Origin of the sequence: Streptomyces albospinus (genome assembly GCF_014648695.1) — a bacterium.
GTDB classification, from domain to species: Bacteria; Actinomycetota; Actinomycetes; order Streptomycetales; family Streptomycetaceae; genus Streptomyces; species Streptomyces albospinus.
The window spans coordinates 114186-171856 of record NZ_BMRP01000016.1; the positions used below are offsets into that span (position 1 = coordinate 114186).

The 57671-nt window shown below is 68.9% G+C and carries 47 protein-coding genes and 3 pseudogenes (1 of these 50 only partly in view); 24 read left to right on the plus strand and 26 right to left on the minus strand.

Translation table 11 applies throughout. The features are described from left to right. Nucleotides 1-937: 937 nt before the first annotated feature. A pseudogene (locus tag IEZ17_RS22285) lies at nucleotides 938-1186 on the plus strand (transposase); the annotation flags it as partial. Between the two features lie 31 nt (nucleotides 1187-1217). Here IEZ17_RS22285 and IEZ17_RS22290 read toward each other — a convergent pair. Continuing rightward, complete coding sequence (locus IEZ17_RS22290) at nucleotides 1218-1715, minus strand: VOC family protein (protein WP_189302827.1); 498 nt, start codon at nucleotides 1713-1715, stop codon at nucleotides 1218-1220. A 182-nt stretch (nucleotides 1716-1897) separates the two neighbouring features. Here IEZ17_RS22290 and IEZ17_RS42645 point away from each other — a divergent pair. After that, nucleotides 1898-2233: pseudogene (locus IEZ17_RS42645) on the plus strand (IS5/IS1182 family transposase); the annotation flags it as partial. A gap of 13 nt (nucleotides 2234-2246) precedes the next feature. Here IEZ17_RS42645 and IEZ17_RS22300 read toward each other — a convergent pair. Together IEZ17_RS22300 and IEZ17_RS22305 are read right to left on the minus strand one after the other, a co-directional pair. Beyond that, entirely contained in the window at nucleotides 2247-2678 is a 432-nt protein-coding gene (locus IEZ17_RS22300) for a hypothetical protein (protein WP_189302831.1), read from the minus strand. Between the two features lie 479 nt (nucleotides 2679-3157). After that, nucleotides 3158-3604 (minus strand): hypothetical protein, encoded by a 447-nt coding sequence (locus tag IEZ17_RS22305; protein WP_189302832.1) that lies wholly within the window; start codon nucleotides 3602-3604, stop codon nucleotides 3158-3160. A gap of 475 nt (nucleotides 3605-4079) precedes the next feature. Between IEZ17_RS22305 and IEZ17_RS22310 the strand changes: the two genes are divergently transcribed. The 7 genes and pseudogenes from IEZ17_RS22310 to IEZ17_RS42650 all read left to right on the plus strand — a co-directional run bounded on the left by IEZ17_RS22310 (nucleotide 4080) and on the right by IEZ17_RS42650 (nucleotide 11315). Beyond that, nucleotides 4080-5789 carry a sensor histidine kinase gene (locus IEZ17_RS22310; protein WP_189302942.1) on the plus strand — a complete coding sequence of 570 codons (1710 nt, stop codon included), beginning with the start codon at nucleotides 4080-4082 and terminating at the stop codon, nucleotides 5787-5789. Nucleotides 5790-5877: 88 nt separating this feature from the next. Further along, nucleotides 5878-6531, plus strand: coding sequence for a response regulator transcription factor (locus IEZ17_RS22315; RefSeq protein WP_189302834.1), 654 nt, complete (start codon nucleotides 5878-5880; stop codon nucleotides 6529-6531). A 210-nt stretch (nucleotides 6532-6741) separates the two neighbouring features. After that, on the plus strand, nucleotides 6742-8316 hold the full coding sequence (locus IEZ17_RS22320; protein WP_189302836.1) for an alpha/beta hydrolase: 1575 nt from the start codon (nucleotides 6742-6744) through the stop codon (nucleotides 8314-8316). A gap of 371 nt (nucleotides 8317-8687) precedes the next feature. Further along, entirely contained in the window at nucleotides 8688-9626 is a 939-nt protein-coding gene (locus tag IEZ17_RS22325; RefSeq protein ID WP_229852520.1) for a sigma-70 family RNA polymerase sigma factor, read from the plus strand. A 57-nt stretch (nucleotides 9627-9683) separates the two neighbouring features. Further along, the gene (locus tag IEZ17_RS22330) at nucleotides 9684-10247 is read left to right on the plus strand and encodes a dihydrofolate reductase family protein (RefSeq protein WP_189302840.1); all 564 of its coding nucleotides are present in this window, start codon (nucleotides 9684-9686) and stop codon (nucleotides 10245-10247) included. Continuing rightward, complete coding sequence (locus IEZ17_RS22335) at nucleotides 10244-10558, plus strand: EthD family reductase (protein ID WP_189302842.1); 315 nt, start codon at nucleotides 10244-10246, stop codon at nucleotides 10556-10558. The genes IEZ17_RS22330 and IEZ17_RS22335 overlap by 4 nt, the downstream gene beginning before the upstream one ends. A gap of 417 nt (nucleotides 10559-10975) precedes the next feature. Next, a pseudogene (locus IEZ17_RS42650) lies at nucleotides 10976-11315 on the plus strand (type II toxin-antitoxin system antitoxin). A gap of 388 nt (nucleotides 11316-11703) precedes the next feature. Here the strand turns inward: IEZ17_RS42650 and IEZ17_RS22340 are convergent. The 3 genes from IEZ17_RS22340 to IEZ17_RS43900 all read right to left on the minus strand — a co-directional run bounded on the left by IEZ17_RS22340 (nucleotide 11704) and on the right by IEZ17_RS43900 (nucleotide 13924). After that, nucleotides 11704-13047, minus strand: coding sequence for an endonuclease domain-containing protein (locus IEZ17_RS22340; protein WP_189302844.1), 1344 nt, complete (start codon nucleotides 13045-13047; stop codon nucleotides 11704-11706). 141 nt (nucleotides 13048-13188) lie between these two features. Beyond that, the gene (locus IEZ17_RS22345; protein WP_189302846.1) at nucleotides 13189-13497 is read right to left on the minus strand and encodes a transposase; all 309 of its coding nucleotides are present in this window, start codon (nucleotides 13495-13497) and stop codon (nucleotides 13189-13191) included. Nucleotides 13498-13624: 127 nt separating this feature from the next. Beyond that, nucleotides 13625-13924 (minus strand): helix-turn-helix domain-containing protein, encoded by a 300-nt coding sequence (locus IEZ17_RS43900; protein ID WP_268249838.1) that lies wholly within the window; start codon nucleotides 13922-13924, stop codon nucleotides 13625-13627. Between IEZ17_RS43900 and IEZ17_RS42660 the strand changes: the two genes are divergently transcribed. Both IEZ17_RS42660 and IEZ17_RS22355 read left to right on the plus strand, forming a co-directional pair. Beyond that, nucleotides 13848-14063: a hypothetical protein gene (locus tag IEZ17_RS42660; protein ID WP_229852502.1), complete on the plus strand. Its 216-nt coding sequence runs from the start codon at nucleotides 13848-13850 to the stop codon at nucleotides 14061-14063. The two genes, IEZ17_RS43900 and IEZ17_RS42660, sit on opposite strands and share 77 nt — an antisense overlap. 1088 nt (nucleotides 14064-15151) lie before the next feature. Beyond that, nucleotides 15152-16510 (plus strand): DUF2254 domain-containing protein, encoded by a 1359-nt coding sequence (locus IEZ17_RS22355; RefSeq protein WP_229852503.1) that lies wholly within the window; start codon nucleotides 15152-15154, stop codon nucleotides 16508-16510. 368 nt (nucleotides 16511-16878) lie between these two features. Here the strand turns inward: IEZ17_RS22355 and IEZ17_RS22360 are convergent, their stop codons facing one another. Then, nucleotides 16879-19137: an MMPL family transporter gene (locus IEZ17_RS22360; protein ID WP_189302848.1), complete on the minus strand. Its 2259-nt coding sequence runs from the start codon at nucleotides 19135-19137 to the stop codon at nucleotides 16879-16881. A 549-nt stretch (nucleotides 19138-19686) separates the two neighbouring features. Between IEZ17_RS22360 and IEZ17_RS22365 the strand changes: the two genes are divergently transcribed. The 3 genes from IEZ17_RS22365 to IEZ17_RS22375 all read left to right on the plus strand — a co-directional run bounded on the left by IEZ17_RS22365 (nucleotide 19687) and on the right by IEZ17_RS22375 (nucleotide 22106). Further along, complete coding sequence (locus tag IEZ17_RS22365; protein WP_229852505.1) at nucleotides 19687-20913, plus strand: serine hydrolase domain-containing protein; 1227 nt, start codon at nucleotides 19687-19689, stop codon at nucleotides 20911-20913. A 440-nt stretch (nucleotides 20914-21353) separates the two neighbouring features. Then, nucleotides 21354-21794: a hypothetical protein gene (locus IEZ17_RS22370; RefSeq protein ID WP_229852506.1), complete on the plus strand. Its 441-nt coding sequence runs from the start codon at nucleotides 21354-21356 to the stop codon at nucleotides 21792-21794. Between the two features lie 102 nt (nucleotides 21795-21896). Further along, nucleotides 21897-22106, plus strand: coding sequence for a hypothetical protein (locus tag IEZ17_RS22375; protein WP_189302849.1), 210 nt, complete (start codon nucleotides 21897-21899; stop codon nucleotides 22104-22106). Nucleotides 22107-22138: 32 nt separating this feature from the next. Here the strand turns inward: IEZ17_RS22375 and IEZ17_RS22380 are convergent, their stop codons facing one another. The 7 genes from IEZ17_RS22380 to IEZ17_RS22410 all read right to left on the minus strand — a co-directional run bounded on the left by IEZ17_RS22380 (nucleotide 22139) and on the right by IEZ17_RS22410 (nucleotide 28987). Beyond that, complete coding sequence (locus IEZ17_RS22380; RefSeq protein ID WP_189302851.1) at nucleotides 22139-22939, minus strand: inositol monophosphatase family protein; 801 nt, start codon at nucleotides 22937-22939, stop codon at nucleotides 22139-22141. Beyond that, the gene (locus IEZ17_RS22385; RefSeq protein ID WP_189302853.1) at nucleotides 22936-23304 is read right to left on the minus strand and encodes a hypothetical protein; all 369 of its coding nucleotides are present in this window, start codon (nucleotides 23302-23304) and stop codon (nucleotides 22936-22938) included. The genes IEZ17_RS22380 and IEZ17_RS22385 overlap by 4 nt, the downstream gene beginning before the upstream one ends. A 251-nt stretch (nucleotides 23305-23555) precedes the next feature. Next, nucleotides 23556-23801, minus strand: a complete 246-nt coding sequence (locus IEZ17_RS22390; protein ID WP_189302855.1) for a cold-shock protein — start codon at nucleotides 23799-23801, stop codon at nucleotides 23556-23558. Between the two features lie 854 nt (nucleotides 23802-24655). Beyond that, on the minus strand, nucleotides 24656-26551 hold the full coding sequence (locus tag IEZ17_RS22395; protein WP_229852508.1) for a potassium transporter Kup: 1896 nt from the start codon (nucleotides 26549-26551) through the stop codon (nucleotides 24656-24658). A 384-nt stretch (nucleotides 26552-26935) separates the two neighbouring features. After that, nucleotides 26936-27145, minus strand: a complete 210-nt coding sequence (locus IEZ17_RS22400; protein ID WP_189302858.1) for a hypothetical protein — start codon at nucleotides 27143-27145, stop codon at nucleotides 26936-26938. Between the two features lie 264 nt (nucleotides 27146-27409). Continuing rightward, complete coding sequence (gene kdpC, locus IEZ17_RS22405) at nucleotides 27410-28237, minus strand: potassium-transporting ATPase subunit C (protein ID WP_506005253.1); 828 nt, start codon at nucleotides 28235-28237, stop codon at nucleotides 27410-27412. A 273-nt stretch (nucleotides 28238-28510) separates the two neighbouring features. Continuing rightward, nucleotides 28511-28987, minus strand: coding sequence for a CcdC protein domain-containing protein (locus IEZ17_RS22410; protein ID WP_189302860.1), 477 nt, complete (start codon nucleotides 28985-28987; stop codon nucleotides 28511-28513). Nucleotides 28988-29058: 71 nt separating this feature from the next. On the opposite strand from IEZ17_RS22410, the gene IEZ17_RS22415 reads away from it, so the two are divergent. Both IEZ17_RS22415 and IEZ17_RS22420 read left to right on the plus strand, forming a co-directional pair. After that, complete coding sequence (locus IEZ17_RS22415; RefSeq protein ID WP_189302862.1) at nucleotides 29059-29676, plus strand: TetR/AcrR family transcriptional regulator; 618 nt, start codon at nucleotides 29059-29061, stop codon at nucleotides 29674-29676. A 91-nt stretch (nucleotides 29677-29767) separates the two neighbouring features. Further along, nucleotides 29768-30247: a LysM peptidoglycan-binding domain-containing protein gene (locus tag IEZ17_RS22420; RefSeq protein WP_229852509.1), complete on the plus strand. Its 480-nt coding sequence runs from the start codon at nucleotides 29768-29770 to the stop codon at nucleotides 30245-30247. Between the two features lie 59 nt (nucleotides 30248-30306). Here IEZ17_RS22420 and IEZ17_RS22425 read toward each other — a convergent pair whose 3' ends face one another. From IEZ17_RS22425 to IEZ17_RS22440, 4 genes are all read right to left on the minus strand, one after another. Continuing rightward, complete coding sequence (locus IEZ17_RS22425; RefSeq protein ID WP_268249837.1) at nucleotides 30307-31218, minus strand: IS5 family transposase; 912 nt, start codon at nucleotides 31216-31218, stop codon at nucleotides 30307-30309. Nucleotides 31219-31236: 18 nt separating this feature from the next. Beyond that, the gene (locus IEZ17_RS22430; protein WP_189302866.1) at nucleotides 31237-31839 is read right to left on the minus strand and encodes a ricin-type beta-trefoil lectin domain protein; all 603 of its coding nucleotides are present in this window, start codon (nucleotides 31837-31839) and stop codon (nucleotides 31237-31239) included. A gap of 283 nt (nucleotides 31840-32122) precedes the next feature. Continuing rightward, nucleotides 32123-32983 carry a hypothetical protein gene (locus IEZ17_RS22435; RefSeq protein ID WP_189302868.1) on the minus strand — a complete coding sequence of 287 codons (861 nt, stop codon included), beginning with the start codon at nucleotides 32981-32983 and terminating at the stop codon, nucleotides 32123-32125. A 258-nt stretch (nucleotides 32984-33241) separates the two neighbouring features. Next, a complete protein-coding gene (locus IEZ17_RS22440) occupies nucleotides 33242-34540 on the minus strand; it encodes a DUF6801 domain-containing protein (RefSeq protein WP_189302870.1) in 1299 nt (432 codons plus the stop codon). A gap of 833 nt (nucleotides 34541-35373) precedes the next feature. Here IEZ17_RS22440 and IEZ17_RS22445 point away from each other — a divergent pair. After that, nucleotides 35374-35787: a hypothetical protein gene (locus IEZ17_RS22445; protein ID WP_229852510.1), complete on the plus strand. Its 414-nt coding sequence runs from the start codon at nucleotides 35374-35376 to the stop codon at nucleotides 35785-35787. Further along, entirely contained in the window at nucleotides 35784-38249 is a 2466-nt protein-coding gene (locus IEZ17_RS22450) for an NACHT domain-containing protein (protein ID WP_189302872.1), read from the plus strand. The genes IEZ17_RS22445 and IEZ17_RS22450 overlap by 4 nt, the downstream gene beginning before the upstream one ends. 189 nt (nucleotides 38250-38438) lie before the next feature. Here IEZ17_RS22450 and IEZ17_RS22455 read toward each other — a convergent pair whose 3' ends face one another. From IEZ17_RS22455 to gltX, 4 genes are all read right to left on the minus strand, one after another. Next, on the minus strand, nucleotides 38439-40031 hold the full coding sequence (locus IEZ17_RS22455; protein WP_189302874.1) for a class I adenylate-forming enzyme family protein: 1593 nt from the start codon (nucleotides 40029-40031) through the stop codon (nucleotides 38439-38441). Nucleotides 40032-40165: 134 nt separating this feature from the next. Continuing rightward, the gene (locus IEZ17_RS22460) at nucleotides 40166-41473 is read right to left on the minus strand and encodes an MFS transporter (protein ID WP_194505905.1); all 1308 of its coding nucleotides are present in this window, start codon (nucleotides 41471-41473) and stop codon (nucleotides 40166-40168) included. Between the two features lie 38 nt (nucleotides 41474-41511). Beyond that, nucleotides 41512-43362, minus strand: coding sequence for an asparagine synthase (glutamine-hydrolyzing) (asnB, locus tag IEZ17_RS22465; RefSeq protein WP_189302878.1), 1851 nt, complete (start codon nucleotides 43360-43362; stop codon nucleotides 41512-41514). A 50-nt stretch (nucleotides 43363-43412) separates the two neighbouring features. Further along, nucleotides 43413-44927 carry a glutamate--tRNA ligase gene (gene gltX / locus IEZ17_RS22470; RefSeq protein ID WP_229852511.1) on the minus strand — a complete coding sequence of 505 codons (1515 nt, stop codon included), beginning with the start codon at nucleotides 44925-44927 and terminating at the stop codon, nucleotides 43413-43415. A gap of 447 nt (nucleotides 44928-45374) precedes the next feature. On the opposite strand from gltX, the gene IEZ17_RS22475 reads away from it, so the two are divergent. Then, nucleotides 45375-45878 (plus strand): GNAT family N-acetyltransferase, encoded by a 504-nt coding sequence (locus IEZ17_RS22475; RefSeq protein WP_229852512.1) that lies wholly within the window; start codon nucleotides 45375-45377, stop codon nucleotides 45876-45878. Here IEZ17_RS22475 and IEZ17_RS22480 read toward each other — a convergent pair. Continuing rightward, nucleotides 45822-46895, minus strand: a complete 1074-nt coding sequence (locus IEZ17_RS22480) for an aldose epimerase family protein (RefSeq protein WP_229852513.1) — start codon at nucleotides 46893-46895, stop codon at nucleotides 45822-45824. The two genes, IEZ17_RS22475 and IEZ17_RS22480, sit on opposite strands and share 57 nt — an antisense overlap. 479 nt (nucleotides 46896-47374) lie before the next feature. Between IEZ17_RS22480 and IEZ17_RS22485 the strand changes: the two genes are divergently transcribed. The 5 genes from IEZ17_RS22485 (at nucleotide 47375) to IEZ17_RS22505 (ending at nucleotide 52291) form a co-directional block, all read left to right on the plus strand. Further along, nucleotides 47375-47641 (plus strand): acyl carrier protein, encoded by a 267-nt coding sequence (locus tag IEZ17_RS22485; RefSeq protein WP_189302880.1) that lies wholly within the window; start codon nucleotides 47375-47377, stop codon nucleotides 47639-47641. Continuing rightward, on the plus strand, nucleotides 47641-48705 hold the full coding sequence (locus IEZ17_RS22490; protein ID WP_189302881.1) for a hypothetical protein: 1065 nt from the start codon (nucleotides 47641-47643) through the stop codon (nucleotides 48703-48705). Before IEZ17_RS22485 ends, IEZ17_RS22490 begins: the two co-directional genes overlap by 1 nt. A gap of 165 nt (nucleotides 48706-48870) precedes the next feature. Then, nucleotides 48871-50391, plus strand: coding sequence for an amino acid adenylation domain-containing protein (locus tag IEZ17_RS22495; RefSeq protein WP_189302882.1), 1521 nt, complete (start codon nucleotides 48871-48873; stop codon nucleotides 50389-50391). A gap of 50 nt (nucleotides 50392-50441) precedes the next feature. After that, nucleotides 50442-50909, plus strand: a complete 468-nt coding sequence (locus IEZ17_RS22500; RefSeq protein WP_189302883.1) for a cobalamin-dependent protein — start codon at nucleotides 50442-50444, stop codon at nucleotides 50907-50909. Between the two features lie 8 nt (nucleotides 50910-50917). Beyond that, on the plus strand, nucleotides 50918-52291 hold the full coding sequence (locus tag IEZ17_RS22505) for a methylaspartate mutase (protein ID WP_189302884.1): 1374 nt from the start codon (nucleotides 50918-50920) through the stop codon (nucleotides 52289-52291). Here IEZ17_RS22505 and IEZ17_RS22510 read toward each other — a convergent pair. The 3 genes from IEZ17_RS22510 to IEZ17_RS22520 all read right to left on the minus strand — a co-directional run. After that, nucleotides 52272-53873 carry an AfsR/SARP family transcriptional regulator gene (locus IEZ17_RS22510; RefSeq protein ID WP_189302885.1) on the minus strand — a complete coding sequence of 534 codons (1602 nt, stop codon included), beginning with the start codon at nucleotides 53871-53873 and terminating at the stop codon, nucleotides 52272-52274. The two genes, IEZ17_RS22505 and IEZ17_RS22510, sit on opposite strands and share 20 nt — an antisense overlap. A 601-nt stretch (nucleotides 53874-54474) precedes the next feature. Then, complete coding sequence (locus IEZ17_RS22515) at nucleotides 54475-55116, minus strand: helix-turn-helix transcriptional regulator (RefSeq protein ID WP_189302886.1); 642 nt, start codon at nucleotides 55114-55116, stop codon at nucleotides 54475-54477. Between the two features lie 569 nt (nucleotides 55117-55685). Continuing rightward, on the minus strand, nucleotides 55686-57671 hold the 3' portion of the coding sequence (locus IEZ17_RS22520) for a LuxR family transcriptional regulator (protein WP_189302887.1). 939 nt of this gene lie beyond the right edge of the window; the window shows 1986 of its 2925 coding nt (coding positions 940-2925); the start codon falls outside the window, past its right edge — the gene reads right to left on this strand; it ends in the stop codon at nucleotides 55686-55688.

Sequence of the window (57671 nt, forward strand, 5' to 3'; positions counted from 1 at the left end):
CCCGTTCACCTCGATCCTGGCCCCGGGCCCGGCGCCGGTATACGACAGGTGAGGACCTCTGGCCGCGGCTGCTCCCGGCGCCGCCGACAGGAGGAGCGCACCGGCCGCGGCCAAGACAGGGGCCCACCGGCGCAGGGACCGGGGAGGGAACACGGCGGGCTCCTTGCGGGGTCGGGTCTCCAACCGGCGGTGACGGCGCGGCACGCGCCTCGTGCCGGTGGCGGACACGTTGACGCAGGTCATCGTCGATGACGTTCGACCGCCCGCAAGGGTTGCCCGGCACCGCTCTGGTCCAGCGGACACCACACCTGGCTGGGGCCTGTCCGGTGAGTCTTCGTGGATTCAACCGACGCCGACATGTCCAGCCACGGCTGGCTGACGGAGCCTCGGGCGCGGCTCGCCCGCATCAGACGCGAGTGCCCAGTCGGACGAGTGATTTACCGGGCGCCTGCGGAGTAGTAGCTTGCAGAAACGGGGCGGAGCTTCCTACGCGGCGTTGCGGTAGATGTGTGTCGTTCGTGCGGGACTGCGCCAGCTGTAGCTCACCTCGCATCACCGGCGTGTGCGTATGGTTCAACTCGGACCTCGGACCTCGGACACAGACCGTACGTACATGGTTGAGAGGGTTGTGACTCCACAGTCACAACCCTCTTTCGCATGTCGAGGGTCAGTGTGAGTCCGAACTGTTCGTGCAGAGGGCGCTTGCGTTCGGGGGCGGCGGCGAGGAGCGTGTCGGTCATTACGCCGGGCTCCGAGACCATGTGGCCGATCTGCTCTGCGGTGAGGACTTCGGGCTCGACTGCCGTCGCGGCGAGGAGCTCCTGTTGAGCCGCGGCCTCCGGCGGCTGCACCCGCCCACGCCGCGCAGGCCCCATAAGAACTCCTAACGCAACTCGGGTAGCCGTTACCTCCGGATGAGTTCGGCGGTTGCTTGGGTGTGAGCAAGCACAATCCTCAACCCTGGCTGGTTGACGGCGAGTTGTGGTCGAGAATCGAACCGCTGCTGCCAACCCCGCCGCGCGGACATCGACAACCGGGCCGGAGGAGGGTGATGGAGGACCGGAAGGTGCTGTGCGGCATCCTGTTCGTCCTCTACACCGGCATCCAGTGGGAATGGCTGCCCAGCGAGCTCGGATTCGGCTCGGGCATGACGTGCTGGCGCCGGCTGCGGGACTGGAACAACGCGATCCCGGGGCGGCAGGCAGCGCGGTGGCTGCTCAGTCGAGGTCAGAGGCTCGGCCTGGGAAGAAGTCGGCGCTTTGGACGTACTCCATCGCTTTGGTGAACTCCGGGTCGCCGAGGCGAAGTTCCATCTCCTGCGGACTCAGGTCCTCCACGCGGGTCTGGATCCAGTACAGGTTGCCCAGCGGGTCGCGCACCCGCCCGACCCGGTCGCCGAAGAACAGATGGGTGACCTCGGTGACTGACGTGCCGCCGGCCGCGACAGCCTGCCGGTGCACGGCGTCGGCGTCCTCGACGTAGAGGCGGAGAAAGCCGGGGGTCGGCGGCCGCTCCGGCCGCGCGTCGAACATCATCGCCACCGAGTCACCGATCCGCACCTCTGCATGCTCGATGCTTCCGTCCTTGCCGGCCAGGAACGCGAGCTCCTCCGCGTCGAACGCCCTCTTCATGAAGTCGATGAGCTGCACCGTGTCGCGAGAGATGATCCACGGCGTCACGGTGTTATAGCCCTGGGGAACAGGCTTGACGGACATCTGGCTACCTCCTGGGGTGCGAGTGCCTCAACGTCGGTGATGACGCTAGTTCCGATCTAGGTCAATTCGTGCCCTAGAAGGCGCCCGATGGATGACGACGCACGTAACCGCACCAGAGTCGCGCGGGACGAGCGCACCGCTCACAAGCCGGATCTCGCCAGACGGGCCAGCCAGACATAGGACTTGATCTTCCAGCGGCCATTCCGCCCGTCCTCGGCAAACGCGGCCGGCCCCGCCGGCGACCGAAGGAGATCCATGCCGACCGCGGCTACGACCACGACTGCTACCGCCGCCAGGTCTGGGCGAAGGGCGTCAAGCCGGTCATCGGCCGGCGGGGCACGGCCCACGGCTCCGGCCTGGGAACCGAGCGGTGGGTCGTAGAGCAGACCATTGCGCTCCCGCACTGGTTCGGCCGCCTGCGCATCCGTTGGGAGGTCCGCGACGACATCCACGAGGCGTTCCTCAAGCTCGCCTGCTCGCTGATCTGCCGGCGACGCCTGCGAACCGTGTTGCGTTAAGGAGCTCCAGGCATCATGTGCAAAGACGTCCTGTGGTCGCCGTCTGCTCGGCGACGCTTGCGATGGCGGAGGCGATGAGGTCCGGCGACTGAGCGAGGATCCGGACGTGGTCGGCGGGCGCCGTCGTGAAGGTCGACACGTAGCGTCCGGCCTGCTCGGCCCTGGCCGCGGAGGCGCGCAGCGTGGCCATCTCCTGGGCCGAAGCGCCGGAGTGGCCGCCGGTGCCGAGAACGAACGTCGCGGGGCAGTTCAGCGTCGTGAAGTCCGCGTCGAGGGTGCCGTTGACCTCATCCAGTTCGATGACCAGGTCGGCGGCCTGAGCCGGCGTCATGCGGGCGGAGTGGCCCAGGAGTGCAGCGAGCCGCATCAGCGGGCCGAGTCGGCGGAACTGCGTGCGCACTCGCTGTTTGCCGGCGTCGTCGAACATCGAGATCGGGAATGTCACGCCGGGCCTGCCGCTCCGCGAGGAACACACGATCCTGTTCCCGGTCGTACGCCGTCGCCCGCATCACCCACGCGTACTGCCGCGACCACCGGCCCAGCAGCGTCCGGGATTTATGCAACTCCTGTGCCACCTTCGTGACACTCCGCGCAGGGCCGAGATCGCGGTATACGGCGAACGCCTCTAACGCCTGGGAAGACTCACCGTTCTGCCGCTCCCAGGGCTCCGCAGGAGTCTGGTCCCTCACCGGAAGCCTTCTCTCTCCCCACGCCGCCATTCATCATGCACGAGCAGGCGATGCTGCCGCCTTCGCCGGCACTACGCGCCATCCGCCACTGCCACCAGATCGGCCTGCGTCGCGGCGCTGGACGCGGGCTCCAGTGGCGTCGGCGCTGTTGTGCGCCAGGCCCGCACGCTACGCGCTCCCCTCACCTATCTGGCCGGATGTAGGCGGTCCGCCCACAATCCTGGCAGCGGGAATTTCACCGCTCCGCTAAGGAGGTTGATGTGCGTCGGCTACGGCACGTGAGGGCGCCTCTGGCAGCCCTGATGATCAGCGTCTTCGCATCGGCGATGGGCTTTGCTCCACAGGCTTCGGCAGCCCCCGCGAGTGCACCGGCCCTTCCCGGTCCGTGCACCCAGAATGCCGATGGCAGCATCACGTGCAGCAGTGGTGTGATCACCGTCCCAGGAGTTGGCAGCGCCTCGTGCACTGGGACCTTTGGCGTTTCCGGTACCACGCTGTCGGCTACCGGCACCTGCTCCGGCAGCGGCGCTGCCAGCTCGCTCAGTGGTTCGTTCACCACCATCGGCTCCGGCTCCATCAGCGCCGGCCCACCTCCGGTCATCACCGGAAGCGGCACCACAACTACCACAAGTTCATCGGGCGGCACCCACACGTGCAACACCACCGTTAACAGCGGAGCCATTCCGCCGTTCACCCTCACCTGCACCTGAGGTGCGCACGGCGCAGCGCCGCTGCAATGGCCGTGCTAGGCGTGGCCCTCACCGTGCGACAGGGCGAGGCTCACGCTTGAGCGTTCGGCCGCCTGCGTGAGCCCTCGCCGAAGGAGCGGCTGCTACCAACCCGCCAGCACGGTCCGCGGAGTCAGCTCCGCCGACCAGGCCCGAATGCACGAGCTGCTGCTACGGATCATCACGAATACCGCAACGCCACAAACCGGCCCTGCCGCTGTGCCCCGCGCTGCGCCAGGTGCGACTTTCGTCGTCGGCCGCCGCGACCAATGGCCGGTGCGGTGTCCGGCTGGGCAGCCTTAACGTGGTCGCGTGAATCGTGTGGAATCTACGGCCCCTGCTGCATCGGCTCGCCCGGCGTTGGCGGCGAGGCTGCGTTCGGCGCCCCGGCGGCTGGCCGCCCCGGGCAGGGCTCTCTTCGCCCCCGGGATGTGGCCGCCCCGGCGCATCGTGGGCGAATCGCTGCTGAGCGTGGTGTTCGGGCTGCTGGGAGCAGGTGTCGAGGCCCTGGGCCACAGCGGCATGGTCCAGATCGTGGCCGTCGGGCTGGCGGCCGGACTGCTGTCACCTCTGCGCCGGGCGCTGCCCGCGACCGTGCTGCTGGTGACCGCCGCCGGTTCCGTCCCGTTCGACGGTCTCACCTTGCTGGTCCTCGTCGCCGCCTGGTCAGCGGGGCGGCGGATCGACGGGGTCGGCAAAGCAGTTGGCACCTTTGGCCTGGTGTACGTCCTCACCCTCGGCCTGGAAGTCATGCAGGAACTGCCACACTTCTCACTGGCGCACTTGGTCTTCGGCACCCTGTGGCTGCTGGTCGCGATCATCGTGCCCGGCCTCGCCGGCCGCTACTGGTCGCAGCGCCGTACGCTGACCGACACGCTCCGGGAGTACAACGCCCAGTTGCTGCGCGAGCGCGCGATGATCGCCGGACAGGCCCGGATGCGGGAGCGTCAGCGCATCGCGCAGGACATGCACGACAGCCTCGGGCACCAACTGGCGCTCATCGCGGTGCACACGGGCGCGCTGGAGGTGGACCGCGAGCTGACCGGGCGGCAGCGGGAGGCCGTGGGGGTGCTGCGCGAGGCGTCGGTGGCCGCGATGCACGAGCTGCGCGAGGTGGTGGGGCTGCTGCGGGACGGCACACAGGCCCCCGACCCTGCGGACACCTCCCGGAGTCCCGCGGCAAGCGGGGCGGACGACGCCGCGGCGCCGTCGCGCGGGGTGGCCGGCATCGAGGGCCTGGTGGAATCGTCCCGGAACGCGGGTACGGCCGTGGAGCTGCGGAGCTCCGGCGAGCCGCGCCCGCTCCTCCCGACCGCCGATCACGCGGCGTACCGCATCGCCCAGGAGGGCCTGACCAACGCCCACAAGCACGCCCCGGGCGCCCCGATCACCATCGAGCTGCGGTATGAGCCGGACTCGCTGGTGGTGGAGGTCGCCAACGGCCCCGCACCGGAGACCGCGGGCACCGGCCGGAGCGTGGTGAGCGGCGGTCAGGGGCTGACCGGGCTCGGTGAGCGGACCCGGCTCATGGGGGGAATGGTGCACGCGGGCCCGACGGCGGACGGCGGCTTCCGGCTGGCGGGCGTGCTGCCGTACACCTCGCCGGAGGGCGGTGTCCCGAGCCCCGTGCCCGGCGACGCGGCGACGACGTTCGTCGATCCCACAGGCGACTTTCGGCAGCAGACCCGGGCGGGCTCCCTGGGCGAGGGTGATCCCGTCATGGATGGGATCGGTCTGCCGAAGGAGCTGGCCAAGGCAATGAGCAGGAGCAAGACAAGCAGCGGCATAGCCATCGGCTGCGGGGTGGCGGCACTGATCGCCCTGCTGCTGGTGATCGCCGCGGTCGTCGGGGGAATCCTCCTCCTGGGCGAGGCGGACAAGGCCATGATCGAGCCGAAGCGGTACGACGCGGTGAAGGTGGGCCAGTCCGAGGCGGAGGTCCGCAAGCAGTTGCCCCAGGGGGACTCTTTCCTGACCGACGACCTGGACAAGGGTGCGCCACCCGTGCCCGAAGGGGCGAAGTGCCTCAGCCTCAATTCCACGGAGTCCGGCAGCAGTTGGCGCAAGGATCCGGTCTTCCGGTTCTGCTTCAAGGAGGGCACGTTGATCGAGAAGAAGTCCTTCGAGGTCAGGAACTGAGGAGGACCGGCGCTGAGAAGTCCCGGGCGCTCGGTCGGGATGATCCAGTGGCCGCAGGTATGACCGCTCCAGACCGCGCAGGAGAGTCGTGATCAGGGTTCTCGTCACGGATGACGAGCCGCACATCCGGGCGGGCATCAGGATGATTCTCTCCTCCGCCGACGACATCGACGTCGTCGCGGAGGCGGCCAACGGCCGCGAGGCGGTCGAACTGGCCCGGACCCGGCGCGTGGATGTCGTGCTGCTCGACATCCAGATGCCGGTCATGGACGGGCTGACGGCCCTGGCCGAGCTGCATCGGACCGTCCCTGATGCGCGGGTGCTGATCCTGACGACGTTCGGGGAGCAGCAGAACGTGCTGCGCGCCCTGACCGGGGGCAGTGCGGGATTTCTGCTCAAGGACTCGGCGCCCGCGGAACTCATGCGTGCGGTACGGGCTGCCGCGGCCGGAGACGCGTACTTGTCGCCGGGCGCCACCCGCCATGTCGTGGACTCGTTGGCGTCCGGCCAGAGCGCGCACCTAGCCGAGCAGGCCCGCCGTCGGCTGGAGACGCTGACGGGCCGCGAGCTGGAGGTCCTGGCGCTGCTGGGTGAGGGCCTGTCCAACGCGGACGCCGGTCAGCGGATCCATATGAGCGAGGCCACGGTCAAGACGTATGTGAGCCGGATCCTGGCCAAGCTGGACTGCGAGAACCGGGTGCAGGCCGCACTGCTGGCACGAGACGCCGGTCTGGGGACCTGACCGCACCACTCGATGACGTCGACACAGAGCCCGCCGCGGGCGGCTCCCGGCCCGTGACCTTCATGCCGACTGCGTTTGCCTACGGCTCCGACCTGGGTTGACGGCCATTCAGCCAGCGGGCAGAGCCGGTACTGCCCGACGGCACCGGGCGTCCGCCTTGCCGTGGCCGTCGACGGTTCACGTGAACACCACACAACACTAGGGACAGGCATGTCTAGATTTCCCACCTTTCGCACCACCTCTCTGCTCTCCGCCTCCCTGCTGCTCGCCGTCGGCGCCACCGCCTGCAGCGGCGACAAGGATGGCACCGGCCTCCAAACGTCCGCTGCGTTGGCGGCCACGGTGCTGCCCACCTCGCTCACTTCCCAGAAGCTCAACTGGCAGCCCTGCCCAGCGCCGTCCAGCGCCCAGGGCGGCGACGGCAAGGCACCCGGCAAGCTGCCAGACGTCACGGCATGGGAGTGCGCGTCCCTGAAGGCGCCCCTGGATTACGCCAAGCCCGATGGTGACACCATCGACCTCGCGATGATCCGCGCCAAGGCCAAGGCCAAGGCCAAGGGCGACGGCAAGCGGCTCGGCTCGCTGGTCTTCAACTTCGGCGGCCCGGGCGGATCGGGCGTGGCCACTCTGCCGGGCTATGACGCTGCCCGGCCCCTACGCTCGCGTTACGACCTGGTCAGCTTCGACCCGCGGGGCGTCGGAAACAGCGCGGGCGTGACGTGCCTGAGCGACAAGGAGACCGACGAGCAGCGAGCCAGGAACCACAACCTGGCCGAGACAGCCGAGGAGAACAAGAAGACCGCGGCGGCCTGCGCGAAGAACTCCGGGAAGGTGCTACCGCACGTCGATACCGAGAGCGCCGCCCGCGACATGGACCTGATACGCCAAGTCCTGGGCGACGCCAAGCTCAACTACTTCGGGATCTCCTACGGAACCGAACTGGGCGGCGTCTACGCCCACTTGTTCCCGAAGAACGTGGGCCGCACCGTCCTGGACGCCGTGGTCGACCCGACCGAGAATTCCACACAACAGGCCCTGGGCCAGGCAAAGGGCTTCCAACTGGCACTGGACAACTACCTGGCGGACTGCGCGAAGACGCCCGGCACCTGCCCGTTCCAGAGCCCCGAGGACGGGCGCCGACGGATCGCCGACCTGCTGTCGAAGACCGGCAAGCAGCCGATGCCGACCAAGAGCGGGCGCAAGCTCACCCAGGAAGAGGCCGTCAACGGCATCGTCCAGCCGCTGTACTCCAAGGAGATGTGGCCGATCCTCTCGGTCTCGCTTTCCGAGGCGGAGCAGGGCCGCGGCGACACCCTCCTGGCGATGGCCGATTCCCTCAACGGCCGTGATGACAACGGGCACTACAGCAACATGCAGGCCGCCAACACCGCGATCAGCTGCGCCGACACCAAGCGGCGCCTCACTCCCCAGGACGTGGGAGCCAGACTGCCGGAGTTCCGCAAGGCGTCGCCGGTCTTCGGTGAGCTGACCGCAAAGGGCCTGCTGAGCTGCACTGACTGGCCGGTCACCGGCAAGAGCGACACACCCGAGGTCTCGGCACCGGGCGCTGCCCCCATCGTCGTCATAGGGAACACGGGCGACCCGGCCACTCCCGTCGCGGGCGCCCGGAAGATGGCCGACAAGCTCGGGAAAGACGTGGGCGTGCTGCTCACCGTCAAGGGCGAGGGCCACGGCACGTACGGCGTCAACCAGTGCGCCACCAAGGCTGTGAACGAGCACCTGCTGAACGGCAAGGTCCCATCGAACGGCACTGTCTGCTCATGACCACGGCGTAGCGCAAAGGGCCCGCGCACCGGGCCGGCGACGCCCCTGTGCGTGACGTTGGCCCTCAAGACCTGGTTGTGGTCTTGGGGACCAACGTTGTCGTTTCGGGAGGGAGGGAGGAAGAGTGTCGTGTCGTTGCAGCCGATGGAGCCCGGTGAGGTTCCTTCGTCATCCTCGGCTTCCTCCTCGCCCAGAACTTCACACGAGGACCCACAACGCAGGGGCCTGCCTCGCGGGGCTGACTGTGGCCGCCGCTCTCCATGCGTCCGGCTCGGGTGAGGAGCAAGGCGTTGACCGACGGTACGCATCCCGGCGTTCCGCCGAAGCCTCCTTTGCGGCAGGTCGAGATCGGCGTACGGCATGATGGGCCGGTGGATTTCGAGCCGTACCGTGGTGAGCTGCTGGCGTTCTGCTACCGGATGCTGGGGGCGTTCCATGAGGCCGAGGACGTGGTTCAGGAGACGTTGCTGCGTGCTTGGAAGGCCCGGGAGCGGTACGACCCGACGCGTGCGTCGTTGCGGACGTGGCTGTACCGGATCGCCACCAACGCGTGCCTGACCGCGCTGGAAGGGCGCGGTCGGCGTCCGCTCCCGTCCGGGCTGGGCGCGCCGAGCGACGATCCGGAGGCCCCGCTGGCCCCGGCGCTCGACGTCCCCTGGATGGGCCCGTTTCCGGATGCTCGGTTCGACGTGCAGGCGCGGGCCGACCTGCGTCTGGCGTGGGTGGCGGCGGTGCAGGTCCTTCCGGCGCGGCAGCGCGCCGTGCTGGTGCTGCGGGAGGTGCTGGAGTTCACCGCGTGCGAGGTTGCCGAGCAGTTGGGGACCACGGTCGCGGCGGTCAACAGCATGCTGCAACGCGCTCGTGCTGCCCTCGCGGGCGTGGGCGATCTCCATGGGGTGTGCGAGCCGGACGATCCCGAGGTGCGGGCGGTGGTCCAGCGGTATGTGCGGGCGTTCGAGGCGGCCGATGTGCCCGCACTGGTGCGGCTGTTGTCCCACGACGCGGTCTTGGAGATGCCGCCGGTCCCGCTGTGGTACCGAGGCAGAAGCGGCTACGGCCTGTTCATGGACCGCGTCTTCCGGATGCGCGGTACCAGCTGGGTCGTGCGGGAGCTCACGGCGAACGGGCAGCCGGCGCTCGCGGCGTACGCGCCGGAGCCCGGCGGCGAGCACCGGCTGCACACACTCCAGGTCCTCACCGTCACCGGCGGCCTGGTCACGCACAACATCGTCTTCGCCGACCCGCGCGTCCTCGACGCCTTCGAACTGCCGCAGCGGATTCCCTTCGACGATTTCCCGCGGGAGCGATGAGTCGAGCAGGTGCCGCCGGTATGTACCGGTGAGCACCTGACCGAAAGGAACATCGCTGTGAGCGTCATCGTCATCGAGTTCATCACCCTGGACGGGATCGTGTCCGACCCGGACGGTTCCGCGGGCACACCGCTGGGCGGCTGGGCGTTCCGGCACGGCCATGAAACCGTCGCCGGGGACACGTTCCGACTCGGCCGTACTCTGGACGAAGGGGTCCTGCTGCTCGGGCGCACGACCTGGCAGCTCTTCTCGCGGCTGTGGCCCGGACGCGACGACCCGTTCGCCGCGCGCATGAACGCCGTCCCGAAACTCGTCGCCTCCCGCACGCTCACCGACGCCGACACCGCAGCGTGGGCAAACTCGCGGGTCCTGGCAGGCGACGTCATCGACGCCGTCAAGCGCGAACCACGCGACGTGGTCATCACCGGCAGCCTCAGTCTCGTGCACCAGCTCATGACCGAGGACCTGATCGACGAGTACCGACTGCTGACCTTCCCCACCGTCCTCGGCACCGGCGACCGGCTCTTCCCCACCGGCGGCCCTCACACGGAGCTGGAGTGCCTGTCGGCGCAACAGGCCGGTGCCGCCGTCCTCACCCGCCACTGGAGGGCCGCCCGATGACCGCCCGCTTCATCGCCCTGTACGAGACGCCCGCCGACCCCTCGGCATTCGATCGCCACTACCGCGACATCCACATCCCGCTCGCACGCCGGCTCCCGGGACTGCGCCGCTACACACTGGGCCGCGATGTGGTCGCCGTCCGCGGCGAACCGTATTACCTGGTCGCCGAATGGGAATGGGACACGATGGAGGAACTACGCACGGCCTTCGCCTCACCCGAAGGACGCGCCACCGCAGCAGACGCGGCGCACCTCCAAGAACTCGCCCCGGTCCGCAGCATGATCTACAGAGCCGACGAGAACGTGCTGTAGGCACCTCTGCGCACGAACGTGCCGAAGGAACGGGGGTCGCCTGGATCGTCCGCACCGGAGCACTCACAGACGTCTGCTCGCCCGAGCGTCGCAAGACCACCGGCTCCCGATCTCGGGCGAGCGCCGTTTGACCCGAGCTCACCGGCACCGGCTGCCAGGGGCTGGCAAGGTCCGTCCCTGGCAGCTCCCAGAGTTCGAGTACCGCCGGCACTGCAGGGCGGTTCATTCTCCCAGGGCACGGGCGTGGGCCGACTGGCCGGTCGCGGGCATGCGCGATCCACATATGCCCGGTCTTGTGAACGGCATGACCGGGCATATGGCCGGCCCGGACAACATTTTCCGCGAGGAACCGGCCCAGCTCGTACGAGCACTGGGCATCCCTCACCAGGGCTGAACGGCTCCACCGCACAGCCCGGATTGGGCTTGTCCCGTGGCCTGGTCAGGTCAGGAGGGGGCAAGCAGGTGCTGCTGCGGCTGGACCCGCTCCTGCACGACGCACTCACCCGCTGGGCCGACGACGAACTGCGCAGCGCCAACGCCCAGATCGAGTTCCTGCTCCGCAAGGCCCTGGCCGACGCGGGGCGGCTGCCGCGGGGAGGTCGGGGGCCCTCCGCGGCGGGGCCGGCTGCCGAAGCAGCCGTGCCGAACTCCGGTCCGCTCTCGGGGGCTCGGTGGCGCCTCCCTCCGCCGTACTTGTATCGGGTCTCACCGCCGTGCACCGCTGCTCCGTCAGCTGCTCCGCCGCCGGCACTGGTGAGCAGGTCTGGGATGAGGCTGTCGGTGGTCTTGCCGCCGCGGTGGAGGGGGATGTCGACACCATCGGCGGCCATCTGGCCGCCTGCGCTGGTAATGGCGCCGTTGGCTGACTCCCCCCAGAATCCGTCACCCCGGAAGGTGTTTTGGAGTGCGCTGGGTACCTTTCCGCTGACCACCTTGCCTGCCACGCCGAGTGCGGTGCCAGCGCCGCCGGCCACTGTGGCGTCCAGGAAGTCTTGGTCCAAGTCGACATCCTGGCCCGAAAGTGCTTGGCCGAGTACGTTACCTGTGAAGTTGCCGGCGACGTTCGTGCCGAACTCCACGCCGATCTCGGCGAACTTGTTGGCCTCCATGAGGCCGCTGACGGTGTCACGTCTCCCGGTGCCCGCTCAGAACAGTGCTAGGCCTTCGCCGCTGGTGTCCGCGATGACTGGCCGGAACTGGGCAGGGAGGCCGTCCAAGCGGTCGGGGCCGGCCGCGGCGGCCACGGCAGGGGCTGCCTCGGCCAACCAGTCGCGAAACCGCTCGGCGGCTTCGCGGTAGGGGACTTGCGCCAGGACACGGTGCTCGCCGGAGGGGCAGAAGTCGACGGCGACAGTGAGCAGGCAGGAACGGGGCGCCTGCTGACTGCCCGTCCAGGACACGCGCAGGACACCGCAGGGCTTGCGCCCGCGGGGAGCGCGGTGGGTCGGGCGCAGCGATCGGCAGGCTATGTGGGCGGTCCATGCGGCGAGGTGCGGCAGGGGCAGGGTGGTGCGTGCGCGGCAGCCGGGGCAGCGGTGCCAGTGGCGGAGCCAGTCGTCGGTGTCGGTGTGGAAGAGGCGTGTGTAGTGGTTCGCCACGCGGATGTCGTTGCTGTACAGGTGGTCGGGGCGTTCTTGTGTGTTGCAGGACTGGCAGACGGGGGCGCGGACGTAGCCGTGTTCGTGGCAGTGGTCGAGGACGGCGGCGGGCGCAGTGCGGCAGACGGCGCACGCCCACCCGGCCACCTTGCGGGAGGTACCGGGCTTCCTGCTGAGCACCGAGTACAGCTGGCCTTCCAGCTCTGCGTTGTACGGGCGCGGTGAGGCGGTGGGACGCTCGGGGCTCGTCGTCTGCCGACCGTCGGCGTCTCGGGCCTGCCGGGGGTGGGAGGGCGGCTCGGTGACGGCAGTGCTTGCCTGGCGGGTCCGCGCGGCTTGCACCCACTGCTTTTCGGTGTGCTCGGCCGCGTCGAGCAGCCTGACCACAGCGCGCGGCAGCCACCATGTCCGCTGCGTCCCGTCGCGGGTCTGCTCCACGAGCATCTGTCGCCAGTCGATCCCCGCCAGGTGGTACGGCCGGCTGCCTTCACGTCGTGCTGCCCGCTCGGGGCCGCCCAGCTCCTGCAGTTCCCGCGTGATGCGCCGGCGCCAACGCAGCGGCGTTTCCTCGTTGCACTCCTGCCTCGGTGCCCCACGAAACGGACCGATGCGGACCAGGTCCTGCCGATCCATCCCCACCGCGTTCAGTTCCGCGGCCGCCCGGCGCACCTCAGCCTCCGGAACACTCCACTGACCGCCGCTCGCCCTCACCGTCGCCACCACATGGCCGCCGAGCAGGACGTACCCCACCCGGGCATGGGCAGGAGAGCAGGTGAATGCCCCAGAAGCCGTCGGCACAGCACTGTCGGCCGTCAAATCGACCCACAGAGCGTCCGCGGCACCCAAGGTGATCAGGCCGTCCGTGCGACCGGGCATGACACGCTCTGACATACCGACAGGCTAACGGCCGGCAAGGCGGCAACGGGTCCCCAAGCGCCTCGGTCGGCCGGGCCGCCGCCCACGCCGCATCCGCCGACCGGGGCTGGGCGATGTTGGATGCGTCGCAGGCCGCTGCGGGCGGTGGTGAGGAGTTCATCGACCGTTCGGGCCCCGAGGTTTGGCAACGGCCCCGTTCTTGAGATGCGCCCAGCTTCCTTCGACCGGGTTGAGGTCCGGTGCATAGGGAGGCAGAGAGACCAGGGGGAGCCAGTTGCTGCGGTCCGCGAACAAGCGCATCCGGCGGCTGCGATGGCTGCTGAGATTGTCCCAGATCAGTACCATCGGGCGTCCAAGACACCGGTGCACCTGACGTAACCGGTGGATCAGGATGCGGTCGGTGACCGACCCGCGGGCATGATCCGGTAGAGGTACCGGGCCGGCTGACCAGGGCGGTAGCAGCACCAGCCGATGACGGAGATTCTGGGTCGCTGCCCCATCCGCAGTGCGATGGTGGGAGTCTGGCCGACGGGTGCCTAGGTCCGTCGCACCGGCGGTAGCAGCGGCAGGCCGGATTCGTCCGCGATGACGATCACTGCCCCGCTGTGCTCGGCGGTGGTTTTACCTGGGGCCACACTTCGCTCCGCCAGGTCATCACCGCCTTCTCGTCGCGCTCGTAAGCTCGGCCCGTGGGGATCTGCCGTGACCAGCCGTGTCGCTTCAGCAGCCGCCACACTCCCGACGGGCTGGTGTACTCCGCGCCGGTCATCTCCTCAATCACTCGGCGGATCCGGGCCAGAGTCCACACTTGCCCCGTGAACCTGCCCGACGGTCCCGAGGACCGCAATGCCGGTTTCCCGCCGCTCTTCCGCTTCTTGTGCCAGACATGCACCGCCTGCCGGGAAACCCCCAACCGACGGGCTGTCTCTGCCTGGGGGTGCCTGGCGGCCACCGTGCTCGGGCCTGTCGTCGGCCTGCTGTTCATCGGCGGCCGACACACCCGCTACCTGCACAGCCTGCGACGCGGGTGACCGGCGACGCCCCGCTGTCTGGACGCCGGACACCGTGCCAACTGGTAACAGGGGTCCTGGTTTACGGCAGCCAACGCCCGCTACCGCGCGCCCTGGAAGCACGCGGGGTGGGCCACGTAGTCGCGTGTCGTACCCGGCGCACCTATTCACCGGAGTCGGGAAGTTCCGGGCCGATGCACTCCAGGGCGACAGGCGGCAGAGTCCGTCTACGCATGCGAGATGCGCCCCGCGTACCGCGTCTCGTTCCGGCGCAACGTGTCACGAGGGTGGCACAGGAGTTGCATGAACGCGGACGCCACTTGGTCGGCGGCCGGGCCGACGGGGCCCGGCTTCCGGCCTCAACCCGGTGTCGCGCGGAGCGCCCCGCCCTGTCCGAGAGCACTCTTACCGTTGGCTGCATGGATCACCACGATGAGATGGCGCACGGTGTGCGTAACACTGCTCGGGGCCCTCGGGCAGCCATCGAGATCGACGGGAATCGATGGGATCCCGGGAGCCTGAGCGGTTGCACCATCAGCCACCAGGAGGGCGAGCCTCCGCACGTGGTGCTGCACGTGGAGAACGAGGGCGCCGCTGAGTTCGAAGGGCTCGCCCGAGTGGCTGTCGCCGGCCCGGTTGCCGTAGAGCCAACGGCTGCCGAGTTCCTCGCGGCAATCGGCCCTGAGGAGTTGGAGCGTGCGGTACCGGCCAGGCCGGACCTGGGTACGAGCCCGTACTCGCTGACGAAGGCGGTGCTCACCCAGCTCGGGGAACGGGCTCGTGGCGCTTGCAGCGCAGTGCCGTCCGGTCGGGACGTCCTCCGAGAGAGGCCTGAGAAGGTCCTGGACCCGCTGTGCGAGGCATCTACTAGGGCATATAGGGCGATCTGCCTCAAGCAAATGCCCTCTGAGTGGCCTGGGAATGAGCTGGCGTAGTGGATTCCTCCACCGTTCACGGACCCCTCCGGATACCAGGGCCGCAGGCTGCCGTCGTACGATCGAGGCAGGTGAGCCGGGAAGTCTGGTCGGCGCTTTTGTCCGTCGAGCCCCGGAGGCATTGGTGCAATCTTCCCTGTCGTGCTGCTCTGCCGAACGCAGCGGACTACTCGGGTGCGGGTTCTGATGCGCGGCGGCGCGTATCTGGAGGCCGACTGGCGGCGGGAGACGCTGCGGACCAATCTGTGGTTCGTACCCGCGGCCGTGGTGCTCGCCGCTGCGGGACTCTTCGCCGCCACCTACGGCTTCGACCGCGCCGTCTACAGCGGGCGTGCCACGCTTCCCTCCTGGGTGATCTCCGGCCACGCCGACGAGGCCCGCCAGATCCTGTCGACGATGGCCGCCGCGATCATCACCGTCGTCGGTCTGGTCTTCTCCATCACGATCGTGGCGCTGACGCTGGCCTCCACCCAGTTCGGACCGCGCATGCTGCGCAACTTCATCCGGGACCGCGGGACGCAGCTGACCCTGGGCACGTTCGTGGCCACGTTCTTCTACACCGTGGTCGTGCTGGTCGTGATCAGCCCGGGTCCGCACGGTGACTTCGTGCCCCATCTGTCCGTCACCGTCGCGCTGGGCCTGACCCTGGTCGACCTCGCGGTCCTGATCTACTTCATCAACCACATCGCCACGAGCATCCAGCTGCCGCAGGTGATCGCCGGTATCGCGCGCGACCTGTCCGGGGCGATCGAGGCCCAGGGCGGCGAGGACCCCGCCGCGCCCGTCAACCGGGAGTGCGGGCCCCCCTGGGAGGAACTCCTGGTCAAGATCGACGAGTCCGGCGCGGTGATCCGCACTCCGCACAGCGGGTATCTGCAGTTCATCCGTCATGAGCGACTGGTCAGGATCGACGCCGACGCCGACGCCGTCATCCACCTGCCCTACCGGCCGGGGCACTTCCTGGTCGAGGGGCATCCGCTGGCTGCCGTGTGGCCGGCCGAGGCAGCGGCCCAAGTGGAACATGAGCTCGCCCGCGGACAGGTCACAGGCCCTTACCGGACACTGACCCAGGACGTCTCGTTCGGCGTGGACCAGCTTGTCGAGATCGCCCTACGCGCACTGTCCCCGGCGGTCAACGACACCTTCACCGCCATGACCTGCATCGACTGGCTCGGCGACTGCCTGTGCCGCATCACCACGGGCTGGCACCCGCGCCGGGTGCGGCGGGACCCGAATGGACGGGTGCGGCTGATCGCCTACCAGGCGGACTACGAGCGACTCATCGCGCGGTCCTTCGAGAAGATCCGGCAGGCCGGAGTGGGCATGCCGGCGGTCATGATCCGGCAGCTCGACGCCCTGTCCAAGATCATGGAGCAGACCCTGGAAGCAGAGCGCCGCCAGGTGCTGATGGACCAGGCGGACATGATCCGGCGGGCGTGCGACGACACCGTGCGGGAGGACAACGACCGCCGCGATGTGCGGGTCCGCTACCAGGCCTTGCAGGCGCAGATGAAGGCCGGTCCCCGCCGGTGACCGGGGTCGCGGCCGACCACGGTCGTGACGTCCCGGCAACCGTCAGCCGTCGCCACCGCACTCGGTTCGCACTCCAAACGGGTTCGTACATCACCGAGGAAGGCGGCCCGGTCTGCGGGACGGCTCTGGAGGCGGGCGGGTGGTGAGCGGGTCCGGGGGGCTCGGTGGGGGTTCAGCACCGGTTCGGCTGGAGAGGTGCTCCGTTCGCTGCGCGGTAGCGGTGGACGAGCGCCACGGCCATGGCGCCCTCGCCGACACCAGAGGCCACGCGTTCGATTTGCAGGGATGTACGTCAGGGGGAGGCGCCCCCGAACAGCCTGGGCCAGTTCGGGGGCGTCACAGTGGTGCCGTTCGGTTCGGCGGGGGAGTCAGCCGACCAGAGCGCGTTCGCGCGGTGAGTGCGGCGCGGGGGCGGTTGCGTGCTGGTCGAGCTTCTCGCCCTCGACGTCCACTCGGGGCAGGATCCGGTCCAGCCACTTGGGGAGCCACCAGGCGGACCGGCCGAGCAGGGCGAAGAGTGCGGGCACGAGCGCCATGCGGACGATGAAGGCGTCGAAGAGGACGGCGATCGCGAGGGCGAAGCCGATCATCTTGATGAAGTCGTTGTCCTCCATGATGAAGCCGGAGAAGACGCTGGTCATGATGACCGCGGCCGCGGCGACGACCCGGCCGCCGTGCCGGAAGCCGTCGACGACCGCCTCGGCGGGGCGTGCCCCGTGGACGTACGACTCACGCATCCGGCTGACCAGGAAGACCTCGTAGTCCATGGCCAGGCCGAAGACCACGCCGATCATGAAGATCGGCATCGTACTCATGATCGGGCCGGTCTGCTCGATGCCGAGGACATCCGCGAGCCAGCCCCACTGGAAGATTGCCACGACGGCGCCGAGGGCCGCGGTCACCGAGAGCAGGAAGCCGAGGGCCGCCTTGAGCGGGACCAGGAGGGAGCGGAAGACCACCATCAGAAGCAGGAAGGCGAGGCCGACGACCAGGCCGAGGTAGGGCAGGAGCGCGTCGTCGAGGGTCTGGGAGAAGTCGATGAACATGGCCGTCTGGCCGGTCACGAGGATCCGGGACGCGGTGCCTCGCTCCAAGCCGCTTGTGGCGGACCGTAGTTGGTGGACCAGCTGCTCGGTCTTGTGCTCGGTCGGGCCGGTCTTCGGGATGACGTTCAGGATCGCGGTGTCGTCCGCCTTGTTGGCGGTGGCCGGGGAGACCGAGGCCACGCCGTCCGTCGTGCGGAGGGCCGCGCCGACCTTGTCGCCCGCGGCCTTGGCCCCGTTCGCCTGCACGGTGACCGTCAGCGGTCCGTTGAACCCGGGGCCGAAGGACTGAGAGAGCATGTCGTACGCCTTGCGCTGAGTGGTCTTCGTCGACATCGAACCCTCGCCGGGCAGCCCGAGTTCCAGGCTCGCGGCCGGTACGGCGACCGTGCCGAGGCCGACCGCGCCGACGAGCAGCACGGCCACGGGGTGACGAAGGACGTAACTCGCCCAGCGGGCACCGAGGTTGGGCCTGCCGCCCTTGGTCGACTTGCTGGCGTGCTTGGCGGCCTTGCGCTGCCGGCGCTCCGACAGCGGCTTGACGGCGTACTGGAGGCGGCCCTTGCGGGCCATCACCTTGACCGATGCGAAGCCCAGCAGGGCGGGGACCAGGGTGATCGCGACGAGCACGGCGACCGCGACGGTGCCGGCCGCGGCCAGGCCCATCTTGGTGAGCATCGGGACGCCCACGACGGCCAGTCCGGCGAGGGCCACGATGACCGTCAGCCCCGCGAAGACCACCGCCGAACCCGCGGTGCCGACGGCCCGGCCCGCGGCCTCCTCGGGGGTACGCCCCTCGATCCGCTCGGCCCGGAACCGGGACACGATGAACAGCGCGTAGTCGATGCCGACCGCGAGCCCGATCATCATCGCGAGCGTCGAGGTGGTGCCGGACAGCCCCAGGGTGGAGCCGAGCGCGGTGATGCCGGAAATCCCGATCCCGACTCCGATCAGTGCGGTGATCAGCGGCATTCCGGCCGCGATCATCGAGCCGAAGGTCAGGACGAGGACGATCGCGGAGACCAGGATGCCGACCTTCTCGCCGGTGCCGCCCATCGTCTGGTCGACCTTCACGGCGTCACCACCGGCCTCGACGGTCAGGCCCGCCTTGCGGGCCTTCTCGACGGCGGCGTCGAGCGCGTCGTGCGCCTTGTCACTGACCTTCAGCGCGGGGACCTTGTACGTCACCACCGTGTAGGCGGTCGTACCGTCCTTGCTGATGCTGACGGCGGAGGTCTTGTACGGGTCCGTGGCGGTCACCACCTGCGGGGACGATGTGCCCAACTCGGCGACGAGCCGGCCGACTTCGGTCCGCTGGCCGGCGTCGGTGATCTTCTGGCCCTCGGGTGCCCGGACGACGACCCGGGCGCTGGAGCCATCGGCACGCGCGTCCGGGAACTTCTTCGTCAGCAGGTCGAAGGCTTCTTGCGACTGGGTGCCCGGCATCGAGAACGTGTCGGCGGGCGGTGGCGGAGCGGAGGAGGCGGCGAAGCCCATGCCGCCGAATATCAGCAGCCAGAGCAGCAGTGTCACCCCCCGGCGGCGAAGGGCGAGGCGGCCGAGACTGGAAAGGAACGTAGCCACGCTGGGGCTCCCGTCAGGTCGGTTCGAATGGTGGAGGCGGTCGGGTCGGGTCGGGCCGAGTCGGCGCTTCTGGTGCCTGGGCAGCGCGGTATGGCGCCGTGATGGCGCATGACTGGTCCTTGCTCGGTGCACGACTGGCGCTGCGGGAACAATGCGGGCCTGATTTCCTGTGGCCGCACGTCCGCAAGGGGAGTGCTGCGGCGCTCGCGCCTCGCCATCATGGCACACGTGTGGCGCCATAGCGAGTCAATGTGGCGCCATGTCGTGCTGGGGGGTCATCCCCCTCTCGTGGGTCCCCGTCGGTGTTGATGTCCTGACCTGCTCACCCTTCGATTCTCCGGCCGGTGGGCGGGTCGAGGTGGTCGTCGATGCGCATCCCGCCCGGCGGTCACTCCTCCCCGGGTGTGGTGGCCGCGCTTTGCTCGCCCCGTGTCATCCTTGCGCCAAGCTGAGCCGTTATGGCTTGTGTCTGCGTCAAATGTGTGCCACGTTGGCGCCGTGATGACACGCGACGACATTCTCGGCGCGGCCGAGGAGGAGGTTCCAGGAATGACCAGGGGCACCAAGAACAACGGGGGCCGGATGTCGCGGGGCTCCCGGCGGTTAGTGCTCACGGCGCTGGCGGCCACGCTGCTGGCCGGTGTGGCTGTGCCCGCAGTGGCCACCGCGGGCAGCACGGCCGTGCCGAAGGCTGCTGCCGGGCAGAAGCGCCCGGAACTGCAGAAGGCCATCCAAGCGATGGTCGATTCCGGTTTGGCCGGGGTGCAGATGCGCGCGCACGATCAGCGGGGCGAGTGGGTCGGTAGCGCCGGGGTGAGCAAGTTGGGCGAGACCGGGAAGCCGCCGACCGACGGGTACTTCCGGATAGGCAGCGCCACCAAGACCGTCACGGCGACCGTGGTGCTGCAACTGGTGGCCGAGGGCAAGGTCGGGCTGGACGGCCAGGCGGCCGACTACCTGCCCCAGTTCGGACTGGACCGGCGGATCACCGTGCGGATGCTGCTCCAGCACACCAGCGGGCTGTTCGACTATACCGGCGAGCACTATCCCGACGGGAAGGTCGTGCCGGGGATCCCTTGGCAGGGCAAGGAGTGGGTGGACGACCGATTTCACACCTACCAGCCGGAGAAGCTGGTGCGGTTCGCGTTGTCCAAGCCGGCGCGGTTCGCGCCGGGCACGGCCTGGAGCTACTCCAACACCAACTACGTGCTGGCCAGGCTGCTGATCGAGAAGGTCACCGGCCACTCGTACACCGAAGAGATCAGGCGGCGGATCCTGCAGCCGCTCAATCTCCAGCACACCCTGGCGCCGGGCACCTCGCCGGAGATCCCAGAACCCCACGCCCACAGCTACTACCGCTACCAGGACGCCGGGCAGCAGAAGGCAGTCGACGTCACTCGCCAGAACCCCTCCTGGATCTCCAGCGCCGGCGAGATGATCTCGACCACCCAGGACCTCCACACGTTCTTCTCCGCACTGCTCGGCGGGAAACTCCTCCCGCCCGCGCTGCTGGCCGAGATGCGCAAGCCGCACTCGACGACCGTCCCGAAGATGGGCTACGGCCTCGGGTTGCAGGTGCAGAAGGCGGACTGCGGCAGCACCGTCCTCTTCCACGACGGCGGCGTCCAGGGCGCCGGAACGCTGATGTACAGCACGCCCGACGGCAGCAGGACCATGGAGGCCGCGGTGAACTACGTGGACGGCGTAAACGCCCCGGTGGGGACGTACCAGAAGGAGGTGCAGAAGCTCGTCGACACGGTGTTCTGCGGCAGGTAGGCCGGATCGGCTGACGCGCCCCGGCCGGCTCGGTCGACGGAGCCGAGCACCGTGGACCCATACGCCTTGAGCCGGGCCCCTTCTGATCGTGCATCAGGCCGAGCGTGAACTGGGTCACGCCCAGCTCGGCCAGTCGGTCCACACGCACGCACGCCCGGCCGAGCAGGCAGAGCCGGTTGACGCCCCTGTTGGGGACGGAGCGGGCCGAGGGTTGCCTGCTCGGCCGTGGCGTACCTGGTCGCAGACAGTCCTGTCCAAGCGCTGTCCAGCGCTGCTGACTGAACTTGCTGGTGAGAAGTCCGTATCCCCAGTGGCGGCGACCCCCACGAGAATTCGTCGGGTGCGAAGGCTGCCTCCGTGTTCGGCGAATACCGATCCAGGTGATCTTGTGCGGGGCCTCGTTCGAGGATGCCGTTCAAGGACGAGCTAGGGTGGCCATTATGCGATGGGGGGATCGTTCGGTGTGGATCCGGTGCACCGCCGTGGTGTACGTGGCTGGATTCCTGGAAGGAACGGCAGTACACGGATTCTTTCTCGGCAAGGGCGGGCTGGATGCCTACAGCTACGCACCCCTGCTCGTCCAACTGCTCTTCCACGCGCTCCTGCTATTCGATCCGCTGGTCGCCCTTTTGATCATCCGTGCCCGCCCTGGCGGGCCGGTGCTCGCTGCCGCGGTCGTGCTCGCGGACGTGGTGGGCAACTGGAGCGTCGCCTGGAACGCGGTCATGACGCATCCCACCGCGTTTCTCCGTCCCGTTGGGCTCTTGCCGATCACGCTCTTCGGCCTCTTCGTCCTGCTCACGGCGCTCCCGCTCCGCCGGGCGCTGACGCCCGGTGGAGACATCAACGCCTGCGTGTCACCTCCGCCCAAGGCAGGGTGACGGGCAGTACGTCAGCCCCGTCGGGCGTCCTTCCACGGAGGCGAGAGGCTCAAGACCGAGAGTCTCGGCCCGCCTCCGTTCGACCGGCCCGGCGGTGAGCGGGTGAACGTGGGTGTACCGGAACAACGGTCCGTATCGGCCTGGGAGTTCGAGTCCGACCTCTACACGGATCTGCCGGGGCGCTGGCACACCACGCGCCATCCCGGCCGTGAGGTCGAGGCCCAGGTCCGCGATCAACGCCGTGAACGTGCCCGGATGCGCGGCGAAAAGGGCATCCGCTGGGGCGGCGGGCTCCTCCAAGCCGCAGCCTGATCCAGCCCGGCGAAACCCATGCGGTCACAGCACTAGCCTCGGCTGCGCATCATCGACATCAGCAGCCCGTGGGTCTCGTCGTCGGCGGCGACCACAAGCCCACGACCAGCCTCACCAATCGGGGCACCGTCGATCCCGGTGACAATGCAGCCAGCAGCCCGGCACAAAGCGATGCCGGCCGCGAAGTGCACGCTCCTGGACAGGTCGCCGCCATCGGTGACATACGCGGCGCGCTTGCCGGCTGCGACCCAGGCCAGCGCCAGGGTCGTGGACACGACGCGCGGCCGGAAACGTTCGACGAACTCAGGGTGGGCCAGCAGATCCACGGCCCGGAATCCGGGCGCACTCGGGAACGGCGGATCCAGATTGACGTCCACCAGTCGGGTAGCGGGCGTGGGCGTCAGTAGTGCGTCGTCGGCTCCGTCATGCCGCACCCAGGCGGTCTCCCCGTCGGTGAAGAAAACCTCGCCGCTGAACGGGTCGGCCACCGCCGCCGCCCCATCGCGCAGCGCCACGTTGACGGCCACCAGCATGCTGCCGACGGCGTAGTTCAGCGTGCCGCACAGCGGATCCACCAACCACTGGCGCACAGCGTCGGCGGCGCCCTGCCGGCCGCCTTCCTCGCCGAGCACCGCGTCATCGGGCCGTGCGGCACGGATAACGCCGAGGATCGTCTTCTCGGCCTCCACATCAGCGGCGGTGGCAAAGTCCCCGGCCCCCTTGTCGATGCGGTTGAGCCGCTGGCCGTACATGGTGCGGACCACGTCCGCGCCGGCCCGCGCCCCGGCTGTCGCGACAGCGGCATCGTCGGAGCACGGGTATGAGTGGGTCATGCCGTGCAGACTATCGAGGCGAAACCACCGCCCCGGCGAACCTTCCCGGACAGAGCACCAGCTGTGATGCTCGCACCGGCCAACCACACCTGCTTGCGGGGCTTGATGAAAACCCGGAAGGAGCAGGTGGCGTGGGTGGGGCTGACGGTTCCGGGAACGCCTCTCAGCCAACCTGGGGACGAGATATGCCATGCCCGCCTTGGTGCGGTGACGCGGTCGATGGTCTCGTGCGCGAGGCGGTCGAGTGCGCGCCCATTCGGGGTGCTTTCAGCAATGCGGCGGGCGTCCCCGTCTTCCAGGGCGCCGAGTTCGGCGAGCCCGGCGCGGGCGCCGGTGTTGTACGCCTCGGCGGCCACGTCGAACACTCAACTTCCATGGTTGTACCGAGTGCGTCAACGACCTGTTGCGCGGCGCGGCGCAGTGGCTGGATGTCGGCGAGTTTGGCGGTGGCCCGGCCGGGTGCCTCATAACCCGTGGCGAGCTGGTGCGCGATGATGCCGAGCAGTCGCTGCTCGGTATCGGCGTACAGGCCCCGGCCTCCGACCGACAGATCCTCCGTCATTGCGGGGTGAACGGGCATCTCCGCTCACCCCCCGGATGTTGCCGGACGCGCAGGTCAGTCGTGGTGGGCGACTCCTGGGGAGCGCCTGACGATGCTCAAGTGTTCCGCGTGCCAGCCGCGTTCGTCTTCCACAGGCACGAAGGTCACCCGCAAACCCTCGACGACAAAGGTTCCGTCCTCGATGGCATCGCGGTCCACCCTCACCTCGCGGCCGTCGTCCCCGTCGATGTACCCGACGCCCCGGACTTGGTTGTACCAACGAACCACGCCACTGACCCTGTCGGCCACTATCGCCTCCAACTCTGTTGTTTACGCAAGCTCTGTTGTTTACGCAAGCCATCAATTGTCGCTTGGGTCATTCCCACCTCGACGCGGCATGCACCCTGGCCAGACGTATCAACTCCACCACAGTCCCCGATCCATGTCCTTCGTCGACCCTTCCTCCCGCACCGTCCAGGTGACCGGCGCCACCTCCGGCATCGGCTTCGAGACCGCCTGGCCGGCTCGCCGAGCGCGGTGCCACCGGCCTCGTCCACGGCCGCACCGCCGAAGACGCACAGGCCGCCACCGGCAGGCTGATCGTCACGGCGGGCATCGATGCCCAACTCTGCGGCCTCAGCGCCGTCTTGGCGCGCCTGGAGGAGGCCGAGGTGAGGGCCCGACGTCTCGCCGCGACCGAGGACCGCACCGTCAAGCGCCTCACCAAGCCCGCCGACCGGCTCGTCGGCCACGACGCCTGAAGCACCACCGAAGAACGCCACTGCCTCAAGCACCATCAGGCGGCTCCCGAGAACGAAAAGCTCCTACGCATGTCCCAACGCGCCCCCAGGAAGGAGGGCCGCCAGAAGTAGGCCAACCTCGGCAGCACATCCGGACAGCGCTGAACCCCCGAGTGGGTTGGCTCCGCCCGTTGCCGCCGTCTCCCCTGCACCACACACTCGATGCCGTACGGCGCCACAATGCCTGGGGACGTCCCCTCGACACTCGGGCGTTGGCGGGGTGACCGTGCCCCTGATGACGCCTCCCGGGCGACCGAGCCGTACTCAGGCGACGTGGGCGACCGGCCCCTTGCGTGTACCGGGCGCATTGCAGGCGCGCATCCCGTACGGGCGTGGCCAATGCTCGATCCCCTCGCACTTCGGTGACCGGCGCGCCTATACCTCGATGTGCGAGCCCATGATGACTGTCCGGTCACGGGGGAGGCCGAAGTACTCGGCGGCGTCGGCCGTGATGTAGGAGGTGGCGATGAACAGCCGCTTGCGCCAGAGCGCCATCGTCGGCGCCTTCCCACGCCGGAGCTCGATCTTCGACAGGAAGTAGGTCGCCTGGTCGAGCTGCAACCGCCCCTCGGTTTCGGCCGGGTCGAGCATCGCCATCGCCCCAGGCACGTCCGGTGTCTCCATGTAGCCGAACCGGGCGGTGACGTGGATGATCCCGTCCTCGCTGTAGCCGAGGTCATCGACGATGATCCGCTGGTCGGCCGGGACGCGGGGCACCGGCTCGGTCTCGATGGACAGGATCACGACCTGCTCGTGCCGTACGTGGTTGTACTCGACGTTGGCCCGCATGGCCAGCGGCGCGGTCTGCTTCCCCCGGTTGAGGAAGACGGCGGTGCCGGGCACCCGGAGTGCCGGCATCTCCCCGCTGTGGAGCTGGTCGACGAACTCCCGCAACGGGCCTTCGTGCCGTGCTCGCTCCGCGGTGACGATCTCACGCCCGCGCTGCCAGGTCGTCATGACGGTGAACGCGGTGATCCCGATCAGCAGCGGCAGCCACGCGCCGTGGACGAGCTTGGTCACGTTGGCCGCCACGAACAGCAGGTCCACGAAGAGCAGCACGGTCGCGCCGACGGCGACCAGCCACACCGGCGTGCCCCACCGTGCCCGGGCGACGCAGAAGAACAGCAGGGTGGTGATGGTGATGGTTCCGGTGACCGCCATCCCGAACGCGAAGGCCAGGGCCGTGGAGCTGCGGAAGGCGAAGACCAGGGTGAGCACCGAGACCATCAACAGCCAGTTGATCCAGGGAACATAGATCTGGCCCATGGTGGACTCGGAGGTGTACGCGATGCGCAGCCTCGGCAGGTAGCCGAGCTGGGCCGCCTGAGAGGCGACCGAATATGCGCCGGTGATCACCGCCTGGGAGGCGATCACCGTCGCGGCCGTGGCCAGAACGACCATCGGCAGCCGTCCCCAGCCGGGAACGAGCAGGAAGAACGGGCTGCTGACGTTGTGCGGGTCGGCGAGGATCAGCGCGCCCTGACCGAGGTAGCTCAGTACGCACGCGGGGAAGACGAGGACCAGCCAGCCACGGGTGATCGACCGGCGGCCGAAGTGCCCCATGTCCGCGTAGAGTGCTTCGGCGCCGGTGACCGCGAGCACGACCGCGGCCAGCGCGAAGAACGCGGTGCCGAAGTGGCCGACCAGGAACCCCAGGGCGTAGCTCGGTGACAGTGCTCTGAGGATCTGCGGGTGGTCGGCGATGGCGGCCACGCCGCATGCTCCGATGGCCGCGAACCAGGCGATCATCACCGGTCCGAACAGTCGGCCCACCGCCGCGGATCCCCTGCGCTGCACCAGGAACAGCAGCACGATGATCACCGCGGTGACCGGCACGACGATGCTCTCCAGTGACGACTCGACGACCTTGAGCCCCTCGACCGCGGACAGCACCGAGATCGCCGGGGTGATCATGCTGTCGCCGAAGAACAGCGACGCCCCGAAGATGCCCAACGCGGCCAGTACGGCGGTGGTCCGCCGGCCCCGCGACGAGCCGGACCGTCGCAGCAGGGTGATCAGCGCCATGATGCCGCCCTCGCCGTCGTTGTCGGCGCGCATCGCCAGCAGCACATAGGTGACCAGGACGATGATCACCACCGACCAGAACACGAGCGACACCACCCCGTACACGTTCTCCGTGGCGACCGGGACCGGATGCGGGTCGCTCGGGTCGAACACGGTCTGGAGCGTGTAGATCGGGCTGGTCCCGATGTCACCGAAGACCACCCCGAGAGCACCGATCACCAGCCCGAGACGCACCGTGTCGTGCACGCTCGGACCACCAGCCCCCGGTGACCGCGACGCGGACCCGCCGTCCGACGCACTCCCGTGCCGGCGATCGGCCATGGGTGATCCTTCCTCCGCACGGGCAGTTACGCTGCAGGCCAGGTGCATCACGGCGGACAATACCGATCCCCCTGCACAACCGTCCGAAGGTGCGCGCCGCATCGTTCGTGTGTCAACGTCACTGAATGGTCCAGTCACGCACGAAACAGTTCAGTGGCTGGTTTTCAGTAGCGCAGAGAACTGTTCAGTGTCATACGTTGTCGGGTGCCTGTTTCCGCCTCCATCGGTCTGCCCCGACGTCTCCCCGTGGTGTCTGTACCTGTGTCGCGCCGCACGATCGGCTCGTCGATCCGCCCCGTCCGTCACGGCTCAGCCGACCGTGTGGTCGCGGGTGGCGGCGAGTTCGCGTCGCGCGTGGGCGACGGCTCGGAATTCGTTGGGCAGGATCTTGGAGTGGTTGCTCGCGACCTTCGTGGTGATCCGGATGTTCGGGTTACGGGCGAGCACCGGGTGGAGGTTGGCGCGTATCGGCAGCATGACGACCAGGCGCAGCGCGCGAGAGGGCGGAGACAGCGCCATCACCGCCGCGATAGCCCCACACCACCGCTGAGGATCAGTACGACCCCGGGCACCCCCGCCATCCCAGGGGTGCCAGCGCCCCGCCGACGGGGAGCAGGAGGGCGATGTGGGGAGCCGACGCAGCGGTCGGCACGGGACGTGTCGGGTAGGTCATCCGCTCTTTCTCCGGCCCGGCCGCATCGGATGGCGGGGCAGTGCGGTGGTGTGTCCGGTCGTGCGCGGATTCACGGGCGACCGGACGGCGCGACGGGTGTTGCCGTCATCTCACCGAAGCCGGACCAGTGCCAGATTCAGCTCGACGACGTTGACGCGAGGTTCGCCGAGGAAGCCGAGGGCACGGTCCCGGACGTGCCCGGCGACGAGCCGGTGGACGACCGCCGCGCTCAGGCCACGGGCCTCGGCTACCCGTTCGACCTGCTCGTAGGCGTATGCCGGAGAGATGTCGGGGTCGAGTCCCGAGCCGGATGCGGTGATCGCGTCGGCGGGGACGTCCTTGGGGTCGACCTCGTCGAACGTGGCCGCCGCGGCCCTGCGGTCCTTGATGGACTTGACGAGGTCGTCGTTGTTGGGTCCGAGGTTGGAGGCGTTGGAGCTGGTCGGGGCGTAGCCGGTGTCTCCGGCCGAGGAGGGGCGGGGCTGGAACCACTTGGGGTCGGGGTTGGCTGCCTCCTTGGAGTCGCTGGGGTTCTTCTTGGGCAGGTTGAAGTTCTGGCCGAGCAGGCTGGAGCCGACGGTCTTGCCGTTCTGCCTGGTCTGCGAGCCGTTGGCCCGGTCCGGGAAGGCCGCCTGGGCGACGCCGGTGACGAGCAGCGGATGGGCGATGCCGGTGATCACGGTGAACACCAGCAGCATGCGCAGCGCTGCGATGTGGTTCCGGACCACGGTGGGTAGGAAGCGGGATGTCATGACTGCCTTCTGCCTGGGCCAGCGCAGACCGGGGATGAACTGGACGGCCAGGTCGATCAGTTCGATGCCGATGAACGGCAGGACGAGGCCGCCGAGTCCGTAGATCCAGATGTTGCGGCTGAGCAGCGCTGCGGCCGACGAGGGGCGGTAGCGCACGCCGCGCAGCGACAGCGGGATCAGCGCCACGATGATCAGCGCGCCGCGAGCGCGCGGCGAACGAACACGGCTTCGCCGACCTGAAGAACTGGCGGTTCCTCACCAAGGTCCGCAGGAGAGCCAAGCACGCCACCACGCTGCTGCGGGCTCTTCTTGTCCTGACGAACGCAGAGATCAGACGCTGATCCGCCGTGGCAGATGATCTCCCCGAGGCGATCATGCCGACCACCAGGGCGAGTACCCCGTCACCCGCTCACGCCAGCCCCGTGACCTGCGAATTCAGGATGAAAACGTCCCAATGAGTCAGCGAGTACGTGCCGGGGCGAAGGGGATCCCCGAAGTCATGCCGCGGCGGCCGACCATGAGGGACTCGCCGAGGAAGCTCACGCCGATGGAGAGCTGGAGGGGGCGTGCGTTCTCGTGCATGCCCATCTTCACCGCCAGGACATTGAAGCCGGCCGTGACCGCCAGGGTGCCGATCAGGGTGAGGAAGGTGCGGCCGGTGTATCGCTGCCACAGGACACCTCCCTTGTCGACGAGTTGAATGGTGGCGCCGCGGAGTGCGCCGAGTGCCGCACCGAGGACGGCGCCCGTGATGACCCAGGTGAGGTCGGTGCCGGTCAGATCCGTCTTCTTGACGAGGGACAGGATGCCGATCCCGGTCAGGATCGCCGGGGCGATGAAGAGCTCCTTTGCGTTGACCGGTTCACCGATCATCCGTTTGATCACGACCGCGATCACGACCACCGCGATGATCGCAGCGAGCAGCCAGGGGTTCACGCAGATACCGTCCAATCTTTGTAGCACGGTTACGCTAAAAAATATTAGCTCGGTCGTGCTATAAAGGCAACGTGCCGAAGATCGTCGATCCCGTGGCCCGCCGCAGGGCAGTGGCGCAGGCCGTCCTGTCCGTCGCCGCCCGGCATGGGCTGGAGCATGCGTCGCTGCGCAACGTCGCCGATGAGGCCGGACTCGCCATCGGCTCGGTCCGCCACTACTTCGCCGACCACGACGAGTTGATGACCTTCACGATGAGGGAGCTGAGCCGGCGCATCGGCGACCGCATCCGCACCCACGCCGAGCGGCTCCTGACTCCCGACGGCCGCACCGACCGCCGGGCCGCAACAGAAGAGCTCCTGGCCGAGTTCCTCCCCCTGGACGAGACCCGCCGCCAGGAGTCCGCGCTCTGGCTCGCCTTCACCGCCGCAGCACACACCCGCCCTGAACTGCGGCCCTGCGCTGCCGAGATGCAAGCCGACCTGCACACCCTGATGACGCGCGTGCTGCACGAAGCCCGGTGCGCCGGCGGGCTGCCAGGCAGCATGGACGTCGAACTGGAAAGCACGCGACTGGCCGCCCTCCTCGACGGCCTCACGCTTCAGGCAACGCTGCTTCCGGACCGCTATCCGCCCAAGCTGCTCCGGCAGGTACTGCGACGGCATCTGGACGCCCTCAGAGCCGGCAGCTGACCTCCGGCCAACGCGTTTAGCGTGCACGCTTCGCAGGCACCAAGGGCTCACCGATCACTCGGCCGGCACTTCCTCGCGGTTCGCCACGCTGTTGGAAGACGGCAACCTGGTGCTCTCCGAGCCGGGCGGCGTCGTGTGGGCGACCAACACCCACGAGAAGGGGGTCCAGCGGGCCGTGCTCCAGGAGGACGGCAACTTCGTGCTCTACACCGGCGACGGCGCGGTGTGGGCCACCGACACCCACGGCAAGGACGCCGACCGGCTGGTCGTGCAGGCTGACCGCAACGTGGTGCTGTACGGCAAGGGCGGCGGCCCGCTGCGGGCGTCGGACACCCGCACCGACACCCCGATCGCCGCCGAGGAACCGGCAGCCGCAGCCCCCGCTGCCGAAGAGGTCCCCCCGCCGCCCGCCCCCGAGCCGCGCACCTACACCGTCGAACCCGGCGACACCCTGTGGGCCGTCGCCGAACGCTTCTACGGCGACGGCAACCGCTACGGCGAAATCGCCGCCGTCAGCGGCATCGACAACCCGGACGCGGTGAACGTTGGCCAGGTGCTGACGATTCCGTGATCCGGCGCCCCCGCGGCGGGTAGAACGCACCAGGCGCTAGCGGACTGTTGAGTGAATCGTCATCGGAGCCACAACCGGATCGCGGCGAGGGTAACCGTGCCGTGGAAGACGAACGCTCTCTTGTCGTACCTCGTCGCCACCGCCCGGAAGCCCTTGAGCGCGTTGATGGTCCGCTCGACTTCGTTCCTGCGGGAACAGCGTGCCCGGTCGAAACCGGTGGGGCGACCACCGCGGCTGCCGCGCCGTTGGCGGTTGGCCCGCTGGTCCCTGCGCTCAGGGATGGTGTGCCGGATCTGCCGACGCCGCAGGTAACGGCGGTTACGGCGAGAGCTGTGCGCCTTGTCGCCACACAGGTGGCTGGGACGGGTCCGCGGGCGCCCACCGGCCGGACGCGGGACGCGAACACGGTCCAGGACTGAGATCAGCTGCGGTGCGTCACCCCACTGTCCGGGCGTGATCAGAATAGCCAGCGGCCGGCACCTGCCGTCACTCACCAGATGGATCTTGGTGGTGAACCCGCCGCGTGAGCGGCCCACCGCCTCATCGGACCGAGGCTGGCAAGGGCGACGTTGTCGTCCCGGCATCCGTGCCGCCCGATGGTGGGCCCCGGCGGCATGCTGGTGGGCACGGCATACCGTGGCATCCACGCTCACCACGCTCCAGTCGATCCGCCCCTCCACATCAGCATCGGCCGGGACAGCTCGAAGGATCCGGTCCCACGTGCCGTCCGCCGACCATCGCCGGTGACGGTCATGCACCGTCCTCCACTTCCCGAAGCGTGCAGGCAAGTCACGCCACGGTATGCCGGTCCGCTGGCGGAAGAGGATGCCGTTGATGACTGTGCGGTGGTTCTCCCATCGCCCGTCCCGGCCCACGTTCTTCGGGAGATGCGGCTCCATCCGAGCCCACGCGGTGTCACACAGATCGCCCCGTCCCCAACTGAGGGAACGATCTGCCGACGAGTCCGTCACCCGACCCCTCGGACACGCTCAATGGACCATGTTCCACATCTGGTACCGGTTGGTGTGGTTGTGGCAGGTGGTCCTGGCGACCGGGGCGCCCTGCGGGTGGCCCTGGTCCCACAGCAGCTGGTTGTAGTGTCCGTCCTGCCCGCGATCAAGGCAGAGCACCTCGTTGAGATTGGAGTCCGCCTGGTAGTTGGCGAACTGCCAACTGTTGCGAGGGTTGCCGGAGCTGTTGCCGACCCAGGTCATGTTCCACTGGTCGTGGTAGTCGCTCGAATTGCACCCGGCCGCGCGGGTTGCGAACCAGCCACTGGGATCCGAGATGGAATGCGACCACTGGACTCGAAGGCAGTTGCCCTCCTTGCGATGGACGATCTGTACCCGGTCGTAGTAGCCACCGACGTTGCTGTCGTAGGACACGACGTTCCACCGCTGCCACGGATTACCGGGCTGGCACGGATTGGTGTAGACATCGCCGCCGTTGGAGTCCAGGCAGTAGCCGGTGGCGTAGTCCTGGAGCATCACGTTGTACTGGTAGGTGTTCGCTTGGGCGGTGCCCGCTGTTCCCGCCACTGCCGCAGCCGCCAGTACGCCGGCCACCAGTGCCGATCTCACCTTTAAGTTCACCGAGAGTCCTCTCTCCCCGTACCTCAGTGGTTTGCACGAGAACCCTGGCAGGCGAGCGGACAGGCGAATAGGGGACGGGAGGTCAAGAAACGGTTCATTCCGCTCTCGGCACCCGCGCGCTCAACCCGCCGGGAGCTCCCGGTCTTCATCGCGTGCGGTGAACACCCGGTGTAGGGCCTGCCCCACCTCGTTCAGGGGCCCGCCGGAGTGTCTGGGACCGGCGTCGCGTGATCCCACGAAGCTTGGACCACATCGGTATTGCGCTCATCCCATCGGACACGCCCTAGTCGGCGGCCTGGCGCTTGTGTCGCCTGCGGCGTACGGCGACGGCGGCGATCGCCGCGAGCGCGACGGCGGTTCCGCCCCCGATCAGCCAGGGCAGGCGGCTGTGCGGGACGGGTGGGCCGGCCACGGTCACCTGCCGGGTGGTGGTCTCCTGCCCGTGGTGGCTGACGACCGTCATCGGGTACCTGCCCGCCGGTATGTCGTCCCGTACGGTGGTGTGCCCTCCAAAGAGCGTGCTCCCGTCGTCGCACTTGCAGCCGGGATCGTCCTCGCCTTCTCGGAGCGTCAACGGGCCCTCGAAGAGGGGGGACTTGACCGTCAGCGACGTCTCGCCCGCAGCGGGCTGCCGATCGGTCAGGACCACGATGACGTCGCTGCCCGGACGCACGGCGCCGGGGTCCCCGTCGCCCGGCAAAGGGCGCTTCGCGTCACCGACGACGAACCGGCCTATCACCGCCGATCCCTCGGCGACTACTGCTATCCGAGCGGTGGCGACAGTGCGGCCGTGGCTGGTCGCGGTAACGGGGTACGTGCCCGGCGCGATGTCACCGCGGATGCGGTGCCGGGTTCCCGGGGCGTCGGTCTGGACGAACTGAACGGACCCTTTTTCCAGCGGGGTGAGCGGAATAGGTTCGACGAGGGCCGGCGAGGTGACGGTCACCTCGTCCGTTCCGGCGGGCATCCCGGCGACGTTGAACGCGACCGGCCCGTTCACCTCGATCCTGACCCCGGGCCCGGCGCCGGTATACGACAGGTGAGGACCTCTGGCCGCGGCTGCTCCCGGCGCCGCCGACAGGAGGAGTGCACCGGCCGCGGCCAGGCCCGGGGCCCACCGGCGCAGGGACGGGGGAGGGAACATGGCGGGCTCCTTGCGGGGTCGGGGCTCCAACCGGCGGTGACGGCGCGGCACGCGCCTCGTGCCGGTGGCGAACACGTTGACGCATGTCATTCTCCAGCACGGCGGGCGCCTCGAAGGGGGTGTGGCCGCCGCGGTGCGGGTCGGTCGTGGATCAGGGCACGACTCGCAGTTCCTCGGCGTCCGCCATCACCCCCTGCAGCCAGGCACCTGTACCTGCCGCCCTGCTTGAGCCCCCGTTACGCAGACGGTGCTCGTTCGCTACGCCTGTCGAACGTATTCGGTGCTGGGCCTCTCGTCGGTCACGACATCGACGTCTTCACCTTGTAGCAAGGCCGGGCGTCGGCTGTTCGGATCGGCGCCACCGCAGGCCCGCGCACCGATGCCCTGATGACCGGCCAGGTGTGGAACATGACGCGCCATCAGAACGGTCCGGCCGTTGGTCGCCCTCCTGCCCGTGCTGCCGCGTGATGGTGCGCTACCGCCACACCCTCGACGCTCGGGGGCAGCAGCATTCAAGCCCTTCCTGGGGTAACCGACGTCTGCCCTTCCGTCCCTGACATCTTCGATGAGCAGGCCATGCTTCGGGTCGATGTACCGCTGACCCCCGCCGTCGCCACCGGTGCGGCGGTGTTTTTTCAGCCGCGCGCCGAGGCCGAAGGCGGCGGCGCATGCGGCGAGCACGCCCACGGCCAGCAGGATGAGATCCCTGGTGTCCTGGCCGGCGGCCGAGGTCTTGCCGACGATCGTGGACTTCGTCGACCTCGGCGTCGCACGGGTGGGGTTCGTCGCCGGTGGGGTGCTGGAAGCCCTGGGGCTCGGGTTGCCGGGCGTGGTCGCGATGTGGGTTGTGGGACCGGTGCCCTGTGACCTCGTCGGTTGGGGAACGGCAGCGCCCACCGATCCGCTCGTCGGCCTCGGAGCGGCGGAGGCCACCGATCCGGTCGAAGGGCTCGGAGGGGCGGAGGGCGCCGAACTCGGCTTCGTGATGTCGAAGGACGTCACGACATTGCTTTGGCCGGCGTTCAGGGTGCACGGCGCGTCGCCCGCGAGTGTCATGGTGCCGGTCGCGTTCTTCGCGAGGAGATGGAGGGTGAGGTTGCCGGCGGTGACCGTTCCGTGGCCTGGATGGCTGAAGGTGCGCGTGGTCGCGCCGGCGGTTGCCGTGACGTTGAAGGGACCAGATGCCGGGACGCCGGTCGTGGCCATGTGGAAGGGGACCGTGACGTCGAAGTCATCCTGTGGCGCGGCCACATGGGCCCTCGCGTCCACCGTGCCCCCGAGGGTCTTCATGCCGACCCTGTTGAGCCACTGGGTGAAACTCGCGCCCACCGTCGCCACCGCGTTGACGGCGATGGGCTTGCTGGGCGCGCCGACCGCGACCGAATTCGGGATGTCCGAGTGGATCTCCGCCGTGAAAGGCTGATCGCCGATCAGGAGCGACGAGCACGTATAGCCGAATGTGGGCGACGGCTGCGCGGCAGCCGCTCCGGCTCCGATAGTGCCCACCAACCCGCTTGCCGCTGCCGAAGCCGTGGCGACCGCAAGAATGATCCTCATCCTTGGCCTGCCGCACCTGACGCTCATGAGTTAGCCCCCCGTCCGCTGTTCGGGTGTGCGATTATGGAACGACTCTCTTTTCCTGAGGCTCAGCATGCTGCTCAGAAAGCTCAGCATGCTGCTCAGATCGCGTGCCCCGTGCCGGATCTGCGGCGCCCGGATGATTTCTCTCAGCGGGGCACGTGACGTTGTTCGGAAGACGCGGCTCAAGGCGGCTCCGGTTCCGTGAGGAACTTGGCGCACCGCTCGGACACGCCCCAAAGGACCTTGCTGGTGGGCATCTTCCAGGGCGGCAATCAGCCATCTGAGCAATGGTTGAGCAAGGGTCCCGACGGCCGCAGCCCCCCCGCACGGCAGGTGCCGTACCGCCGGATGCGAGGCATGGCCGTGGCGTATCTTCCCCCTCCGCGCAGACTTGCCCTCTCCGGCTCATGGCTGACCATCCATCAGGGATCTCGGACCTGCGCGTACATCTGTACTCACCGATGTTCGGTGCACTGCGCCGAGCCCCAGCCGGCGGCCCTGACCAGTCGGCCCGGGTCCTGACGCGGGGTCAGGTCAGGTGGGGCGGAGCGCGGTGGCGGTCGCGGTCGCGTTCGACGAACAGGTAGGGCGTCGGCCTGCTTGAGAGGGGCCTGGGGCGACGCCGACCGCCCAGACAGACCGGGCGCCCGTGTCGCCCGACCCGCTCCTCATCGACCACCTCCAGCAACTCCGGGGCGAGCACTGCCATCACGTCATGGGGGAGTATCGCTTGCCGAACCGGCTGACCGTGGACACAGGTATGGCTACTCTGAAAGCCGGCTGTGTTGCGGGAAAGAGGGGGGCCTCTGTTGGTTGAGATCGACACTGTGCTCGGCCAGGTCGTGCCTGCGGTTGAAGCGGCGGTGGGTGCGTACGGCGTCGGCGTGCTGACCAGAGCCGAGGACGAGGCGGCCGGAGCGACGGTGCGGCTGGGGCAGCGGCTGCTCGCCCGGATCCTGCACCGTGGCACCGACACCGCGTCGATCGAGGCCGCCGTCACCGACCTGGCGGAGAGCAGTGAGGACCCGGACGTACTGAACGCACTGCGCTGGCAGATCAAAAAGGTCCTGAGGGACGACCCGCAGTTTGCCGAGGAGTTGTCGGCGACGCTGCCGGAGCGCCCGGCCGTACAGGCCTCCGGCAAGGGCAGCGTGGCGGTCGGCAGGGACAACAACGGGATCATCTCCACCGGCGAGGGCGCGAGGAACATCCTGCACCGATGAACACCGGGCCCGATCCACAGGACCGCACCGCTCGCACCCCTGACCGGGCCGACGGTGAACGGTCGGTCTCGGTCGGGGGTGACAACTTCGGCGTGGTGAATACCGGCGACCACCCGGTCACCCTGCTCTTCGCCGGAGGGGTCTCTGCCGAGGGCGCGCTGGCCGAGCTGGCCGATCAGCTCGTGGATGCAGTGCGATCCGGGCGCCCCTCCGTCGATGAAGAGCTGGCCCACAAGGCCGATCTGCTGGCGGATGAGGTCGACGCGCGCCTGCAGAATGACGAGGAACAACTGCGGTTACAGGACCGGAGCCAGCTGACTGTGCACTGGCGACCGGTGCCAGGGAAAGCGCCCGGCCGCGCGGAAGACGTCCGCAACGTCCCGGCTGGGGCACCGGATGTTCCCTCGCTGGACCTGTGCCGACTGGACGAGATCATGGCCGTCCACGAGCGGGCAGAGCTCCGCTGGCTGATGGTGCTGGGACGGGAAGGCTCGGGGAAGAGCGTCCTGGCCCTGCAATTCGCGCTGAACCGCCTCAAAGAGCGTCCTCGCGCCCGCAAGGCGCCGGTGCCGGTGATCTTCAGTCTCGGATCATGGAATCCCGGCGCCACCTCGCTGCGGCGCTGGTTGATCGGCCGGCTGGAGCGGGATCACCCTTTTCTCGCCGAGGCCAGCCCCAGCGGTAAGACATGGGCCGCCGCGCTGGTGGGTGCCAAATGCGTGCTACCGATCCTGGACGGGTTCGACGAGATCGCCATCGGCCTGCGCAAACGCGCGCTGATAGCACTCAACAGCAGCACCTTGCCGCTGCTCGTGACCAGTCGCCGCACCGAAATCGAAGCTGCCGCGGAAGACAATGTGGTGCCCTCCGCCGCCGTTATCGAATTGATCGACCTCAACCTGGACGACTCCGTCACATATCTACAGAAGGCCACCGGTACAACTCCCTCCGGAGGTATGGGCGTTGCCCCCCGGGCGGGGTGGGCTTACGTCTTGAGGGAGTTGAGCCGCCGTCCCCTCACCCAGGCCAGCGCCCACCTCGCCGCCGTGCTCACCACCCCCTTGATGGTCACACTTGCCCGGTTCGTCTACGAATCCGACGCTGACCCATCGGACCTGTCCGGCCGTGACCCATCGGAACTGCTGGACACCGAGAAGTTCGGCACCCGAGAAGCCCTTGAAAAGCACCTCTTGGACAGCTATATCCGCACTGCCTACGACCGCTTTCCCGCCAACGAGCCCGAAGCAGAAGCAGAAGCCGAAGCCGAAGCAGCAGAAGAAAACCGGCGCTGGGATGCCGAACGCGCCCAGCACTGGCTCGGCTACCTCGCCGCACATCTGACGGAACTCAATACGCCCGACATCGAATGGTGGCGGCTGGGGACCACCGTGAGGCTGCGCTGGCGCATGCTGCGGGTCGGGGTCACGGTCGGCATCGCGTCCGGCCTCGTGGCCGGGCTCGTGTACGGGGCCGAGGTCGGGCTCTTGCACGGGCCCGCGTACGGGCTCGGGGCGGCAGGCCTCACCGGCCCGTTGAACGGGCTCGCGATGGGTCTGACCTTCGGGTTCATGCACGGGTTCGTCACGAAGATGGATGTCGGCGGCCCGATGTTCGAACCGTCGCTCATGGAGATCAAGCTTCAGGGCTGGACGAAGAACGGGACGAAGACAAGACTGCGGAAGAGCCTCCGCCCCAGAGTCACGCGCGGGCTCGCCGGTGGTCTCCTGTTCGGGCTCCTGTGGGCGCTCGGAAGCGCGGCCTTGATGGCCCTCCTGGGTGTCCCCGGGCCCGCGATCGCGATGAGTGCGGGGGAAGAGCTCGCGGTCGGGATCGGCCTGGGGTTTGCGATAGGGCTCATCGCCGCGCTCGGGGCCGGGTTCGAGACTGTCATCCCGAGAGAGAAACACGCCCTCCCGTCATACCTGTTGAACACGAACCGCACCACCGTACTCAAGCAGATGCTCACCATCGGGCTCGTGATCGGGTCCGGGTACGGGATCATGTTCGGGCTCGCGAACAGTGCCCTGACCGGACTCGGGGCCGGACTGGTGGCCGGATCCATGATCGCGCTCGGGGCCGCCACCATGACCGCCTGGGGCCGTTGGGTAGTCCTGGCCCGAATCTGGCTGCCCCTGACGGGAAGGTTGCCGAGGGACCTGGACGCGTTCTTGCAGGACGCCTACGCGCGAGGCATCCTGCGTCAGGTCGGAGTGGTCTACCAGTTCCGCCACGTCCAGCTCCGGGACCACCTGTGCGATGTCTACCGGAAAGGCCTCGAAGGCTCCCGCCCTGGCCCAGGGCCGGCGCATCCGCCTGATGAGCCCGAGTCTCCTCGTGCAGTGGGCAGTCCGAGTGCGACCACGGATCCCCGTATGCGCCGCGCCGCACAGCACCACGGCCGGCCCGCCGGACCGGACGCACCACTCGACACCGAGCGGGGTACCAGAGCGGCACCACCGTGAGCACACTCCACGTCCTGCTCGACGAACGTCCGGCGACCGCACTCCGACGTCCCGCAAAAGGTCCGTGACGCAACGTCATACGGCCACAAGAAGTGGATCAGAGCCGCTTGGCATGGCCGCCGTCACCCCTTGATGCCCACCCGCAGAGGGCGGGTGGCAGATCTCCGCGGTGCACCAGAACTGCCGAAGTCAGCTCGAACTCGGGTGGTGTGACTGGGACAGTGACGCGGCCAGCCGGGGGCGCAGCACCTTTCCGGTGGCGGTGCGCGGTATCTCCGGTACCGGCACTACGCGTGAAGGCAGTACTGCCTGGGGGAACCTCGCCTGCAATGCGGCCCGAGCACCCGCTACGTCCGTGGCGGTATCGAGTACCACGGCCGCGATGATGCTCTCTCCTGTGAACCTGTCCGGGACCGTGACGCAGGCCGCGTCGCGTACTTCCGGAAGGGCGCGAAGGACTCGGTCCATCTCCTCCAGCGACACGGTTTCCCCGGACACCTTGGCGATGTTCTTCAGCCTGCCTGTGAGTACGAAGCAGTCGCGCCCTTCCTCCTCCACCCGGTAACCCAGGTCCTGGGAGTGGAACCACCCGTTGCGGAAGGCCTCCGCAGTGGCCTCGGCGTTGCCGGCATAGCCGGACATCACGTTGAAGCCCCGCATGCACACCTCACCCACCTGTCCGGGGCGCACTGGACGGCAATCCTCATCAAGTACCGCCACTTCGTTACCGTAGACAGCCACACCGATCGAGGGGATGTCCGGATCCAGCATGAGCCGCCGGTAGGTTTCCCCGGACAGGTTCGTCGGCATCGTGGTGGAGAAGTTCGTGGTTTCGGAAAGACCGTAGGCCTGGAGCACCCGGGCACCGAGCCTGTTGGCGACCGAGCGGGCGGTGCGTGTGGTCAGAGGGGCCGCTGCCGAGACGAAGTAGTCGAAGTCCCCCGGTACGTCAGGGCCGCGCCACATTTCCGCGAGCGCTTCGAGTACGCCCGGTACCACGCTCGCGATGCGCGGACGGTAGTGCCGCAGCATCTTCGGGTAGTTCATCGGCGAGAACGACTCGGCGAGAATCGTGTGCGCCCCGGCCATCATGGTGCCCAGGACGGTGAAGTGGGCACCGTTGACGTGGTGGATGGGCAGGCATCCCAGCACCCGGTCACCGGCGGCGAGACCGTGGTGGCGTCGCACTGCCTCGGCATTGGCCACCGCGTTGACGTGTGACTGAGCGACAATCTTGGACGCCGCGGTGGAGCCGGACGTCGCGAAGTACAGAGCGTCAGCGGTCGGGTCGACAGGTGGCAGCGGTAGCACCCGCTCCGCCAGGTCTTCCCAGTGCGGCAGTGTGGTGGAGTCCGCGCACGGCGCGTCGGTGCCGGGTGCTCGGAGCACGGCCAGCGCGCCGACGGCCTGGAGTTGCTCGGCGCGGCGTTCCGGCGGATCGGAAGGTCCGAGCATGAGCAGGCCGAACCCGGCGCGCAGCACGCCCAGTACCGCCAGGACCGATGGCACGTCGTTCGTCGGCGCGAGTGCGAGCACGGCCGGGCGAGCGGTACCCCACTCGGCACACAGCCATCCCGCGAGCGCACGGCTCGCGACCTCGGCGGTGCGGTAGTCCAGTGTGGTCTCTGCGCCGCTGTGTGCCACGGCGGTGATCAGTGGTGCGTTGCCCTGACGCTGTGCGAACCAGTGCAGTGCCTCGAACGGGGTACGCCACGCCGAATGGGGAAAGCTGGGGTCGACTCCCAGATACCTATGAGCGCGTATGCGGTCGGCAGACGTCATTGAACAGCCATCCCTCGTGGTTCACCTTGAATCCGCGCCATGCGGAAACGACCCGGCATCTCGGTACATCCATCCGTACTCGGCCGTGCACGCCGACGACGATGTGGGCGAAGGGGGCGGCCCAGGCCCTGTCGTCACACTCCCCCCGGCCCTTCGGGCAGACGAAGGGAGTCCGACGACAGGGCCTCATCCCGATCGTGCGCCATGCCTGTTGCGTGGACCTGTGAGCGGCTCGGGCGCGGAAGCGGCTGTGGGCGGCGTGTCCGCTCGGCCCAGGCCACCACTGCTCCCGTGGGCAGGGTTGCCAGCAGGAACGCTCCACCCAGCACGAGCCAGCCTGGCGAGCCCCACTCGATCAGGAGGAAGGTCAGCAAGGTGGGCGCGAGCATCATGGCGGTTCCGTAACCGGTCATGACGAAACCCTGGTACTGGCCTTGCTTGCCTGTGGGGGCAAGGCCGAAGGCGATGTGCCACGAGGCCGCTGACACCAGCAGTTCGCCCCATACGTGCATGGCGCCGGCCGCCAGCAGCAGCACGGTCGACATGACCGGCGAACCACCCGCCGAGAGTGCGAACAGGCCGCAAGCGGCGCACAGCACCACCCCTGACCACCGGGACGCCCGCACCGCACGGGGCATCGTGGTCACCCGGGAGCCGATGCGCACTTGGAACAGAACGACGCTGACCGTGTTCAGCACGAACAGGACGGTCACCATGGCCGTCGAGGCACGGGTGTATGTGGTGATCCACAGAGGCAGCACGATCTGGAGGAGCACCGAATGCATGGCGACCACAGCGCCGAGTGCGGTGAAGACCGCGAACGGGCCGTCGCGGAAGACCGCCCACCGGGGCTCGTCCGGCGGAGAGTCGGGCACCGGCGGGACCGGGGGCAGGGTCGCGAGCATGGCTGCGGAGGCGAAGAAGCCCAGCGCATTCACGATGATGACCGTTGAGAACGCCGTGGTGGTGCCGATCTGCAAGGCGATGCTTGCTCCCGCGGCGCCGACTGCCATACCGGCGTTGTTCACCGAACGGATCATCGCCTGCGTCCGCACCACCTCTTCGCCGCCCACCAGCCCCGCGATGAGAGCTTGCTGCGCGGCCCGGGACCCGCGCTGTGCCGCGGTGAACAGGCACGCCACCAGAACGAAGACCGGGAATCCGCGCACCAGCAGGTAGCCGGACGCCGCAACGCCGTTGAGCGCCACGAGCAGGACGGCAACGCGCTGGGGACCTCGGCGGTCGGCCAGGTGCCCCACGGGCACGCCGACCAGCAGGCCTATCGCGCCCGCGATCGTCAGACCCAAGCCCATTGCCGTGGGAGTGAGGCCGCCTACTCGGGTGAAGTAGATCGCTGAGCAGGTCACGAACGCGCCATTGCCGGCGCTCATCAGCAGGCTGGCGGTGACAAGCCTGCGGGTAGGGCCCAGTCTCGGCAACATCAATGGAATGCCCTTCTCGGGTGGTGCCCTTGACCAATTCAGGACAGCAGCAGTCGAGGGCGGTGGACATCCAGCCATGTCGCGAGGTTCAGGCTGCGCTCCAATCCGCTCCGCACAGACGGGCCCGTTTCCCCGGTCACGGCCCTCTTCAGCCATGGCCTGCTGATCAGGCCGAACACCGGGTGGTCCGAGTCGACGAGCAGTTCCTTCGCCTGATGCCGCAAAGCGGCCAGGTAGCCCGGGTCTTGGATGGACGGGTAGGCGCTCTTGACCCGGTCGGCCACCGACGGGGGCAACATGTCCCGCACGGCCGCACGCAACAGGCTCTTCTCGCGACCGTCGAAGCTCTTCACCGTCCATGGAGTGTTGTGCACGTACTCCACCAGCCGGTGATCGCAGAACGGCACACGGACCTCCAGCCCGACGGCCATGCTCATCCGGTCCTTGCGGTCCAGCAGCATGCGCATGAACCGGGTGATGCCGAGGTGCGAGGTCACCCGACGGGTGCGGGCCTCGGCGTCGTCTCCGGGCAGCTGCTCGACCTCGGCCACCGCGTCGGCGTAGCGGTCCGCTGTGTAGGCGGGCAGGTCCAGCGCCTGGAGCAACTCCGGCCGCAGTACGGCGCCGTCCCGGCCCTGGCTGCCCGAGGGTACCCCGTTCGCCGGCGACATCCACGGAAAGGTACCGGCCCGCTGCGCCGCCAGGGACTGGTGCCAGTGGTACCCGCCGAACACCTCGTCGGCGCTCTCGCCGGACAGTGCCACTGCCGAGTGCCTACGGACCGCATGGAACAGCCGGTAGAGCGAGACGTCGGTGTCACCGGTGCCGGCTGGGATGTCCCGGGCGGTGATCACCGCCCGGCGGATGGCCGGATCGGCCAGCGAGTCCGCATCCAACACGATGTCCGAGTGCACCGTGCCCACGTGTGCGACCACGTCCCGCACATAGGGCGTGTCCGGGGTGGGGCGTGCCGAGTCCGGTATGAAGTTCTCGGTCTGTCCGGCGAAGTCGACGGCAAAGCTGTGTGCCTTCTGGCCCTGGAGGGACAGTTGTCGCGCGGAGAGAGCGGTCACCGCGCTGGAGTCCAGTCCGCCGGAGAGCAGCAGGCACAGCGGGACATCGGCGACCAACTGCCGGGAGACGATGTCTTCCAGGAGTTCGCGCACATGGGAAATGGTCGAGTCCCGGTCATCGGTGTGTTCTTTTGAGGTCAGCGTCCAATAGACGTGCTCACGCACGCCCGTGACATCGACCGTGGTCACCGTGCCGGGCTTGACCTCGCGCATGCCCGCCCATACCGCATGCCCTGGCGTCTTGATGAAGCCGAACAGCTCACGCAGTCCGTCCAGGTCGACGGTCCTGGTGGCCAGCGGGTTCGCCAGTATCGCCTTGGGTTCCGAGCCGAAGAGCACGCCATCCGCCGTGGGCTGGTAGTACAGCGGCTTGACGCCCAGCCGGTCACGGATCATTACCAGTTTCGCCGAGCGGGGGTCCCAGACAGCGAAGGCGTACATCCCGTTGAGCCGGTCGGCGACCGCCTCCCCCCACTCCAGGTAGCCGCGCAGCACCACCTCGGTGTCTCCGGTGGAGCGGAAGACATGCCCCCGGCGTCGCAACTCCTCCCGCAGTTCACGGTAGTTGTAGACCTCGCCGCTGTAGACCATGGCCAGCGGGCCGGCGGGGATGTCCAGTGTCATCGGCTGAGTACTGCCGGCGAGGTCGATGACCGCCAGCCGCCGATGGCCGAGCGCGGCGCAACCGCGCGGATCGGTCCATGTGCCGGCCGCGTCCGGACCGCGGCAGGACATGGTCTCGGTCATCGCATCCAGCGTTTGCCGTTCCCGGTTCAGGTCTCGCTCGAAGGCAACCCATCCGGCGATACCACACATGCGACTGTCTCCCTCGGAAAGCAGAACGGGGGCTGAGCGATCCGGGCCGGTCACCGGTGGGATGGCGACTGGGCACTCAGCGCATGACGCATACGGCACAGGCTGCGCGTGCGGCCCAACACCGCCAGCGTCTCGTACAGCGGGGGCGCGACCGGGCGGCCGGTCAGGGCGACCCGGAGCGCACCGAGGGCCGCACGGGCCTGCTGTCCCAGCCCATTTTTGAGGCGGAGCCGCACCGACTCCGCCGTCCAGTCCTCCAGTCCTTCCAAGAGGTCTGCGGCGGCACGCAACGCATCGTGGTCCACCACCGAATCGTCCACGCCGGCCTGCGCGGGGACCGAGTCGTCAGGAAGGAACAGGAACGCGACGGCCTCGGCGGCCTCGGTCAGCGTCCTGGCGGCACCCTGCACCAAGGGCACGGCTCGGGACAGCAAACCCCGCTGGGCCGCGCTCGGTTCCGGCGGCAACACCCCAGCCCCGATCACCTGCGGCAGCAATGCCGCACCATAGTCGGGAATGCTCAGTCGGCGCAGATGAGCGGTGTTGATCTCGGTGATGCGTGCCACGTCCAACCGAACCGGGTGCGCCCGCATCCGACCGACGTCGTAATCCTCGATCAGCTCCTGGCGGGTGAAGACAGGCCCGGTGGTGGAGTGCGACCAGCCGATCGACGCGAGGTAGTTGACCATTGCCTCTGGAAGGAAACCGCGCTCTCGATAGCCCAGCACCTCGGCGTCCGGGACGGCGCGGCTCAACTTCTTGCCCCGTGCATCGAGAACCGGGGAGATGTGTCCCAAACGGGGGATGAACGTGGTGATTCCGAGGCGCTGGAGGGCGGCGTAAGCAGCCAATTGGCGCGGTGTCGACGAGAGCAAGTCATCCCCGCGCAGACTGTGCGTGATGCCCATCATTGCATTGTCGACCGTATTTGCGAGCGCGAATAGGGGATCGCCGTTTGCGCGTACCATGACGGGGTCGGGGGTGTGGCTGGGAGGAAACACGATCCTGCCGCGAACCAGGTCATCGAAGACGACCTCCTCGTCGGGCATCCGCAACCGGAGCACCGCGGTGCGTCCCTCGGCGCGGTACGAGGCCTTGCGCCGTTCGGACATGTCGCGGTCACCGTTGTCATAGCCGGCCGTCAGCGGCCGTCCGGCTGCGCGATTGCGCGCCTCGATCTCTTCGCGCGTGGAGAACGACTCGTACAGTTCGCCCGCCTCGAACAGCTTGCGTGCGGCTTCGAGATGGATCTCCCGACGTTCGCTCTGGAGGTAGGGGCCATTGTGGCCGCCCACGCCAGGGCCCTCATCCCAGTCGAGCCCCAGCCATTGCAGCACCTCGGTCAACGGCTGGTAGTACTCGGCCATGCCCGTGGCCGCGTCCGTGTCCTCGATTCGGAGCACGAACCGGCCGCCGTTGCGTCGGGCCAGCGCCCAGTTGACCACGGCCGCGCGGATCAGCCCCATGCTCGGTGGCCCGATCGGTGAAGGGCTGAAAGCGGTGCGCACGGTCGCGGGCGTCCCCGTGGACGCGACCTGAGAAAGGTGCGTCGCCATCTCATGCATCACAGTCTCATTTCCTGTTCACTACGCGCCTGAGCCCTGCGCGTGCAGCCACTCCGCCATGGGCAACCGGAATTTCTCGCACCTTCGCGGTTGGATATCTCCACCCTCTGCGAAAGGTAGCAGCGGGCTCCGTGAGCAAATACCGCCTCGGGTAATGGGCGAGCCACTCGCGAGCAACACGGGATGCGGCTGCTGGTGGCGCGGTGCGCATCGGCATGAGCGCCTCATCAGCGACGGAGCTTCGCCGGAACCGGCGGATTTCCGGGAAGTTTCCACGCAGTTCCTGATGCGGCCCGGCCTGTAGTCCGGGCATGGTGCGGAATGAAGTGCTGCGGAAGGGGGCCGATCTACGCTCCCGACGACCACCATGACAATGCCGCCGGACCCGAAGGAGACACATATGCCGGTCACTGAATTCATGACCACCGCGATAAAGGCGGGTTCGTGATGACCCCATCGACCTGGGAAGTCGCCGCGGACGCCCGCGAGGTGCACGATCTGCTGTGCGCGAGCGACCGCTACCAGGCGGAGCGGTTCCACTCGCCCGTGCCGCAGCGCAATCCCGCCACCACCGCATCCCGGGTGCATGACGGCCTGGTGCACCTGTTGCGCGTCGGAGGGGCAGTGGCCGCCATGTTCACCCTCACCCGGACACCAGCCTTTGAGGAGCCGCCGGGAGTCTTCCCGGCGGCCGTGAACCCTGCATACCTGAGCAGGCTTGCCGTCCGGCCCGACCTCGTCGCCGCCGCCTCGCTCGCCGGGCCGCTGTGCCTGCGCCGGGCCATCGCGCTCGCGCGTGAGCGCGGCGCGGACATGCTGAGAGCCGAAGCGAACCCCGACCTGGAGTCCACCGTGGAGTGCATGACGCTCCTGGGCTTTCGCCGCTGCACCACGTCATCCGGTGGTAGCACCGGGCCGCGGCGCGTCCACCTCTATCGCGTGCTGACGTGAGTCGCCTCGGTCGCAGTCGAACCGGTAGGTGCTGCGGTGCCGGTAGACACCGCCCGGGTCGAGCCGTGCGGACGGGTAGTCCGGGCGGTTCGGTGCGTCCGGCATGGCTCCGGTCTCCAGGCAGATCCCGCTGCGCGGGCGCTGGGCGAACCAGTCCCCGGTGTACACGCCGACCGCCGGCTGGTCCGTACTGAGTCGCATCACCCGGCCGCTGCTCGGGTGCGACAGCTCCGCGAGCACCGACCCGCCCGGGGCAAGGAAGCAGTTGTCGATACTGACACCGTCGAGCGACCGCTCGGCGGTGAAGTCGCGGGCAGTGCCGCGTACTTCTTCGGGAGCCCCCGGAAGAGGGATGAGGTCTCTGTCGAAGCGCACCGCCTCTGTTGCCCCGAGCCGAAGTCGGTGCCCGTCGATGGTGCCTCCACCCGCGAGGTTCCAGAAGGCGTGATTGGTCATCCCGACGATCGTGGGCGCCGTGGTGGACGCGGTGTACTCGATGATCAGCGTGCCGTCCGGCTCGATCCGGTAGGTGGCGCACGCCCTCAGTTCGCCCGGGTAGCCCTGGTCGCCGTCCGGGCTGAGCGCTGACAGCCGCACCTCCAACGCGTCTCCGTCTCTCGACGCCTCGGCCGACCACACGCGGCGGTCGAGCCCCTCGGAGCCGCCGTGCACATGAAGCTCGCCCTCGTTGCGGTCCAGCGTGTGGCGCACGCCGTCGAGAGTGAACTCCGCGCCTGACACAGAGCGGCAGTAGCGGCCGAGGGTGGCCCCGACGTACGGATTCGTCCGGCGGTCCAGGTAGGAGTCGAGATCAGTCAGGCGCACGCAGACATTGGCGTATCGGCCTTCCCGGTCCGGTACTTGGACGTCGACCAGGGTGGCGCCGTAACTCCACACCGTCACCGCGGGCCCGCTACCGGTGTCCAACACGTATGCCTCCACCGCGGCGGCGGGGTACCCGGCGCGGGCGGGCGCGACACCGACGGTGGTGCGCTCGATGGTGGGACGTGAGGCCACAAGGTCTCCTCTCGGCACCGACGCGCGGTGCGTGCTCTCGGCGGTCAGCGGATGCGGAGCCGTCCGAAGTGGGGCATCACGGGTTCTGAAGACACGCGTCGCCGGGTGTTGCGTGGGGTGAGAGACCGGTCGGCACCGCCGACTCCGCATGGACGGATCCATGACCAGGCGAAGGCGTGCGTCGAAGAAGCCCGCCTGACCGCCAGACCTTAATCACGCGGTCCTGCGTCGCGCCCACCGTGCGGTAATCGCGTGCCCATTGGCCTCACTTGGCGGGCCATTCCGAACTCACTGCCCGACGGGCAGATCGATTGCCGGAAGGATGGCGCCGTAGTTACCCGGGCGGTGATCCGGCCGCGTTACCTTCATCGCGCAGTGGCGATCCTTCCCCCAGGGCGGACGCAGCAACGGCCGATACCGCGAGGTGGGCGAACACGTCGTCCCGTGCCGGTGGAGCATCTACACAGGACAGGTGAGACATGAAAGACGGCCTTGCGCTGACCGAGAGTGAAGTACGTGACTACCTGCACACGCTGCTGTGCGACCTACTGTTGCGGGAATCCATTCCGGCCGACCACGACCTCAAGGACAGTGGCGCCCTCAACTCCATCATGTTCCTTGAGCTGTTCGTCCGGCTGGAGACACAGTTCGGGATTCACATCACCGCTGCCGATGTGAACCAGGACAACTTCCGCACCGTGGAGTCGATCACCCGGTTCGTCTGTGCGAAGCGAGTGGAAGTCTGATGGGCTCGGAACTCACCATCACCGGTTGCACGCCCGCCGATTACGCGGAGATATGTACCCTTCAAGAAGGGCTGTGGGCCGGCGGGCCGGACGGCAACCACGCTTACCTGGAGTGGAAGTACCACGCCAATCCCTATCTCGACGAGCGTTACACAGTGATCGCCCGCTCACCGTCAACCGAGCGCGCCGAACTGCTCGGCATGGTAGGCGTCTTCGGCTCATGCTGGGAAAGAGACGGGCGCCGGATCACGCTGCCCTGCCTGACGGACACGATCATCGCCGGCGAGTACCGCAACAGCCCGCTCTTCCATGAGATGGTCGACGAGGTGCTCTTCCGGCTGCGCCGCGACGGCGTCCCGTGGCTGCTCGACTTCGGCGACCAGGGCACCGTGCCGGCGATGTTGATCCGTGGCTGGCGGCAGGTCGGTGTCTGGGGACAGTCCGTGGTGACGCGGGCCGCCGACGCCGGACACCACGGCCCATGGGACGAGTTGCCTGTCACCCGCGGCGTACGCTCCGGTTCGCTGATCTCGCCGACCTGCACCCCGGACCTCGACGCCATGGCCGAGGTCGTACGCGACGTGCCCACCGACGGTCGCATCCGCGTCGCGCGCGACAGCGCCTACTTCGACTGGCGAGCCTCGAATCCATTGGCAAAGTACTACTACCTCGTAGCGCGGTCGGAAGCAGGAAGCGCCGAGGGCTATCTCGTCGCCCATCGATCCGGCGTGGACACCGACCAGGGTCCGACACCGACCACAGTTGTCGAGTGTGAAGCCCGCAGCGCGGAGGCCTGCGCCGACCTCATCCAGATCGCCCACGAGTCCTTGCCCGGCACCCGTGTGCTCATGTGGACACGGGATCTGGCGGACGCAGGAGTCGGCGTCCTGGCCGACATGGGCGCCGAGTTCATCGAGCCGACCGGTCGGCCCACCCAGGATCGGCCGCTGCCCAGCCTGCTCATCCGCGAAACCGGTGCCTTTCCGCTGGCGGCCGAGCTCCCGGACGTGAGCAGGCTCGATGCGTGGGACTTCCGCGGTGTCTCCGGCCGAGGCTGGCGCTAGGGCCTTTCCGACCCTGACCCATCGGACAGGCCCTAGGGTCCCGTCTCCCACTACGCGATGCGCATGGACCAGGTACCGCTCCACAAGAGGAAGAGAGGTGTTGACGTGACAGGCCATCGAGCAGGCGGGTTTCCGAACGCTACGCTCGTCGGGGAACGTCGGGAGTTGCGGGCGTCCTCCGTGGTGGAGTTGATCAGCCGATGGGCCGAGACCGCGCCGGACGCGGTCGCGCTCGAATGCGGAAACACCAGGACCACGTTCCGTCAGCTGTGGCGGCGCAGCATGTCCATCGCCGCCGGGCTGCGTGACACGGACGTGCAGCCGGGTGAGGTCATCGGCGTCATCGCCCACCGCAACGCGGAGTCGGTGGCGGCGATGATCGCGGTCATGGCCGTCCGCGCGGCCTACGCGCCGATCGATCCCACCAATCCCCTCGGGCGCGTGCGGCTCATCCTCGACCAGATACGGCCGCGAGTCGTGCTGTGGGACGGCGGCGGCTCCGTCGAATGCGCCGCCGGCCTCGCCACGCTGAACACCTCCGAGGTGCCGGATCTGCCGGCGGACGGCTCGGCCCCCGTCACCTCCGGCCCGCGCCACGACGATCTGGCCTACGTGGTCTTCACATCGGGCTCGACGGGGTTGCCCAAGGGCGTGTTGGTGGAGCACCGGTCCCTGGTCAACCACATCGGCTGGGCCACGACCCACGTCCTGCCGAACGCCGGCGGCGCCGCCTGCCCGGTGTTCGCCAGCATGAGCTTCGACCTCGCTCTCACCACCCTGTGGGTGCCCTTGGCGCAGGGCCGCACGATCGTCATGATCGAGGACTCCTGGGACTACCCGAGCCTGTTCGCCCCCCGAACCGGGCCGTATGACTTCATCAAGGCCACACCCAGCCACTTCCGCCTGTTCGAGCGCATGCTGCGGCCGGACTACCGATCCGTCGCCAAGCGGCTGATGATCGGCGGGGAGCCGCTGGAACCGGCCATGCTGCGGCAGATGGGCGACAGGCTCGACGGCGTGGAAGTGGTCAACCACTACGGGCCGACCGAGACCACGATCGGCTGCTGCGCCTTCCGTTCCACGGTGCGGGAGATGCCCGACCTGCCCACCGTGCCCATCGGCAGCCCCGCCTGGAACACCGCGGCCTACGTGGTGGACGATCGCGGCGGACCGGTGGGGGTGGGCGGACACGGTGAACTCCTCATCAGTGGATTCGGTATCGCCCGCGGCTACCTCGACGGCGGCGGGGACCGCTTCCTCGATGAGGCCGCGTTCGGCGGCCGTGCCTACCGCACGGGCGACATCGTCGAGGTGCTGCCTGATGGTGTGCTGCTTCATCTCGGGCGAAAAGACAGCCAGTTGAAGGTGAGCGGCCATCGGTTCGAACCGGCCGAGTTGCGCCGCCACGCGGTCTCGCTGCCGCTGATCGCCGACGCTGCCTTCGACGTCATCCGCGGTGGTGTCCTGGACGCGGTCGAGGCCTTCGTGGTCTTCGACGAGCAGTCGGCACAGACGCCGCCCACGGAGCGGGAGATCCGCGTACAGCTCGCCTCCCTGCTGCCCAAGGAACTGGTGCCCAGGCGGGTCTACGTCGTGCCCGAGATCAAGGTCAACGCCAACGGCAAAAGGGACGTACGGGCCACCAGGGAGCTGGCCGAGGCGAGGGCGGGGGAAACCGGTCCGTGAGCCCGGTACGGACAGCGCACACCGAGCCGGCCGAAGTGGAAGGAGGATTCATGCGGAGCGTTCCCATGCACACCGACTCGCCGGAGTCCGCGCACGACGTGATCGTGCTGGGCGTGACGGCGAGCGACGCGCATGCGGTGGCCAACCAGTTGATCGCACACGGATTGCGCGCCCACGGCTACACCGTGATCAATCTGGGAGTCTGCACACCCGTCGCGGAGTTCGCCCTGGCCGTGCGAGAGAACCCCGGCGTGCTCGCCGTGGTCGTCGGCAGCCTCAACGGCCATGCCTACGAGGACTTGTGCGACCTCCCGGCCGCCCGCGCCGCGGGAGATCTGACCTGCCCGGTCGTTCTCGGCGGCAACCTGTCCGTGGGCAGCCGCAAGGATCCTGGTGCGCTGGACCGTCTGCGACGACTCGGTGTCGACCACATCCTGTCCGAACTGAGCGATCTGGCCCCGCTGCTGCGTGAACTGGCCCGGCAGGCCGCGCAGTCCCGGCAGCTCCAGACCGTATGAACCGGGACATGTACCGCTTCACCGACGCGCACGCCGCCCCCGAGCCGGCCTTCCCCTCTTTGGCCGAGACGGTGCAGTTCGCCCGCACACGCGGAACGCCGACCGTCCGTGACGTGCTGGCTCGGTCCGTGCAGAACGCGGTGGTGGCCATCCAGCCCCGCTGCGGGGTGGGTGGGCACGCCGAGATGCGGCAGTTGCTGCGCGCTCTCGACACCGGTGCACGGCCGGACGTCCTGACACTCACCATTGACTCCCACACCCGGCTCAACCGCTTTGCCCACGCGGCCCGCCTGGCCGGCACCGACCCGAGCATGCTGAACGGCTATCCGCTCGTGGCGCACGGCTGGCAGCGGGGCCGCGAACTGGTCGAGTCGGTGTCCGCACCCGTGGAGATCCGGCACGGCTCCCCGGACGCACGGCTGCTGTTCAACGTCGCGGTGGCCGCCGGCGCCACGTCGTTCGAGGGCGGCGGCATCTCGTACAACCTCCCCTACTGCAAGAACGTACCGCTCGCACACTCGCTGGCCTGCTGGCGCGAGGTCGACGCGATGACCGGTGATCTCCGACGCGCCGGGCTGACCCTGGACCGCGAGTTGTTCGGCACCCTCACCGGGGTGCTGACGCCGCCGTCGATCAGCCTGGCCATCGGCGTGATCGAGGCCGCCCTTGCCGCGGCCGAGGGGGTGGGATGCCTGTCGTTGTCCTATCCGCAAGGCGGGCACCTCGCTCAGGACGTCGCCGCACTGCGCGCCATTCCGGTGCTGGCCGAGCGCTATCTGCCGGCGGACGTCGAGGTATATCCGGTGCTGCACGAGTTCATGGGCGTCTTCCCGGGCCGGCGGGCCCACGCCGAGCAACTGATCTTCTACGGGGCGCTCACCGCCCGGCTCGGCGGAGCGGCAAAACTGGTGACCAAGACCTACCAGGAAGCGCTGGGCGTTCCCGACGCCCAGGCGAACATCGACGGAATGCGCCTGGCGGCGGTCGCCAACTCACCGCTCCTGGACTTCGTCACCGTCGACACGGAACGGGTCGAGGAGGAACTGGACTGGCTGCTCGCCGAGGTGGATGACCTCGTCGCCCCCGTACTCGGCGCCGCGGACCCGGCCCGAGCCGTCACCGCGGCCTTCGCCGACGGCACGCTCGACATCCCGTTCAGCGCCAGCCGGTACGCCCGTGGGGATGTGCTGCCCTGCCGCGACGCATCCGGTGCAATCCGCTATGCGGTGGCCGGTGCGCTGCCCTTGTCCCCTGCCGCGGTGGACCGGCACCGCATCAGCCTCGGCCTTGCCGACGGCCCGCACAGCATGCGTACCCTGGTCGACCGGGTCACGCACGACATCAACCACTTCCTGCACCTCTTCAAAGAGATCGAGCCGTGAGCTGCGGCAGGCCCGGTCCGTCCGGTGACCCGGACGGCTCCGGTGAACGCACCTCCTGCACGTCATGAACTGCGCCGGTCCGGATGCGGACCGCTTCCCAGCCATCCGGCGGCTCGGGGCCCAGGTGGTACGCGATGTGGGATTCCGTCGCCTGGCGCGTGACCTCGCACACCCGCACCTGCCCTCGGGGCGCCATCGCCAGCAGCCGGAAGCCCCGGTCGACCGCGTCCCCCGTGACTGTCGGGACGCCGCTGTGCGCCGGCAGGTACGACAGGCAGGCATCACCGGTGACCACAGCGACATGCAGACGAAGGCAGGACGGGTGGGTACGCAGCCGGCTGCCATCGATCCGGTCCCGGAGGGCGAAGGCCGTCCGCACGGCACGTGTGGCGTCGTCCCGGCGCGGGTTGTCGATTCCGAACACGGCGGAGAACACCGGTGCCGTCACCGGCCCCACGGTCCCCCCGTTCTGTGTGGATTGCTGCCGCAGCACCGCCTCGATGTCCGCCATGGCCTGCTGAACGCCGTCCAGATCATGGTCGTCGGACAGGTCGTGACGCACCCACACCAGGACGACGCTCACCCGTGTGCGCCGGGGCGTCGACCGGTGGCTCGTACACTGCCGATCGCCGTCCTCCACGGGGTCGGGCACCACACGGTGATCGCGTCTGTGGTCCCTGCCCACCCGCGACGGTACGCGGCTCACGGACGAGGCATCACGGGCGTCGGGCGCGTCCGGCCGACGCGTCGCCTGCTGTTCGACCAGGGTCGGCACCCTTGTCCGCTCGGGCGCCTTGTGGTGCTCCGCTACCGGCGCGGGCGGCACATCCAGGTCGGGGGCGTGTTCGAGGATGGACCGTTCCAGGCGACGCAGCTCTCGCGACGGCTCCAGTCCGAACTGCTCCACAAGTTCGCTCCTGATGCGCCGGAACACCGACAGCGCGTCGGTCTGCCGACCGCATCGGTAGAACGCCACCATCAGCTGGCCGCTCAGCCGCTCACGCAGCGGGTCCTCGGCGACGGCCGTCTGCAACTCGCCCAGAATCTCATGGTGGCGGCCGATCGCCAGTCCGGCTTCGAAATAGTCCTCCAGGGCACCCAGTCGCTCGCTCTCCAGACCGTCCAGTTCGGGCCAGTTCAAGTCGCCGTCCGCCAGGTCGGCGAGTGCCGCACCCCGCCACAGGCCGAGCGCCCCCCGCAGCGTGCACGCCGCGGCGACGTGATCGCCGGCGCGGGCTTCGGCTCGTCCTCGTTCCACGTGCCGGCGGAACAGGAACAGATCCACAGTGTCGGGTTCGACCCGCAGCTGGTACCCGGGAGCGAGCGTCAATAAGGCCGCACGCGTGTCCGCGGCCCCGTGGGCCAGATCGAGCCGCAGGCCTCGGACGGCGTTGCCGATCATCTTGCGCGCGGTGCGCGGCGTTTCGTCCGGCCACAGGACGTCGAGCAGCTTGTGTGTGGCCACGACCCGGTTGGCGTTCAGCAGAAGGTAGGCGAGCAGCCGGCGTTTGATCACTCCGCCGAGCGGCATCGTCGCGCCGTCCACGCCTGCCTGAAGAGTGCCCAGTATGCGGAAGTTCACTTCAACCTCATTTCCCTCTGCCCCTGCCTTCTTTTGTTCCCGACGGCCAGTCGACCGCGGAGGGCATCACCACCACGAGGGGCCTCGCTCGGCCAGGGGCCGGGCCGCAAAAGCGTGCGTGCTGTGGCGCGGAAGGCGGCACGCAGCGAAGAAGGTCGCTCGCTGGCGAGGATCTTCCGCGGGTGAGACAGCGGTGGAAGCGGATGCACGGTTGGGTGCCAAACTCCTGTGGACGACGCGGACTTCCTCGGATCCGGCAGCAACCGGACGGTTTGGCGGATCACGCTCCGTCACATTGCCCGGAATCCGGATCCGGAGTCCAGATTTCCGGAGGGCCTTTGCCCTTTTGAACAGGTCCGTGCATACCCCGGGACAGCGCAGGCGGCAACGGGCCGCCATGGTGAACGGCGCGCCCGTCTCACCCCGGGCGATCCCGACGGCGGTGCGCGGGGGCGGGCGGCAGCGGTCGACGGGGCGGTGTGCGGAGGGGCGAGGATCACCAGGTCGATGCAGTCCGGGGGGAATCCGGCGGTGGAGAGGGCCTCGCGGTAGCCGGTCCGAAGGTGGTGCCAGGCCGGATCGGCAGGTGCCCTGCCGTTGATCAGATGAGGCCGGCTCGGATGGCGTAGGAGACGGCGTGCGCGCGGTTGCGCAGCTGTAAACGCTTCATCAGGCCGTAGAGGATGTACTTCACCGTGCGCTCCGAATAGCACAACTCGGTGGCTATCTCGGAGAGTTCCCTGCCCTCCGAGACCAGGCGGAGGACATCGAGTTCGCGGGGGCTGACGCCTGAGGCGGAGAGGCCGCGCGGCGCGAGGACCTCACGGTGGGTCCACCGGACCTGTTCCATCAGCGCGCCTTGCAAGGTGGGCGGGAAGCTGCCGCCGCCGTCCGCGACGGTGAGCAGGGCGCGGACGAAGGCGGAGGGAGTGAACGCGTCACGCCACAGCACGGCGCGCACTCCCCGGTCGATCGCCGCGGAGACGTCTGCTCGCCAGTGTCGTCCGGCGACGAGGAGGAAGCGCGTGTCGGGTCCGTCGGACAGGGTGCGCAGCTCGTCCAGTGCGGTGGCGTCGACGGTGTCGAAGGCCGCGACGACGGCGTCGGCCTCGTCGATTCTCTCCGGTGGGACTTCCTGGACGCGGTGGTCGTGCTTGAGGGAGCTGACAAGTCCCGCGTGGACCACGGCGTCGGGTGAGTGGACCGCCACACACACGGTGCCGGTGAGTATCTGCTCAGGCATGTCGCCTCCCCATCGGAAATCGCCCATGAGGTAGGTGATCGTGCCACGTATTTTTCGGCCACCGCCTTTCCGCACGCCTCGATCGCTTAAGGACAGGGAAACCTGGCACGAGTGCCGGGCAGGTGGGCCCGATGGGTGGGACGAACGGGCGAAGGCTGCCGGCCGGGCTTGCCGCGGACGATCCCGCGCCGCATCGTGAGGCGCTCAAGTCCACTGCTCGGCCTGGTCTTTCCCCTGCGCCGGGCGTCCTCCGCCACACCCGCCCGCGGCGGACGCACCGCCCCGCGGCACGGTCGCGGGAACGACGGGGGCACGACCGCTCAGGCATGACGACGTGGCGGCGACCGTGCCGCGACGCCTTCGTCCGCCGCCTGCCACCGCGTTTCGGGCGGCTCGAAGTCGCTTTGTCCCCCCCGGAATCGCCTCGCATCCGCAGCAGAATCGCGCCGTTCAGGAGAAGTCCGCCGACCGCCCAGGAGCGTTCCGCGCAACGGGATTCCCTGCCGGGACTCCCCGGCATCGCTCCGCCCCGGCCCGCCCCAGGGGGAGACGAGCACGCGGCGGGACGTTCAGTGGTCCGGGGCGGTCAGGGGGTTGCCGGTGAGCATGGCCGAGACGACCTCGGTACGGGACCGCAGGCCGGTGCGCGTGAACAACCGTGACAGGCGATTCGCGACGGCGTCCTCGCTGAGCCGCAGCACGGTGGCGATCTGGCGGTTCGTGAGACCCTCGGTAACCAGGGTGGCCAGCAGCCGCTCGTTCTCGGCGGTGGCCTGTCTGCGGCCGGGGACGGTCAGCCCGGCCTCGCGCATCGCGGCCCGGGTGTGGAAGCGGCTCAGCAACGAGCCCGTCTCCCCGTACAGTTCGTACGCCTCGTGCAGCAGCTCCGGGGGGCCCGCGTCCCCGGCCGCCGCCGTCAGCGTGACCGCGGTCTCGAACGGCTGGCACCGCGAGCGGGCCAGGTCCACCGCCTCGTGCAGCATCTCGCGCGCGGTGCCGGAGCCCTGCTCCCGCACCCGCGCCGATGCCAGCAGGTACAGCAGCCGGGTGCGTCCGGTGCCGGTGCGCCCGGCGAGTTCCTCCAGGCGCCGCAGACAGGCCGCCGCCGCATCGGCCCGGCCGTCCTCCGCCCGGAGCGTGGCGAGGGCGGCGGCCAGCTCGTCGGTTCCGTAGACATAGCCGCGGGCGTCGGCCTCCCGCAGCCCGCGCCGCAAGATGCGGTCGGCCGCGTCGAAACGGCCCATGGTCCGCAGCACCGCGGCCTCGGCGACGTCCAGGAAGATCTCCACATGACCTTCGTGGGTCCCACGCTCACCGGCGATCAGACGGGCGGCGCCGGCCGGCTTGCCCCTGGCCAGCAGGATGGCGGCCGTCCCCGCGGCGAACAGATGGTGCTGGGGCGCCGCGATGAACGTCTGGTCCTTCGCGACCATGCCGCGCGCCAGCACCAACGCGTCGTCCCACCGGCCCTGGAGGTGGAGCAGGAGGAAGCGGGTGGCGGGGGGAAGCGCCGCGGGCGGCATCCCGCGGTCCTTCAGCAGGTCCATGGCGCCGCACAGGTCGGCGTTGCCGAGCAACTGGAGGGTGTACCCGGCCGCTATCGAGTACAGCACCTCCGGGGGGAGGCCGGGATCCGGCGGCGCCTCCAGGGCGCGGGCGAGCGCGTCGGTCCGGCCCTGCACCAGGTACCCGACGGCCTGCGCCAGCTCGGGTACCAGCCGGATGTGCGGGTGCGGGCGCCACACCGTCTCCGTCCGCGAGAGCAGGTCCAGCCCCTCCGACCACCGCTCGCTCATGCACAACGCCAGCGCCCGCGCCGGCAACGCGGCCTCCGGGGGCAGCGGCAGACGGTCCCACCACTCGGCCGCCCCCATCCGGGACAGCTGCGGCCAGTCCTTCACGGAGGTGGCCGCGACGACCTGGAGGGTGGCGAGCTCGTGGAGATCCGGGCCGCTGACGACGTCGGAGGGGGCGCGCAGAATCGTCTCCGCCGCCCGGCCCGCCGCCGGGTGGTCGCCCACGATCCAGGCGGCCTTCACACACCGCAGCAACGCCAGTTCGCGGGCCGCCGGTTCCTCGATCAGGCGCAGCGCCGCCCGGAACCACCGCAGCATGCCGCGGTCCTCGGGGTCGGGGTGCAACGCCTCGGCGGCGGCCGTGAGTTCCGCCGCCGCGCGCTCGCGGTCGATCAGCCCGCCCGCGTCGGCGATCCGGTCGGGCAGGTACGTCACGGCGTCCGCCTCCTTGAGGAGCACGGCCGGGCGCCTCGCGGCCGTCGCTGCGGTCGCGCCGTCCCGCGCCGCCCAGAGAGCCTCCACTGCGGCGGCGGACATCCGGCCCCGTTCCAGTGGCCCGAGCCGTTCCCGGGTGGCGTGCTCCATCAGCGGTGACCGGAACACCCAGCCCCGGGGGCCGCCGCCGTTCTCGCCGGGCAGTTCGTCCAGGAGGCCCGCGGCGATCAGGCGGCGCACGCCGTCGCCGACCTCCTGGTCGGACAGACCGGTGGACCCGGCCACCAGTGCCGCCGCCGTCCGGCCGAGCGGCCACAGGATGCT

Coding starts and splice junctions, on each gene's coding strand:
- IEZ17_RS22290 (WP_189302827.1), bottom strand. CDS start 1,715: ATGTCCGTCAAGCCTGTTCCCCAGGGCTATAACACCGTGACGCCGTGG.
- IEZ17_RS22305 (WP_189302832.1), bottom strand. CDS start 3,604: ATGGCTCCGCTGTTAACGGTGGTGTTGCACGTGTGGGTGCCGCCCGAT.
- IEZ17_RS22310 (WP_189302942.1), top strand. CDS start 4,080: ATGTGGCCGCCCCGGCGCATCGTGGGCGAATCGCTGCTGAGCGTGGTG.
- IEZ17_RS22320 (WP_189302836.1), top strand. CDS start 6,742: ATGTCTAGATTTCCCACCTTTCGCACCACCTCTCTGCTCTCCGCCTCC.
- IEZ17_RS22335 (WP_189302842.1), top strand. CDS start 10,244: ATGACCGCCCGCTTCATCGCCCTGTACGAGACGCCCGCCGACCCCTCG.
- IEZ17_RS22340 (WP_189302844.1), bottom strand. CDS start 13,047: ATGTCAGAGCGTGTCATGCCCGGTCGCACGGACGGCCTGATCACCTTG.
- IEZ17_RS22365 (WP_229852505.1), top strand. CDS start 19,687: ATGACCAGGGGCACCAAGAACAACGGGGGCCGGATGTCGCGGGGCTCC.
- IEZ17_RS22370 (WP_229852506.1), top strand. CDS start 21,354: ATGCGATGGGGGGATCGTTCGGTGTGGATCCGGTGCACCGCCGTGGTG.
- IEZ17_RS22380 (WP_189302851.1), bottom strand. CDS start 22,939: ATGACCCACTCATACCCGTGCTCCGACGATGCCGCTGTCGCGACAGCC.
- IEZ17_RS22400 (WP_189302858.1), bottom strand. CDS start 27,145: ATGGCGCTGTCTCCGCCCTCTCGCGCGCTGCGCCTGGTCGTCATGCTG.
- IEZ17_RS22435 (WP_189302868.1), bottom strand. CDS start 32,983: ATGTTCCCTCCCCCGTCCCTGCGCCGGTGGGCCCCGGGCCTGGCCGCG.
- IEZ17_RS22440 (WP_189302870.1), bottom strand. CDS start 34,540: ATGAGGATCATTCTTGCGGTCGCCACGGCTTCGGCAGCGGCAAGCGGG.
- IEZ17_RS22450 (WP_189302872.1), top strand. CDS start 35,784: ATGAACACCGGGCCCGATCCACAGGACCGCACCGCTCGCACCCCTGAC.
- IEZ17_RS22455 (WP_189302874.1), bottom strand. CDS start 40,031: ATGACGTCTGCCGACCGCATACGCGCTCATAGGTATCTGGGAGTCGAC.
- IEZ17_RS22460 (WP_194505905.1), bottom strand. CDS start 41,473: ATGTTGCCGAGACTGGGCCCTACCCGCAGGCTTGTCACCGCCAGCCTG.
- asnB (WP_189302878.1), bottom strand. CDS start 43,362: ATGTGTGGTATCGCCGGATGGGTTGCCTTCGAGCGAGACCTGAACCGG.
- gltX (WP_229852511.1), bottom strand. CDS start 44,927: ATGCATGAGATGGCGACGCACCTTTCTCAGGTCGCGTCCACGGGGACG.
- IEZ17_RS22475 (WP_229852512.1), top strand. CDS start 45,375: ATGACCCCATCGACCTGGGAAGTCGCCGCGGACGCCCGCGAGGTGCAC.
- IEZ17_RS22485 (WP_189302880.1), top strand. CDS start 47,375: ATGAAAGACGGCCTTGCGCTGACCGAGAGTGAAGTACGTGACTACCTG.
- IEZ17_RS22490 (WP_189302881.1), top strand. CDS start 47,641: ATGGGCTCGGAACTCACCATCACCGGTTGCACGCCCGCCGATTACGCG.
- IEZ17_RS22500 (WP_189302883.1), top strand. CDS start 50,442: ATGCGGAGCGTTCCCATGCACACCGACTCGCCGGAGTCCGCGCACGAC.
- IEZ17_RS22505 (WP_189302884.1), top strand. CDS start 50,918: ATGTACCGCTTCACCGACGCGCACGCCGCCCCCGAGCCGGCCTTCCCC.
- IEZ17_RS22515 (WP_189302886.1), bottom strand. CDS start 55,116: ATGCCTGAGCAGATACTCACCGGCACCGTGTGTGTGGCGGTCCACTCA.